The organism is Ruegeria sp. A3M17 (assembly GCF_003318255.1).
In the GTDB taxonomy this organism is placed as follows: domain Bacteria; phylum Pseudomonadota; class Alphaproteobacteria; order Rhodobacterales; family Rhodobacteraceae; genus Ruegeria.
The window spans coordinates 1-53,956 of sequence record NZ_QOCF01000029.1; the positions used below are offsets into that span (position 1 = coordinate 1).

Below are 53,956 nucleotides of genomic sequence, written 5' to 3' on the forward strand. Positions count from 1 at the left end.
AGCAGCGCCGGTGAAGGGGTATTTACGGATTAGGTCTGAGACCTGCAACCCCCATTTTGAAAAAACTTCACATTTCTCTGCAGAAACTCGCCCATGTTAATTAAAACAATAAGTTAGCTTAATAATTTGGACAAGAAACTCGGCTGGGCGCTGCGGGGTGCGAGGGTTAGTCAGAGCTTTGGACGGAATCGTACCCAATGCTGGGTATGCTTGCGGGACCCGACCCAATGAAAACGCCGCCCGAGTCCCCTCGGGCGGCGCTATCTCTGCGATGATTGCCTGTTTATTTCAGATCAAAACGATCAGCGTTCATCACCTTGTTCCAGGCCGAGACAAAGTCGCAAACAAATTTACCATCAGCACCCGTCTGGCCATAGACCTCAGCGAGCGCCCGCAGTTGCGAGTTGGAACCAAAGACCAAATCGACGCGTGTACCGGTCCATTTGACCTCACCGCTGGCGCGGTCACAACCTTCATAGAGGCCCTTCCCGGCAGGTTTCCATTCGGTGCCCATGTCCAGAATGTTGGTGAAGAAGTCATTGCTGAGTACACCAACATGATCCGTGAACACCCCATGCTTGGCGTCACCGAAGTTGGCGCCCAAAACACGCAGGCCACCGACAAGTGCCGTCATCTCTGGTGCGGACAAGGTCAACAATTGTGCGCGGTCGACCAGCAACTCCTCGGGCGAGACGGTGTAGTCGGTCTTTTGGTAGTTGCGGAAACCGTCTGCTACGGGTTCCAGCACTGCTACGCTGTCCACATCGGTCTGCTCTTGCGATGCATCGGTGCGGCCCGGGGTGAACGGAACCTCGACATCCTGACCGCCAGCTTTAGCAGCCTGCTCGATGCCGACGGCACCGGCCAGAACGATCAGGTCGGCCAGCGACACTTTCTTGTTGCCTGACTGCGCGCCGTTGAACGCGTCTTGAACGCCTGTCAGCGCATCCAGCGCCTTGGACAGTTTCATTGGCTCGTTGACGTCCCAATCTTTCTGAGGCGCAAGACGGATACGGGCGCCGTTGGCACCACCGCGCTTATCCGACCCGCGGAAGGTCGAGGCCGAGGCCCATGCGGTCGAGATCAGCTCGGACACCGACAGACCGGATGCAGCGATCTTGGATTTCAAATCCGCTACATCGGCAGCATCGACCAGATCGTGATCCACTGCAGGCACGTTGTCTTGCCAGATCAACTCCTCGGTCGGGGCTTCCGAACCGATATAGTTCGAACGCGGACCCATGTCGCGGTGGGTCAGCTTGAACCAGGCGCGTGCGAAGGCATCTGCAAACTCTTCCGGGTTCTCGTGGAAGCGTTTCGAGATCGGGCCATAGATCGGATCCATACGCATCGCCATGTCGGCGGTGGTCATCATGGTTTTGACTTTCTTGGTCGGATCACCGGCCGCTGGGGCCATGTCTTCTTCTTTGACGCCGATTGGTTCCCATATCCATGCGCCTGCGGGGCTTTTGGTCAGGTTCCACTCGTATCCGAACAGCAGGTCAAAGTATCCGTTGTCCCATTTGATCGGGTTTGCGGTCCATGCGCCCTCGATGCCCGAGGTCGTGGTATCGTCACCGACACCCGAACCGAACTTGTTGATCCAGCCAAGGCCCATCTCTTCGATCGGTGCCGCTTCGGGTTCGGGGCCGACCAGATCAGGATCACCCGCGCCGTGCGCCTTACCAAAGGTGTGGCCACCAGCAACCAACGCGACGGTTTCCTCGTCATTCATCGCCATCCGGCCAAAGGTGTCGCGGATATCCCGGCCCGAGGCCAGCACGTTTGGTTCACCGTCCGGACCTTCAGGGTTCACATAGATCAGACCCATCTGAACGGCGGCGAGTGGGTTTTCCATGTCGCGCTCACCAGTGTACCGGCTGTGCGGGTTGTCGGTGGGGGCAAGCCATTCAGTTTCGGAACCCCAATAGATGTCTTCTTCAGGCGCCCAGATATCCGCGCGACCACCAGCAAAGCCAAAAGTCTTGCCGCCCATGGATTCAATGGCGCAGTTCCCGGCCAGGATCATCAGGTCGGCCCAGGAAATCTGGTTGCCGTATTTCCGTTTGATCGGCCACAGCAGACGGCGCGCTTTGTCGAGGTTGCCATTGTCCGGCCAGCTGTTCAGTGGCGCAAAGCGCTGGTTCCCGGTCGAGGCTCCGCCACGGCCATCCGCCGTGCGATATGTACCGGCGCTGTGCCAGGCCATGCGGATGAACAGACCGCCATAGTGGCCATAGTCCGCAGGCCACCAGTCCTGAGAATCGGTCATCAGCGCGTACAGGTCTTCCTTCAGCGCTTTCAGGTCCAACTTCTTGAACTCTTCAGCGTAATCGAAATCAGGCCCCAGCGGGTTCGACGCAGGCGAATTCTGATGTAGGATCGACAGGTTCAGCTGGTTCGGCCACCAATCCCGGTTTGACCGGGTTCCTGCGCCGTGCATTACAGGGCATCCGCCCGTTTTAGGGTTATCACTTCCGTCCATGTCGATCTCCAATCCTGGCTAAAATCCGGCTCGTTCGCGCGGTGAGAAAACGCGGGCGATCAAGAACATATATAGATGACACTTTTACCGCTTTTAGATGCACGGCTTGGATTGCGCGCATTCTGTCAAAGGTATCGGCGACTCTTGTCTTGTCGCCGCCAGACCTAGCAAATTCGAACCATGCAAATAAGTTCTCTTTATGGATGGTTCTGATAACCAAAAGCTATCACTAAGCATCCGGGGCGCATCACTGCAAATCAAGGCGATAGCTCAGTCGTCAGTCATCAGCGACCGCAGCCCGACCCGATAGTTCGGATACATTAGCTTTGCACCCAGCTCATCCTTGATCCGATCGTTCCTGACCCGCTTGTTCTCATTGTAAAAGCTGCGCGCCATGGGGGTCATGTCGGCCTCGTCGAACGGTACTTCGGGCGGCAATGGCAATCCCTGCAATTCGGCCGCATAGGCGATGACATCCTGCGGTGGGACGGGTTCATCATCACATACGTTGTAAATCGCCCCCGGTTTGGGCGCGGACATGGACGCGGCAAGAACCTGGGCAATGTCGGCGACATGAATTCGGGAAAAGACCTGCCCCGGCTTGATGATACGTCGCATACCCACACGCTTGAGCTTGGAAAACGGCCCACGACCGGGACCGTAGATGCCCGCAAGGCGAAAGATGTGCGTTGGCAAGCCGGAGATGTTCTGCCACTGCTCTTCGGCCCGCACCCGCCATTTGCCGCGCTGCGCCGTTGGCGTCGCTGGAGTGGCCTCGTCGACCCAGTTGCCCTGATGATCGCCATACACGGCCGTGGTCGACAGGTAGCCAACCCATTTGAATTGCGCCGCCCGTTCGGCAATCTCATCAGCTAATGCAGCCAGAACCGGATCTCCGTTCGCGTTTGGCGCGGTCGAGATCAAAAGATGCGTCACCCCTTCCAGCTGTGGCACGTGCCCCGGCCAGATCACCGGCTCGGCGCCTGATGCCTTGACCACCGGCGATTGGGCCGGATCACGCGTCGTGCCGAAGATACGCCAGCCATGGGGTTGCAACTGACGGGACAAGGCCTGTGCCGAGTACCCGTGACCGAAGGAAAATAGTGTGCCTGTCATACGCTCTTAGATGATCCGCAATTTCGCCAGATGCAAGAACTCTGCCAAGGATACTTGATTCGAATCCCCCAATGCGCCTTTCTTTTGGGTATGAGTGACAAAACACCAGATCTGCACGCCGCCTACGCGCTGGATTCCCCTGAAGACCACAAACGCCTCTATGCTGAATGGGCCGGGGATTACGACGAAGGCTTTGCCACGCGCGAGGACTATCAGCTGCACATCCATACCGCCCGCGCATTTGTCGGCGCCGGCGGGCAAGGACCTGTTCTTGATGTAGGTGCAGGCACCGGCCTGTGCGGCGCGGTTCTGGCCCGGCTAGGTGTGGGACCGATAGATGCCACCGATATCAGCGCCGAGATGCTGGATCAGGCCATGCGCAAGGATATCTACCGCGACGCCATTGAGGCGGATCTGAACGAAGGCATCCCGGTGCCGCGCGAAAGCTACTCCGGGATCGTTTCATCCGGTTCGTTCACCCATGGCCACCTCGGGCCAGAAGCTTTGACTGCACTGCTGCGTGTGGCCCGCCCCGGTGCTCAATTCGCGTTGTCGATCAATGCCCAACATTATGAAAAGGTGGGATTTGCCGAAGCCCTGCACCGGTTGGCGCAAGGCCAGATTCGAAACCTGACCCTGCCCGAAGTTCGCATCTATGGTGATCTTGCATCTGGCCCCAACAAGGATGACACAGCGCTGATAGCCCTGTTTGAACGCGCTTAGGCCGACTATCGACCTTTCCACACGGGATCACGCTTTTCAGCAAAAGCGCGGGCGCCTTCCAGATTGTCTTCAGAGCCATAGAGGGTATCAACCGTCGGCAATTGCCGTCCGGTGATCCGATTCATGGCGTCCTGAAACTTCGAATCTTCGGCATCGCGCACGATTTCCTTGATCGCGGCATAAACCAAGGGCGGACCGCTGGCCAAAACACGCGCCAGCTCCCACGCCCGATCCATCAGTTGATCACCCGGAATGACCTCGTTCACCAACCCCCAGCTCTTTGCCTCATGCGGATCGAACCAGCGCCCGGTCAAAAGCAGTTCCATCGCCACATGATACGGAATGCGTTTTGGCAGTTTGACACTGGCGGCATCAGCAACGGTGCCGGACCGGATTTCCGGCAGCGCAAAACTGGCGTCTTCCGCGGCAAGGATCATGTCCGCGCTAAGGGCTAATTCTAACCCACCACCGCAGGCAATCCCGTTGACCGCGGCGATGACTGGCTTGTTCATATCCCGCAGTTCCTGCAATCCGCCAAATCCGCCGACGCCATAGTCTCCGTCCACGGCATCTCCGTCAGCGGCTGCTTTTAAATCCCAGCCGGGGCAAAAGAACTTCTCGCCGCCACCGGTCAGGATGGCGACGCGCAGATCGGGATCATCGCGAAAGTCACGAAACACTTCGCCCATGATACGGCTGGTCGCCAAATCAATCGCGTTCGCTTTGGGACGGTCTAAAGTGACTTCCAGAATTGCGCCATCGCGCTTGGTTTTGACCGGGTTCATTTACTTGCCTTTCGGATCAGAGCATCCACCGCTATGGCACGGTCCGGTGTGCAGATCAGTGGGTTTATTTCAACTTCGCTGACATGGGGTGCATTGGCAATGACGTAGGCCTGCACCGCATCGACAGCGTCCAGGATGGTCTCAACCTCTGCCGCTGGTTTGCCGCGATATCCCGCCAGCAAGGGGGCGCAGTTCAATTTGCCCAGCGCCTCTTTCACCGCGGTGCGAGAGGATGGGATCAAAAGTGAAACCGTGTCGCGCAGGATTTCGGTCAACACACCCCCTGCACCCAGCGTCAGAACAAATCCATGCGCCGGGTCTCGGGTCACGCCGACCAACAATTCTGCCACGCCGCCAACAGCCATTTCCTCAATCAGGACGTCATCGGTTCCGATATCCGCTGCGACTTCGCCCACAGCGTCGGCGAGAACCTCAAGGCGCACGGCCGCATGTTCCGACTTATGGGCCAGCCCAACGCCCTTGATCGCAAATGGACCAGTCAGCGCGGCAGAGGCTTGTTTCGCCAGATCCGCCGACACCACAACGTTGTGCGGAACACACACACCGAAATCCGCCAGCGCCTTTTTGGCTTCTGCTTCGGTCAGAACGTGATCTGCAACGGTATCCGAGGGCAGCAGGACCGGTTCGGCCTCCGTTGCTTGCGGTCGCGCGGCTGCCTCAATTGCCGCAAGCGCTTCGTGCAACCCGGCAAAGGGGACAACACCGCCATCGAGTAACCGCTGCGCAACGTTTTCGGGTAAGAGCTCCGGCAGGGTCGCCGTTACTGCAAAGGGACGCCCCGTCTGAGCAACGCAATTCAAGGCGGCCTGCGTGGCGCATTCCCAATCGGTCGCGTCCGTGTGCGGATAGTCAAGAATAGCCATAGTCAGGGCCTGTTCCGGGCCCATCATGGCAGTCCATGCGCAGGTCATGGCCGACGTGTCACGCCATATATAGGTGTGATAATCCAGCGGGTTCGCCAAGGCCACCATCGGCCCCAAGGCATCGCGCAAGTCAGCTTTTTGTGCTTGCGACAACGGCGGGAAGTGCAGGTCGCGCCCCTCGGCCATGTCGGCAGCCAGACTTGCCTCACCCCCCGAACAACTGATCGATCCCAAACCGTTCGTATCCAACCGCCCGGTCACGTGCAACAGCTTGAGGCATTCCAGGAAACTGGGAATGTCATCCAAACGCGCGATCCCAAGGCGATCCAGAAATGCCTGCCCGCCCGCGTCGCCTCCGGCCAATGATGCTGTGTGAGAAATCGTCGCCGCCTGTGCATGGGCGGACCGGCCCACCTTCAGCGCAATAATCGACACGTTACGAACCCGCGCCTTTTTGGCCAGCGCCTCCCATTTGCGCAGATCACCGAACCCCTCGATATGGACGCCAATCGCTGTGATCCGGTCATCATCCAACAGGGCTGAGGCGATGTCGGCCTGATGGGTCTGCGCTTGATTCCCACTGGTCAGCATGAAGGCCAACGGCAAGGCCCGGCGCTGCATCGTCATGTTGATCGCGATATTCGAACTTTGCGTCAGGATGGCCACGCCGCGATCTACCGGTCGCATGCCGTGCTGATCGGGCCAAACAGCGGCGCGGTCCAGCCCGTTGACGAAGCCATAGCAGTTTGGCCCCAGGATCGGCATCTCTCCGGCGGCAAGCACCAACCGGGCCTGCAAATTTGCACCCTGATCGTCCTCGGCATGCGCTTCGGTAAATCCCGAGGCAAAACACACAGCGCCCCCGGCCCCTATGGCCGAAAGGATCGCGATCGTCTCAATCGTTGCATGACGGTTGATGCCAACAAAGGCGACGTCAGGGGCCGCAGGCAAATCCTCAAGGCGTGCAAAGGCAGTCACACCCGCGATTTGACCGGCTTTTGGGTGGACCGGCCAAATGTCGCCCTGAAATCCGAATTTCCGGGCCTGCTCGATCACTGAGATGCACCAGGCACCGCCACCAATCACAGCAATGGATGTAGGATGTAAAACACGCGCCAGAGAAGACATCAGTAGCCCCCCACCGTTACGCACCCAGTGCCCTCAGAAGATCGCGGCTGATGATGTGCCGCTGAATTTCGCTGGTTCCGTCCCAGATTCGTTCGACCCGCGCGTCGCGCCAGAACCGCTCCAACGGGTAGTCGTCCATCAGACCCATGCCGCCGTGGATCTGGATGGCGGCATCGGTGACTCGCGCCAACATTTCCGAGGCATAGAGCTTGGCCGATGCGATTTCGCGATTTGCGGGCAGGCCTTTGTCCAGCCGATCCGCAGCGGCCAATGTTAACAGATCTGCGGCATCGATTTCGGTTATCATGTCTGCGATTTGGAATGACACGCCCTGAAACTTGCCGATCTTCTGGCCAAACTGTTCACGCGTTGCGGAATAGTCCAGCGCATAGTCGAAAGCCCGGCGCGCACGACCTACGGACATGGCGGCAACCGTGATCCGGGTCGCATAAAGCCAGGTGTTCATCACCTCGAACCCGCCATCGACCTCGCCCAGAACCTGAGCCTCCGGCAGACGGCAATCGTCGAAATCAAGAACCATGTTCTTGTAACCGCGATGGCTGACGGACTTGTACCCGTCCCGGATGGTGAAACCGGGAGTTCCGCGGTCCACCAGAAACGCCGTAATGCGTTTTTTGGGGCCTTTTGGCGTCTGGTCCTCTCCGGTCGCGATGAAAACGATGATGAAATCCGCGTGCTCCGCACCCGAGATGAAGTGCTTGGTGCCATTGACGACCCAGTCACCGCCATCCCGCACCGCGGCGCACTTCATTCCACGAACGTCTGACCCGGCACCGGGTTCGGTCATCGCCAGCGCGTCCATCCTTTCGCCTCGCACGGCGGGCATCAGATATCGTTCGACCTGCTCGCCCTCACACGCCATCAGGATGTTCTGAGGACGCCCGAAGAAGTGGTTCAGCGCCATAGATCCACGGCCCAGCTCACGTTCGACCAGCGCGAACTCCAGATGGTTCAACCCTGCACAACCAACGCTTTCGGGGAAGTTACAGGCATAAAAACCCAGCTCAATCGTCTTGCGCTTGATCTCATCCGCGATCTCCTGCGGAACTTCGCCGGTGCGCTCGACCAGCTCCTCATGTGGGTAGATTTCGTTTTCCACAAAGCTGCGAACGGTAGAGACGATCATCTCTTGTTCGTCGGACAATCCATATTGCATCGGGCGTCTCCACATCTGGCGTTGGGCATATCCTGACGCGGCTTGCCATTCGGAACGTGCAGAAATAGAAGTGTACCATGCAAGAATGGACTAAATCACCCTCTGCACCGCAGCAAATCGGAGTTCTTCTGTTCGAAGGATTCTCGAACCATTGCCTGGCCAACACGGTCGAGCCGCTGCGCGCTGCAAACACTCTGGCTGGTCGCAAATTGTACGATTGGCAGTTCCTTGCGTTAGAGGGTAGTCCGGTGACATCCTCATCCGGGCTGCAGGTCGCGCCGCATCGCCCTTTGCAGACCGCCAGCGGAGACATCCTCATGGTCATGCCATCTTATGGATTCCGCGCGCATGGCGGGTGGCGCACCCTTTCAGGCCTGCGTTCTGCGGATCAGCGGTTCAAAGTGCTGGCAGGCCTCGACACTGGCAGCTGGCTATTGGCGCAGGCAGGGCTGCTGGACGGCCATCGCGCCACGATACACTGGGAAGAGTTGACCGGATTTACTGAAAGGTTCCCCGATGTCGAAGCCCACCGCGAGCGCTATGTCATCGACCGCAATCGTATCACCTGTTCTGGGGCCATGGCGGCTTTTGACCTAGTGCTTCATCTGATTGCACGGGATCAGGGACAGGCCCTGGCGCTGGAAGTGTCGCAACTGTTCATGACCCGCGATTCAGCGCGCTCGCATGCGGGCGGTGCCGGCGCGACCAGCGGTTACGTGAACAAGGCGCTGGCCTTGATGCAGGAACACCTTGAGATCCCCTTGCCAGTGTCCGAAATCGCAAGCCGGGTTGGCCGATCGCAGAAAGCCTTGTCCGTCCGCATGCAGTCCGAGCTGGGCGCTGGCCCGGCGCAGGTCTATCGCCGCCTGCGCCTGAACCTTGCGCGCAAACTGGTGGCGGAAACCGACCTGAGCATTGGTGAGGTTGCCCTGCGCGCGGGCTATGACGACCCCAGCGCCCTGACCCGTGCCTTCAAAGCCGAATTCGGGGTCACGCCGCGCGCGCTTCGGGCCAGCTAGGTATACATCTGTTTCTTGTACGCTCTTGTCCGGGTCGTCGCCTCGGCCGATCCGTCATGATACGTGCCAAACCACTTGTCGAACGGGATTTCTGAGGTGCCGTAGTTGCACTCGAAATACCGGTGGTGAAGCTGGTGAAAGAAATCACCGGCACGAGCGGCATCCGTATCCCCGGCCTTTAGTTTTTCAAAACCGGAATGAGACAACACAGGGCTGATCTGCTGGAAGGAGGCATGGAACAGCACATGCAACGGGTGCGACGGAACGATCAGGTGGATGAAATAGGTCGTGAAGTACAACAGGTTCTCGTACCAATGGTTTGATATCCCCGACCAAGGCCCGGTGTTCACATTGCGATGATGCACAGCATGCACGTATTTGTAGAGTTTCGGGTGATGTTCCAGCCGGTGCACCCAGTAAAAGTGCAGACCAGACCACATTGGGATAAACACCATCCACACAACGAACCAGACAGGCGCGCCGGACCATGTGACGGTTGGCACATACCCATTGGCCATCGCCCAGTAGATGATCCACTGATAAACGGTCGCGACGGTCATCGCACTGCCCAGCGTCCACCAGATATTGTCCAGAACCTGATTGCGGAATGTGAACGTACCATTGTCGCGGGTCAGGTCGCGGCGGTCGAACTTTTTGTACATGCCCTGCCCTTTTCGCATGTACAGCCACCAGTGCAGCCCACCTGCGATCAGGATCTGTGGCACCATGTTCAGCAGCCAGATGCGAAACATCCAACCCGGTGCAAAGCTTTGCGTATTTTCCAAAGATGGGAAAAAGAGAGCATAGGCGGTCACCGCCAGCGCAAGGCACAAGGTTAATGCCGTGATCTGCAGCCACGCCCCGCTGTACCATTTCAGCACAGCTGACGGACGTGGTGGCCAATTGAACAAGGGGTTTAACCCCACCGGACCTTCAGGATGATAGTGCCAGCGGGCGGATTCGGGATTCTGTGGAGTGTCAGACATGGTCGTTACCCTGATGAGGTTGTCATGTGGCGTAGTCAGAGCCGCCATCGTCCAGTAAGGCCTTGATCTCTCGCAGATGAGCCTGGGCCTGATCGGGATAGTCTTCCAATTCTTGCGCAGTCTTTTCAGCAATCTCATCTGGCAGAACGCGCAATGGCTGTCCGGTCTGCAGCGCACGGATGTAGGTTTCCGCTGCGCGTTCAAAATAATAAAGCCTGTTAAAGGCATCCGCCGGGTCACTGCCGATCACAAGAACACCGTGATTGCCCATGATCATGACCTTCTTCTTTGGGTCCGACAGCATCGACGCGCAGCGCTCACCTTCGCTTTCAAAGGCCAGCCCCCCGAACTCTTCATCCACGACGTATCGGTCGTAGAACGTGGCCGTATTCTGATCGATCGGCGGCAAAGTGCTATCCGCCAACGATGCAAGGACCGTTGCAAAGATCGAATGCACGTGCATCACACAACGCGCATGCGGACAGTGACGATGAATTGATCCGTGCAGACCCCAAGCCGTCGGATCGGGGGCACCGGGCTGATTCATCACTTCGGCGTCATTGGCGTCCAACAGCAACAGATTTGACGCTTTGACCCGCGCAAAATGCATCTGGTTCGGGTTCATCAGGAATTGGGTGCCTTCCGGGTTCACCGCCAGACTAAAATGGTTGGCGACGCCTTCGTGCATGTTCAGCCGCTCGACCCAGCGAAAGGTTGCAGCCAGATCAACACGTTCGGCCCAGTGGTCGATATTGGCGCGCAGGTTGGTAACAGTCATTCCGGGCTCCTTTGCGGATAGCTGAGAACTTTCGGAAATCGTGCCTGTAGCGTCAAAATTTGACCAACGAAAAAAACGCAACTATTCCATTAGCTGAGCTAATGGCAAGGTTATACGCATGCAGAAACCACTTCCTCCGCTGGGTTGGCTCCGCACGTTTGAGGCGGCGGCGCGGCACTTGTCCTTTACCGGTGCAGCCCGAGATCTGAACATGACGCAAAGCGCGGTCAGTCAACAGATCAAGTCCTTGGAAGGATATCTTGGCCAGCCTTTATTTTTGCGTCGACCACGCGCGTTAGAACTGACCGAAGCGGGCATCACGTATCTTCCGGTGGTGCGCGAGGCATTTCGGACACTGGTTCGTGGAACTCAGGCAGTGACCGGCGCCCAGCAGAACGCGGTTCAGGTTCAAAGCAACATAACCTTCGCCGTGAATTGGCTGGCACCCAGACTGCCGAAATTCCGGGCGTTACACCCCGAGGTGCAGCTGAATATCTTTACTGAGCTTTGGGAGCCGCGCGAAATGGCCGAAGGGGCCGCAGTGGAAATCCGTTATTCACTACGGCCGTCAGATATCGTTCGGACCGAATTACTGAGAACCGATCATTATTATCCAGTCTGCGCGCCGGGCTACCAGGTGACGTTGGGCGACCTGCAACAACACCCGCTTTTTGACTGCTCAAACCTGCTGTCGAATTGGCTAGGTTGGGCCGAAGAACAGGGTCTAAATTGGGGAAATCCTGCAATCACATATTCGACGACCTACTTGGTCAGCTTGTCCGTAGCCATGGCTGGCGGAGGGCTGTGTCTGGCGCATGACACCATTGCCAGTGACCTGATTGCGCAAGATCGTTTAGTAGCCCCGTTCGCCCATCGCGCACCCATGCCCGAAGCCTATTATCTGCTTCTGTCACCGCGCGCCGAAGAAAGCCCCGGCGCCATTGCTTTTGCCAATTGGGTTCGCCGCGAGCTGGAGATTGATCCACAGAAATAACCGAGGGCTGCTCCCGCCCATCATCGATGCCCTGCCGTGCGTCTCTTCTGGTTTGGCCAGGCAGCGCTGACGCGCTGCGTGACGGTTTGATGATACCTGTTCACAAGGGGTTGAACCTTCCTGCACATTCGGGAAAGTTGGGCCATGGAACACACACCCATCCCTAGTTGGCCCGATGTCGCCCCCCGTCTGATTGCCGTAGCCGCAGGTCGTGAAGCCGCGGATATGGTCATTCGCGGCGGAATCTGGGTGAATGTGCACAGCCGCGAAACCCTTCCGAACCATGACATTGCGATCGCTGATGGGCGCATCGCTTATGTCGGACCCGATGCATCACATTGCACCGGCCCAGAGACTCAGGTCATCGAGGCCGCCGGGCGCTATATGATCCCTGGCCTGTGTGATGCCCATATGCATATCGAATCGGGCATGCTGACACCGGCTGAATTTGCCGGCGCTGTCATTCCGCATGGAACCACCAGCATGTTCACCGACCCGCATGAGATCGCAAATGTCCTTGGCCTGGACGGCGTGCGCATGATGCATGACGAGGCGATGATGCAACCGGTGAACATCTTTACCCAGATGCCGTCCTGTGCCCCATCTGCACCGGGATTAGAGACGACGGGGTACGAAATCACCGCCGAAGACGTTGCCGAGGCGATGAACTGGCCGGGCATCGTCGGTTTGGGCGAGATGATGAACTTTCCGGGTGTCATCAACGGCGACCCAAAGATGCTGGCGGAAATCGTCGCCACGCAACGCGCCGGGAAAACCGTAGGCGGGCACTACGCTTCGCCTGATTTAGGGCCTAATTTTGCGGCTTATGTGGCCGGGGGACCGGCGGATGATCACGAAGGTACCTGCGAGGCGGACGCGATCGCGCGTGTTCGGCAGGGAATGCGGTCGATGATGCGGCTGGGCTCAGCCTGGTATGACGTCGAAAGCCAAATCACGGCTGTCACGGAAAAAGGTCTGGACCCGCGCAACTTTATTTTGTGCACCGACGACTGCCACTCAGGGACGCTGGTCAATGACGGCCATATGAATCGCGTGGTTCGGCACGCCATCGCTTGCGGATGTGATCCGCTGATTGCCTTGCAAATGGCAACGATCAACACGGCGACCCATTTCGGGCTGGAACGCGAGATCGGCTCGATCACGCCAGGGCGGCGCGCGGATGTCATACTTAGCTCGGACCTGAAAGAACTGCCCATCGAGACCGTGATAGCGCGCGGTCAGATCGTGGCCGAGAACGGTAAAATCACCGTTGATTGCCCGCACCTCAACTGGCCTGATACCGCCCGGAACACCGTGCATCTGGGGCATACCCTGACCACTGCCGATTTCGAAATCCAAGCACCTGCAGGGGCAAACCGTGTGCAGGCCAACGTGATCGGCGTGGTGGAAAACCAGGCTCCGACCAAAGCTCTGAAGGCTGAACTGCCGATCATCGAAGGATTGGTCGAGGGCGACGACAATGTCTGCCAGATCGCGCTGGTTGAACGGCACCAGGCGACGGGCGGCGTGACGAACGCTTTCGTTTCCGGATTCGGATATCAGGGCAAAATGGCCATGGCCTCGACCGTGGCACATGACAGTCACCACATGATCGTAGTCGGCACGGACCGCGAACAGATGGCACTGGCCGCAAACAGGCTGGCCGAGGTGGGTGGTGGTATCACCATCTTCCGCGATGGGGAAGAACTTGCGCTGGTCGAATTGCCCATTGCGGGCCTGATGTCTGACAGCCCTGCATCACAGGTTGCTGCCAAGGCCGACGACATGGTTGCGGCGATGGAGGCCTGCGGGTGCACCCTCAACAACGCATATATGCAGCACTCACTTTTGGCACTGGTCGTGATTCCGGAATTGCGGATATCGGATCTGGGTCTGGTGGATGTGCGCACCTTTGAAAAAATCGATCTTCTGGAACCACTTGCATGACAATAATAAAAACACCCGACGCACCTAAACCGGAACAATTCACCGACCCCAAAGCAGCGGTCGCTCGGTTGGAAGCGCTGTATGAACAAGCAACCCGCTTTCTGTGCGACAGTTTCTCGGCAGCCATTGAACACGGCGCACCAACTGCGCGGTTCAGAGCCTACTACCCGGAAATCCGTATCAGAACGTCGTCCTATGCGCATGTCGACAGCCGCCTGAGTTTTGGCCACGTCTCGGAACCGGGTATTCATGCCACGACCGTTACGCGACCGGATTTGTTTCGGTCTTATTTGACCCAGCAGATCGCGTTGCTGATCAAGAATCACGACCAGCCCGTTACGGTTGGGCCGTCCGAAACGCCGATCCCGGTGCATTTCGCGGTTGCCAACAATCCCGATCTGCACGTTCCGCAACAGGGCGCGGCCGGGTTCACGTTGCGCGATGTCTTTGACGTTCCCGACCTGACCACGACCAACGATGATATCGTCAACGGGGTGTACGACCACGAGGATGAAGCCGGCCCGCTGGCCTTGTTTACTGCCCAACGCGTCGACTATTCGCTGGCCCGGCTTGCGCATTATACCGCGACGGATCCCAGCCATTTCCAGAACCATGTCCTGTTCACGAACTACCAGTTCTACGTCTCAGAATTCGAGAATTACGCGCGCGCGCAATTGGCCGATCCGGACAGCGGTTACACCAGCTTCGTCTCGACCGGGAATGTCGAGATCACGGACTCCAAGGAAGAGTTGGTCCAACCACTGAAGCTGCCGCAAATGCCAACCTATCACCTGAAGCGCGAGGACGGGTCCGGGATAACTCTGGTCAATATCGGAGTTGGGCCGTCGAACGCTAAAACGGCCACCGATCATATCGCCGTTCTGCGGCCCCACGCCTGGCTGATGGTCGGCCACTGTGCCGGGTTGCGCAACACGCAGGCGCTTGGGGATTTCGTTCTGGCCCACGCCTATCTGCGCGAAGACAAGGTGCTGGACGATGACCTGCCAGTCTGGGTTCCGATCCCGCCACTGGCCGAGGTTCAGGTCGCGCTGGAAAGCGCCGTGGCCGAGGTCACCGAGTTGGAAGGGTACGAGCTTAAGCGGATCATGCGCACAGGCACCGTCGCCTCGGTCGACAACCGCAACTGGGAACTGCGCGATCAGTCCGGCCCGGTGCAGCGGCTCAGTCAATCCCGCGCCATTGCACTGGATATGGAAAGCGCAACCATCGCCGCAAATGGCTATCGGTTCCGGGTTCCCTACGGCACGTTGTTGTGTGTTTCTGACAAACCGCTGCACGGCGAATTAAAGCTTCCGGGCATGGCATCTGCCTTTTACACCACCCAGGTCAGTCGCCATCTTGCAATCGGAATTCGGGCGATGGAACATCTGCGCGGCATGCCGTTAGAGCGTCTGCACAGCCGGAAATTGCGTTCATTCGACGAAACAGCCTTTCTCTGAAGCAAAAAAGCAACGATTTCCCCATATTTTTAGGGTTTTCGGCGCTACTATTCGTTGTGTTCGACCACAATATCCCGTTACAGTTACGCGGTGAGGCCCTATGTATCGGGCACGTTAAGGAGACCAAGAAATGGCAAAGCCTATGACAAAGACTCAGCTGGTGGCTGCTCTCGCTGAGGAAATGGGAACCGACAAGAAAGCTGCGAACGCAGCGTTGGAGGCCATGACCGGCCTAATCACCCGCGAAGTTTCCGCCGGCGGCGCAGTGACCCTGCCTGGCGTTGGCAAAATCTACTGCCGCGAGCGCCCCGAGCGCATGGTGCGCAACCCCGCCACCGGCGAACAGTTCAAGAAAGAAGCGGACAAAGTGGTCAAAATGACCATCGCGAAAGCTCTGAAGGACAGCGTGAACGGCTGATCTCAGTCTTCACTGCAAACGATTGAGGGCCGCCGTTTGGGGGCCCTTTTTCTTTGTTCGCCTGTTGGAACGAATTTTGGCACAGCCGATGGATTTCGATGTACTTTGCGGGTTACCCGTCTAGTTGTTGAATAACAACATCTGAATTCATCGATCGGTTTGCAAAACGTGGCGCACTTCTTCCCCAAAATCTCGCCTCTGGCGATTGCCTTTTTTCTAACCTGGACAACTCAGTTGGCTGCGCAACCCGTTGGTTTGGGCTTTCAGGTTGATGGGCTTGCGGCGTATCAAGGCAGCGCATCCCTAAGCGGAGGTGGCAATTTCTCTGCAAGTCGTGCCTTTATTCGTGGCGGTTCGCTGTATAATACCGGCGATGGTACGTCATTTGGCCTGTCCATAAGCCTTGGGCAATTTGACTACGACTTCAGTCAGACTGACAATCAACCATGGACCGACATACGCGATATCCGGATCTCGTTTCCGGTACGCGCGCGCGTCAGTGAATCGGCACAACTGTTTATATCCCCACAAATCAGATGGGATTATCAAAGTGGCATAGACGCGTCTGATGGGCGGACTTACGGGGTTTTTGCCGGTCTGGCTTGGGAAGTCAGTAGTCGCTTAACGATTGGACCTGCATTCGGCGTTTTTTCCCAACTCGAGGAAGAAGGCGTGGACTTTTTTCCGGCTCTTCTGGTGGATTGGGACATCAATGACCGTTGGAATCTGAATACGGGATCAGGGATTGGCGCAACCAGAGGGCCGGGGCTGACACTGAGTTATGCCATGACTGACACAATAAACCTGTCTTTGGCTGCGCGCTCTGAACGCATCCGCTTTCGCCTGGATGACCAAGATCTTGCGCCAGATGGCGTTGGGGAAGACAAGAGCATCCCGGTTGTATTGGCCTTGGACTACAGCCCCAATCCAGGAGTTTCTCTAAACGTTTTTGCCGGAGCTGAATTCGATGGCCGGCTTACTCTGGATGACGAAAATGGAAATGAGATTAGCCGACAATCTTACGACACTGCACCGCTTGTCGGTTTTGCGTTCCGTTTTCGATTCTGACTTTTTCCAAGAAAGAGATTCAAGACCATGGAAAACGGGCGCCGGTTTAAGCGCCCGTCTGTTCTTTTTTTCCGTTCAGCAATTAGTGAACCGTCTCAACCTTGTGGAAGTCCAGATCACGACCTTCTGGCATTGAATCGATGCTCATCACCTCCTTGCGCTTGGTGATCAGGATGTAGACCACGCAAGCCAAATAGAGGCCAACGACTACAGCTCCGATCCACTGGATCTGCAGCCACTGGCTCTGGAACAACAGGGTCAGGACGAACAACAGCACAACGTTGCCTGCAACGTAGATCGCCTTACCAAACCGCTCGACTGTCAGGTTCAAGTTGTCAGTGTACAGACGGATCAGCGAGTCCAGCGAGTTGATCACAAAGGTCACGCCCACAATCACCATCGCGATGTTGGTGATGCCCGCAGTGCTGATGCCGTTCAGGTGATAGTAGTAGAGAACGGTGAACCAGATCGCCAACGGGATCGACGGGAAGATCAGCAGCGCGGCCAGCAATTGCCAGGTTTTCAGCCCGCCGACAAAGCGCGAGGTGAACTGGCCAATCATGATCGACCACGCAAACCACCAGAACAGGTAAAAGGCGTGATAATCAGTCAGCGGCAACACGAACTTGTGCAGATTGGCGAAATAGGCACCGATATTGCTGCCGGTTTCAACAATTCCGGTCATGCCCATGACCGCGGCAATCCACATTCCAAGGATCAGCGTCAGGAACAGGATAGTCGAACCTACAGACAGGATACGGACGTATTTCAGGTCGGTTGACGAATATGCCGCCGCCAGAATGACCACAAATACGATGACATAGAAAGTGGTGACAACGGATTCGCCGTCTCCAACCTCGGGCAGATAGCCGGGCAGGTAGATCAGGAACAGGCTGGCGGTGAAGGCGCAGGTGCCGATGATGACCACGTTGTTGATCAGCTTGACCAGCGGGATCTCAAAAAACTTCACGCGGGGTTCGATGACGCAGAAATAGAACGCTGTCAGGAAGTAGAAGGCCCAGATCAGAAAGCCCCAGAAGCCGAACTCGATGGCCAGCGGGTTCGCAAAGGCATAGGCCGGTTCCTCGGCATAGCCGCCAAACTCGGTCAGCGGGAACATGATCAGGCCAACATCCAGACCGGACGTGAAAAGGATCGCGATGAATGTGAACAGATGCACCGGCGTGACGCCCACACAGCGCAGGTTCCACCATTTCACGACGAAGAAAGCGACCAGGCCCAATGCCAGCAGGACGCCGAAAGACAGAATATACTCCAAAAGCACCAACATTCCTCCCTTGGTTAGTCAGAGTGCGGATCGTATAACTTTAATTGACTGATCAATCAACAAAACTGCCAAAGCTGAATGCAACAGGCGAAACCTGTGTTTATTTTGACGCGCGGTGCTTGCGCGTTTCAGGAATTTCGGAAACAGTCGCGGCGTTTGGGAAAGGGTCACCATGGATTTGCGCGCCATAGCCATGGGGCTGGCATTTGCCTTCATCTGGTCGTCAGCCTTTACCTCGGCGCGGATCATCGTCGCCGATGCCTCGCCCCTGTTCTCACTGGCGCTGCGATTTCTGATTTCGGGGTTGCTGGGGGTCGCAATTGCGCGGGCCATGGGCCAAAGCTGGCGTCTGACTCGCGCGCAGTGGTACGCAACCATCCTGTTCGGAATATGCCAAAATGCCCTGTATTTGGGTCTGAATTTCTACGCAATGCAAACCGTACAGGCATCTGTTGCGGCGATTATTGCATCAACAATGCCCCTGATCGTCGCGCTGGCCAGCTGGACCCTTTTCCACGAAAAACTTCGACCGCTGGGCGTGTTCGGGTTGCTGGCCGGTTTCGCGGGCGTCGCGTTGATCATGAGCAGCCGGATAAGCGCGGGCGCAGACCTGTTTGGCGTCATGTTGTGCGGGCTTGGGGCACTGGCGCTCAGCTTTGCGACCTTGGCTGTGCGCGGGGCAACCTCCGGCGGCAATTTCATGATGGTGGTCGGACTTCAGATGCTTGTGGGCGCGGCAATTCTGTTCCTCGCAGCCCCTATATTCGAGACAATTTACATCCATCCCAACGGTCCCTGGTTGCTCGCGTTTGCCTACACAACGCTGTTCCCCGGCCTGCTGGCGACGCTAATTTGGTTCATGCTGTTGAACCGTATCGGCGCGATCCGGGCCGCGACTTTTCACTTTCTGAACCCGGTGTTTGGTGTGGCCGTCGCCGCAGTTTTCCTGGGCGAAAAACTTGGGCCCATGGATGCAGTAGGTGTCGGTATCACAACGCTGGGTATTCTGGCGGTGCAGTTGTCCCGGCAAACCGATCAGCGGAGCAAGGCCTCAACCTGACGCAACAGTTTCGGTGAATCCGGTTTGACGTTCGACCCATAGGTCGCAATCACTTCACCCGCTGGATCAATCAGGATCTTGTTGAAATTCCACTTGGGTACGAATCCCGTCTGCTGAGCAACCGCACGGTAGAACGGATGGGCCGCAACGCCCTTTAGTGACGTGATGTCGGTCATGGGCAAGGTCAAGCCATAGTTCATCTCGCAGAACTGCTTGATCTCTGCCGCCGTGCCTAATTCCTGATTGAACGAATCCGAAGGGACGGCCAAAACCACGAGACCTCGATCAGCATAGGTGTCATGAATCTTTTGCAAGCCAGCATATTGCCCTGTGAATCCGCAATGGGATGCCGTGTTCACAACCAGTACCGGCTTGCCTCGCCAATCCTCAAGGGACAAATTGCCACCGTCGATCGAGACAAATTCACCGGTCAAAGGTGCTGCTTGAACCACGCGGGCAACCAGCAATAGGGCGAATAACAGAAGCAGTCTGAACATGGCGTCACCTCCTTTATTGTGAATTACGTACGCGTCTGGCATTCGGATCACCTGCACGAGAACGAGAGCCGGCTGAAATATGATTTTGATTTCCGCGCCACTGTGCCCAAATAGAAATCCAGATCGCATCAACACCGGAGAAGCCATGACCCGCTACACCAAAGACCCCGAGGCCATTGCCGCTCTCTCACCCGAAGAATACCACGTCACCCAACGCAGCGGTACAGAACGCCCCGGCACCGGAAAACTACTGAATAACATCGAACCGGGTATCTACGTCGATATCGTCTCGGGCGAACCGTTGTTTGCCTCGGCCCACAAATACGAATCCGGGTGCGGTTGGCCCAGCTTTACCAAACCCATCGTGCACGAGCATGTTGAAGAAATCGAAGATCGCACGCTTGGGATGATCCGGACCGAGGTGCGCTCGAAACATGGGGACAGTCATCTGGGGCATGTGTTCCCTGACGGTCCGCGCGAACACGGCGGGCTGCGCTACTGCATCAACTCTGCCTCATTGCGGTTCATTCATCGCGATGAGATGGAGGCCGAAGGGTATGGCGAATACCTGATCCATGTGGAGGACATCCAATGACCACTGAACGCGCTGTTCTTGCCGGAGGTTGCTTTTGGGGCATGCAGGACCTGATCCGCAAGCTACCCGGTGTGTCTGGCACCCGCGTCGGCTATACCGGCGGCGACGTGCCCAACGCCACCTACCGCAACCACGGCACCCATGCCGAAGGGATCGAGATCATTTTCGACCCCGCGCAGACCACCTTTCGCGACCTGCTCGAGTTCTTCTTTCAGATCCACGACCCGACAACAGTGAATCGTCAGGGCAATGACCGCGGGATGAGCTATCGCTCGGCCATTTACTATGTGAATGCCACCCAAAAACAGATGGCGGAAGACACGATTGCCGATGTGAATGCCAGCGGCATTTGGCCGGGCAAAGTCGTCACCGAGGTCGAACCCGTAGGCGATTTCTGGGAAGCCGAGCCGGAGCACCAAGATTATCTTGAGCGTATCCCCAACGGCTATACCTGCCACTTCCCGCGCCCCGATTGGGTTCTGCCCAAACGCAGCGCGGCTGAGTAACCGGTTTGCCCCCCTTTGTTAGTGGGGGGGCTAACCAGACGCCATCCTTGGGCGCCCGCTGGCTTCGACCGTGATCATCGCTTCGACAAACACGTCCTGCGCTTCGATGCGCGCGGTGCGGATGTCGCGATCGACAACCACCCGGATATCTGTCGCTCCGGCCTGTCGCACTGCACCCTCGGCCTGATCCCTCAGAACCGTTTCCAGCAACGCCAGCGCCTTGTCGGATTCTGTGAAGTCCTGCGGCCCTTCTTCCAGATGAACCCGGTAGCGCCCTTCGGACGGGGACGTCACCGTTCCCGATCTGCGCAATGTAAGCCGGCCAACAACTGCCCCGATCGCGTTGGCCACGCCTGCGTGTTCCGGCAGGATCATAGTGCAATGCAAACGATCCCCGACAGCCGGATAATAGCTGGGAGCCGAAGCGCCAAGACCTACCACATCCACGTTCAGCGATGCGTCCAGCGCCAGCAAACCGCGATGCCGCGCCAGCCCTTTCTGCATCAGGACATGCCGAGCCAGTTCGGCGGGCGGAAGACCAAATCCTTCGGCTTCTTCCGCAAAAGCGGTCTCTAACAAGGTCAAAGATGTCTGTTCGGTCAGTTGATCCACGATCATCTGCGCCAACTGTTCCGGGGTGGCGGCCAACCTGTCGCCAGTCCCCACCCGCTTGCGCGCAACCAGCTCCAACGCCTTGTGGGCTGCGTCCGCATCCCAGGCATGCAATCGGCCCAAAACATGGCTGGCATCCGATGGCGTCACACCCGAAACCTGAACGACACCGCGATCCACCAGACGCGACAAAGCTCCGTTCTCCATGCGGGTGCGCAGCAGGTCACTTAGGGGCATGACGTTCTCGCCCAGCCTCTCCAACAGCGACTCTTCGCGCGCACCCAACCCGTCGGCGTTGATACCGGGAACACGGCGGGCGAACCGCGTGTCATGCTCACCCACAGTTGTTGCGCGCAGTTGAGTATCCAGAACGGCGTGAACGACCTCAGGTGCCTCGGCAGCAATCAGGGAAACCGGCAGCACCCGTCGCGGCCCCAAAAACACGCCGCCACCCAGCCCTTCGGTGACCACATGCACCTGACTGTCTCCACCCAGACCATGGGTCCGCATCGCCACGGCCTCAACCATGGTACGGAATCCGCCGACCTGCGCCCCTGCCGGATCAATCGCTGGTTTGCCGTCCCGGATCAGCGCGACATCCGTTGTTGTACCGCCAATATCTGACACCAGCGCGTTTTGAACCCCTGTCAGCCAGCTTGCACCGACGATCGAGGCTGCAGGACCACTAAGGATGGTTTCAATCGGCCGCTCTCGCGCCTGTTCTGCGCTCATCAGCGCGCCGTCACCACGCACAACCATCATCGGCGCTGTAATACCCAGATCAACCAACTGATCCTGCGCCCGCCCGATCAGACGGTCGATCATGCCGATCAAACGCGCGTTCAAAACCGCCGTGACCGCGCGCTTCGGACCGTTTAGCTTGGCCGAGAGTTGATGAGAGCACGTCACCGGAGCGCCGGTCTTTTCAGAAATGATACGCGCGGCCTGCAACTCGTGCGCCGGGTTCCGCGTGGCGAATTGCGCCGCAACCGCAAAACCGGAGACGTCCTGATGCGAGGCTAAAAAGGCCTTTAAAGCATCTACATCCAACGGCGCTGCTTCACCGCCGGCATGTGTATGCCCACCGCCGATCCCAAGCGCCGGATCGCCTTTCAGCGCATCCCTCAGCCCGTGTTTCTCAAGGTCCGTATCCTTGAAACCAATGTAAATCAGCGCGACACGACCACCCTGCCCTTCGACCAAAGCATTGGTTGCCAACGTGGTCGACAAGGACGCCATCGACACCTGGTCCGGCGATACTTGTGCCTGATCCAACACCGCCGAAATCGCTTGGCCCACGCCAATCGCCAAATCGGACCGTGTGGTCAGGGATTTGGCCGAGGCGATCACCTCTTTCTCATCCCGGATCAGCACTGCGTCCGTATAGGTTCCACCCGTATCCACCCCCAAAGCCAACGCCATCGGGATCTCCTTCCTGTTCGCTGCCGATGGGTGTAGCGGTTTGGACCGACACGTCCAGCCTGTTTGCGTCACTTACGATAATCGTTTCACCGCCCAGCGCGCGGCGTCCGCCACCGTTGGGTCAGGATCATCGGCAAGCGACTGCGCGACGGGCATCAAATCCGACCGTTTCGAGTTGCCAATCGCGTACAGAACGTTGCGCACAAACCGATCCCGCCCAATCCGCTTGATCGGGGAACCCGAGAACTTTGCCCGAAACGCCGCGTCATCCAACACAGCCAATTCCGCCAATGCGGGTGCCTTCAAATCGTCACGCGCTGCATACCGCACATCGCTCGCGGCAACGGCGAATTTGTTCCACGGACACGCAGCCAGGCAATCGTCGCACCCATATATCCGGTTGCCCAGTTTGTCGCGTAATTCTTCGTCGACCGGCCCCTTGTGCTCGATCGTCAAATAGGAAATGCAGCGCCGCGCATCCAACTGGTAGGGCGCAGGAAACGCGTCCGTCGGGCAGGAATCCAGACAGGCCCGGCACTTCCCGCAATGATCCGTTTCAGCCATGTCTGCGGGCAGGTCCAAAGTCGTAAAAACAGACCCAATGAAAGCCCAGCTCCCCCAATCGCGACTTACAAGATTGGTGTGCTTCCCCTGCCAACCTAAGCCAGCCGCGTGCCCCAATGCCTTTTCCGGCACAGGCGCGGTATCGACAAAGACCTTTACCTCTCCACCCGCTTCCGCAATCAGCCAGCGCGCCAGCCGTTTCAGCCGCTTTTTGACCAGATCGTGGTAATCCTTATTCTGCGCATAAACAGAAATCGCTGCCCTGTCCGGGTGGTTCAATACATCTGTCGGATCATGCTCAGGCGTATAGCTCTCGGCCAACATGATCACCGACCGCGCCTCGGGCCACAATGCGGCCGGATCGCCACGCCAATGGGTCCGTTCGGCCATCCACGCCATCTGCCCGTGATACCCAGCATCCAAAAACGCCTGCAGACGCGACGGCACCTCCGGCACGTCCCAAGGCCGGCAAATGCGACAGGATACAAACCCCTCGCTCAGCGCCTGTGCCACAAGCTTTTCTTTTAAACCTGATCCGCTCTTCATCTGGCTGCAAATATCCTCGGGGGTGAATTGGCCCACCGGGCCAAGAGGGGGCAAACAGCCCCCTGAACCCTGACACTATCAGAAATCCAGATCGGCGTAATGCGGCGGTGGCCGGAACCCAGGGACTTGATCCGCCAAAATCGAACGGAAAGCAGGCCGCGACTTGATCTTGGCGTACCAATCCTTGACCGCCTGAGAACGGTTCCAATCCACATCCGAAATATAATCCAGTGATGACAGATGCGCAGCAGCGGCAAAATCGGCCAATGTCATCTGATCCCCCGCCAGCCAGCGCCGATGGTCCAGCAGCCACGCCATGTAATCCAGATGATACTTGATCGCCTTCGCGCCCGCCTTGACGTTTTTGCTGTCGGGATAACCCTCGCCCGTCACCTTCTTGTTCACCCGTTCATACAGCAGTCTCGATGTGACCTCGTGATGGAACTTGTCATCAAACCAGCCCACCAGACGCCGCACTTCGTACCGCGCTTCGGGTTTTTTAGGCATCAGCGGAGGTTCAGGGCGGGTTTCTTCGATATACTCGCAAATGGCGGCGCTTTCCGCCAGGACTTGCCCATCCAGACGCAAAACCGGTACTTTTCCCGCAGGGTTGCGGCGCAGGAAATCCGGGTCTTGTTCCCAGTATCGTTCCTCGACCAGCTCAACTTCGATCTTCTTTTCCGCAAGCGACAGGCGCACCTTGCGGCAATACGGGGACAGGGGAACATGAAACAGACGCGCCATAATCTTCCAATCGAACCAGTGAATACCCCCCAGCTTTAGCCTTGAGGGGCATAGGGTTTCAATCCTCGAAACAATCCGCGCGACCATCTGCGCGGATGGTGGCCGCCCCATCCAGTATGGATGCCGCCCGTCTGCGGGTCCGAACCGACGGATCTGTGACGGATCTGTTGCGAGGGGACGGCAGGATCGCAGCAAGCCGTGCGGCCTGTACTGGGGACATCCTGGCCGCACTTGTTCCGTAATATTGCTGTGCCGCAGCTTCGACGCCGAAAACCCCCTGACCGGTCTCGGCAACGTTCAGATAGACCTCCAGAATGCGCTGTTTGCTCCAGAAGATTTCGACGACGGGCGTAATCGACGTTTCAAACGCTTTGCGCACCCAACTGCGCCCCTGCCACAGGAACACGTTCTTCACGACCTGCTGGGTAATGGTCGAGGCCCCCCGGCTGCCGCCATCTTCCAGCGCATCGCGGATTGCTTCAACGTCAAAGCCCCAATGCAGGCAGAAATTCGCGTCTTCGGCAGCGACAGCAGATCTGCCCATAACCGGGGCAATTTCCTCGATCGGCACCCACTCGCGCTCGACCTTTCCCAATCTTCGCCATTCCGACCAGATCGTATGCGTTACCGGCGGATTGACCACCGAGTACAGCAGAACTAGCCCCACGACAAAGGCCACGACGCCCAAAGCGGCGCGTATGACCCAACGACGAATCCGCGGGGTCAGTGGCTTTTTTGTTTTTGACGCCTTGCTTTTCTTTTTGCTCGACTTGCGCGCTGCTTTTCTTGCCATTGTGTTGCTATACGACGCTGTGGACGGGTTTGGAACGGTTTATGTTACGTGGCCTGAGCGTTGCGCGGGTAAGTAATCCGAGGCAAGTCCGGGTCGCAATTTGAAAACCCCGCGTGTCATTGGTGACACGCGGGGTTTTGATTTGGTCTAACTATTTCCGCTTACTCGGCGGGAACAGCAGTTGCCTCAGTCGTCAGCGGATGGCTGAGCTTGTTCAGCATCTCTTTCGGACAAACCTGCAGGAAATTGGTCTTTTCGACCTCCCAATGCTGCAGAATGTCGGCGGCCTTGCGGCTGTTGGATTCTGCCTGATGTGTTTCGATCAGCGATTTCAACTGATCTTCCCAATGGTCGACGGTTACCGGACAGGTCACCAACGTTTCCATGTTCATCAGCTGCTGAGCCTTGCCTTCGGGGTCGTACAGATAAGCCATACCGCCCGTCATGCCTGCGCCAAAGTTGGCACCAATGCCACCCAGAATCACCGCGATACCACCGGTCATGTATTCACAGCCGTTCGAGCCACAGCCCTCGATCACCACAGTGGCGCCCGAGTTCCGCACCGCAAACCGCTCACCTGCGCGGCCAGCCGCAAACAGGTGACCATCAGTTGCGCCGTAAAGAACGGTGTTGCCGATAATGGTGTTCTCGTCCGCTTTCAGCGGGCTGACCTGCGGCGGGCGCACAACGATTGTGCCCCCGGACAGGCCCTTGCCGACATAGTCGTTGGCATCACCCGACACCTCAAGCTTCAGGCCCGGGGCCGCAAAAGCCCCAAGCGACTGACCGGCCGAGCCTTGCAGTTTCACGTGCAGATGGTCCGGCTGGAACGTGTTCCGCATCCCGAAATTCTGCACGATATGGCTGGACACTCGCGTGCCCACGGTCCGATGCGTGTTCTGAACCGCATAAGACAGCTGCATTTTCTCGCCGTCTTTCAGGAACCGGGCGGCATCGCGCACGATTTCCGCGTCCAGCGTATCGGGCACCGCGTTCCGGTCTCTGTCGCGATTATAGACGATGTTATGGGCACCATCGACGGTGATCAGCAGCGGGTTGAGGTCCAGATCATCCAGATGCGCCGAACCGCGGCTGACCTGCGCCAGCAGATCTGCCCGTCCAATGATGTCGTCAATCGACCGCGCGCCGAGGCTGGCCAGCAGCTCGCGCACTTCCTGTGCGTAGAAGGTGATCAAGTTGACTACCTTGTCGGCATTGCCAGTGAACTTGGCGCGCAGGGCGTCGTCCTGCGTACATACACCTACCGGACAGGTGTTCGACTGACACTGACGCACCATGATACAGCCCATCGCGATCAGTGCTGCGGTGCCGATACCGTATTCCTCGGCCCCCATCATCGCAGCCATGACGATGTCACGACCGGTGCGCAAGCCACCATCGGTGCGCAGGGTCACGCGATCCCGCAGGTTGTTCATCGCCAGAACCTGATGCGCCTCGGTCAGACCCATCTCCCACGGCAGACCGGCGTATTTGATGCTGGTCGCGGGCGAAGCGCCTGTACCGCCATTGTGGCCCGAGATCAGGATCACGTCCGCTTTGGCCTTGGCCACACCGGCGGCAATCGTGCCAACACCCGAAGACGCCACCAGCTTCACCGTCACCTTGCAGCGCGGGTTGATCTGTTTCAGGTCATAGATCAGCTGCGCCAGATCCTCGATCGAGTAGATGTCGTGATGCGGAGGTGGCGAGATCAGGGTCACGCCTTTGGTCGAATGGCGCAGGCGCGCAATCAGGTCGGTGACCTTCATGCCCGGCAACTGGCCGCCCTCTCCGGGTTTTGCACCCTGAGCGACCTTGATCTCCAGCTCTTCACACTGGTTCAGGTATTCGGCTGTCACACCAAACCGGCCGGAAGCCACCTGTTTGATCTTGGCAGATGGGTTATCACCATTGGGTTCCGGCACGAAATGCGCCGGGTCTTCACCCCCTTCGCCGGAGTCGGATTTCGCACCGATCCGGTTCATCGCCACGTTCAGCGTCTTATGCGCCTCGGGCGAAAGTGCGCCCAGCGACATACCTGGCGTGACAAAGCGCTTGCGGATCGAGGTGATCGACTCGACCTCTTCAATCGGGATCGGCTTGCCCAATGGTTTGAAGTCCATCAGGTCACGCAGGTGGATCGGCGGGTTCGATTGCATCTTGGCCGAATACTGCTTCCACAGCTCATAAGAAGCCCGGTTGCAGGCCATCTGCATCATATGCATCGAGGTCGCTTCCCACGCGTGGGTCTCACCGGATTTCCGTGCCTTGTAGAACCCACCGATGGGCAGCACGTCCAGACCATTGACCCATGCCTTGGCGTGGATTTCCTCGGCCTTGGTCTGAATACCGGTAACGCCGATGCCGGAAATCCGGCTGGTCATTCCGGGGAAATACTCTGCGACCATCGCACGGCTGAGGCCGACAGCCTCAAAATTCAGTCCGCCGCGATAGGACGAGATCACCGAAATTCCCATCTTGGCCATGATCTTCAACAGGCCCTGATCAATCGCTTCGCGGAATCGGGCGACGTTTTCGGTCAGAGTCCCGTCCAGAAGGCCGCGATCAATACGGTCGGCCAGCGAATCCTCGGCCAGATAGGCGTTTACGACGGTTGCACCGCAACCGATCAGAACGGCAAAGTAATGCGGGTCGACACATTCCGCTGAGCGTACGTTCAACGAGCAGAATGTCCGCAGGCCCTGACGGGTCAGGTGCGAGTGCACCGCGCTTGTGGCAAGGATCATGGGCATCGCCACACGACCTTCGCCCGAGTTCATGTCAGACAGCACCAGATGCCCGGCGCCAGACCGAACGGCCTCTTCTGCTTCGGCTCTAACACGGGCCAATGCGTCGCTTAGTGCGCTTTGGCCGGGCTCAAAGCTACAGTCGATCTCGGCCAGCGGAGCATCAAAGCTTTCAACCAGCTTGTCCCACTGTGCGTTGCCGACAAAGGGGCTTTCCAGAACCACAATCTCAGTCTGGCTGCTGTCTTCATCCAGCACGTTCTTGAGGTTCGCAAACCGCGTCTTCAAAGACATCACGCGGTATTCGCGCAAAGAATCGATTGGCGGGTTGGTCACCTGACTGAAATTCTGCCTGAAGAAATGGCTGAGCGGGCGGTATTGCTTGGACAGAACCGCCGAGGGCGTATCGTCACCCATCGAGGCCAGCGCCTCTTTGCCATCTTCCGCCATCGGGGCGAGGATCTGTTCCAGCTCCTCAACCGAATAACCAGCCGCGATCTGACGCTTGCGCAGTTCTTCACCTGAAAAGATCGGGGTTTCGGTCACGCCTGCCAGCGTGGCATCCAGATCGTGAATCTTGCCGACCCATTCGCCAAATGGCAGCGCACGGGCCAGTTTGTTCTTGATCTGCGTGTCGCGGAACAATTTGCCCTTCTTCATATCGACGGCCAGCATCTGACCCGGGCCAAGGGCGCCTTTTTCGGTCACGGTGGCCTCATCAATCGGCACCATCCCGGCCTCGGACCCTGCGATGACAAGACCATCGCCAGTCACCACATACCGCATCGGACGCAGACCGTTCCGGTCCAGACCCGCACAGACCCAACGACCATCCGTCATCGCCAGTGCGGCGGGGCCGTCCCACGGCTCCATCACCGAGTTGCAGTAGGAATACATGTCGCGCCACGCCTGCGGCAGTTCGACCGCCTGTTTGGACCAGCTTTCCGGCACCAACATGGTTTTCGCCATCGGGGCAGACCGGCCTGCGCGGACAAGAACTTCAAAAACAGAGTCCAGAGCCGCCGAATCCGACGAACCACCTGCGATGATCGGCTTGATGTCCTCGGCATAGTCACCAAACGTGCCGCTCGCCATGCGGATCTCATGGCTTTTCATCCAATTGATGTTGCCCTTCAGCGTGTTGATCTCGCCGTTATGGGCCAGCATGCGGAAAGGCTGTGCCAGCCACCACTGCGGGAACGTATTGGTCGAATACCGCTGGTGGTAGATGGCAAAGGCACTTTCAAAGCGCTCGTCCATCAAATCGGGGTAGAACACCGCGACCTGCTCGGCCAACATCATGCCCTTATAGATGATCGACCGGCAGCTGAGCGAGGCCAGATACAGATCAGAAATCCCGGCAGCCAGTGCCGCCTTTTCGATGCGGCGACGGATCACATAAAGCTCACGCTCAAACGTGTCTTCATCCACACCTTTTGAGTTCGAGATCAGGATCTGCTCGATCTCAGGGCGGGTGGCGTTGGCTTTTTCACCCAAGCAGGTCACATCGACCGGCACATGACGCCAACCATAAATGTAATAGCCCATGCGAAGGACTTCGGTTTCCACTATGGTCCGGCACTGTTCCTGTGCACCGAAATCGGTGCGTGGCAAAAAGACCTGACCAACTGCAATCAGTTGATCCAGTCGTGGCTCATGCCCGGTGCGGCGGATCTGGTCATAGAAGAACGGAACTGGAATTTGCACGTGGATACCTGCGCCGTCACCCGTCTTGCCGTCTGCGTCCACCGCGCCCCGGTGCCAGATTGCCTTGAGCGCGTCGATCCCGGCATCCACGACCTTACGCGACGCTTTGCCGTCAATTGAAACCACAAGACCTACACCGCATGAAGAATGCTCATCATCCTCGGAATAGAGACCATTTTCGGCCATCCATTTGCGCTTGGCTTCTTCGGCCCGCACCCAATCGGCATCATATTTGGTCATTGGCTGTCTCCTTCTTCCGGCAGGGCATACATGGCTTCGACCTCGGCTTTGGTCATCTGCCGGCGTTCTCCTGCGAACGCGTAGCCCCCGGGCTTTTTATCTATGTAAAGTTCAAGTTTCAGCGGGTTGCCGGTGTCGTCGAAAAGACCGGCAGCCATTTGGGTTTGTCCGTGCATCTCGCCCGGCAAAGTGATCCGGTACCACAGCGCCGAACCACAGTCCGAGCAAAATGCCCGTTCGGCCCAATCCGACGAGGTGTAGGTCTTGACCGGTCCCAAAGCAGCATAACCGGGCTCGGCCGCGAAGGTTACCAGCATCGAACTGGTCCAGCGACGGCATTGATCACAATGGCAGGCACCCAGCGAATCCCGCGCCGGGGTTGCGGTCACCGTTACCGCGCCGCACATGCATTGACCTTGCAATTCGGGCATCAGACCCTCCTGTCGCTGGGCTAGGGTTATTCGGCTGCGATGGCAGCCTTGGCGTTGAAGCGATCAATAATCGCATCGGCGCAGTCGCGACCGTCACGAATGGCCCATACTACCAGAGATGCACCGCGCACGATGTCACCAATGGCATAGACGCCGTCCATCTCGGTCGCGCCGGTCTCGAACGCTGCCTTGACGGTGCCCCAACGGGTGACAGGCAGGTCGGGCTGGCCGAACAGGGTGGGCAGGTCTTCAGGCTCAAAGCCCAGCGCCTTAATCACCAGATCGGCATCTTCGACATAATCCGCGCCTTCGATCACCTCCGGCGCCTGACGGCCGGTCGCATCGGGTTGGCCCAGACGCATCTTTTGCACCATCACGCCCGCGACGGTGTCGTCGCCGGTAAAGCCTTTGGGCGCGCTCAGCCATTCGAACACCACGCCTTCTTCCTCGGCGTTTTGGGTTTCGCGCTGCGAACCCGGCATGTTCGCCCGATCACGACGATAGAGACATTTGACCGACGTGGCACCTTGCCGGATCGAGGTCCGCACACAATCCATCGCGGTATCACCGCCACCAATCACGACGACCTTCTTGCCTTCGGCATTCAAGCGGCCATTGTCAAAGTCCTCGACGTCATCACCAAAGCTTTTACGGTTCGAGGCGGTCAGGAAATCGATGGCTTTTTCGATTCCAGCCAGACCGCTGCCGGGCATGGACAGATCACGCGATTTGTACACACCTGTCGCAATGATCACCGCATCATGCTTGGTGCGGATTTCTTCGAACTTGGCGGCGTCCACATCGCAGTTCAGCACAAACTCGACTCCGCCATCGGCCAGCAGGTCATTGCGGCGCTGCACGATGTCTTTTTCCAGCTTGAACCCTGGTATGCCGTACATCAGCAGACCACCTGCGCGATCATAACGATCATAGACGGTGACCTGAATGCCCGCCTGGCGCAGCATGTCAGCCGCAGCCAGACCACCGGGGCCGCCACCGATGATGCCAACGCTTTCGCTGCGCTCGGCACCCGGAGCGGTGGGTTTCACCCAGCCTTTGTCCCAGGCGGTGTCGGTGATGTATTTCTCAATCGTGCCAATGGTGACCGTGCCGTGGCCCGATTGCTCGATCACGCAGTTGCCCTCGCACAGGCGGTCCTGCGGGCAGATACGGCCACATATCTCGGGGAACGTGTTGGTGGCCTGGCTGGTTTGATAAGCCTCTTCCAGACGACCTGTCGCGGTCAGGTGCAGCCAGTCAGGGATATTGTTGTGCAGCGGGCAATGAGACTGGCAGTATGGAACACCACACTGACTGCATCGGCTGGCTTGTTCCTTGGCTTTTTCTGCTGCGAATTCGGCGTAGATTTCATCAAAATCTTCTCTGCGGTCATCGGCGGCACGCTTTTCGGGCATGACGCGGTCGATCTGCACAAATTTCAGCATCGGTTGCTTGGCCACGGGTCAAACTCCATGAATTGGCTTGGTCACGTCTTTTTAAGAGATGCGAGATCGGATGAAAAGTCAACTGTACTGACCTAATTTGGGATTTTGGTTGGGATTTTGGTGGTGATTTGAAATTTAACACGATTTTTAGTTCCGTTTCGGACCTATATGCATGCTTTCCTTTTCCACAGCGCACTTATACCCATTGAGCAAACAAGGACGTGACCACAACACGGCGGGGCAGATGGGTCTTTTTCAATTGATTCTCGCGGCGATTATTCAGGGTATCACTGAGTTTTTGCCGATCTCTTCATCTGGTCATTTGATACTGCTACCCAGCTTGACCGGGCTGGACGATCAAGGTCTGGCCATCGACGTGGCCGTGCATGTGGGCACTTTGGGCGCTGTGATTCTGTATTTCTGGTCCGATGTGAAACAGGCGATTGCCGGTCTTCCCCGGGCGTTGACTGGACGGGTCGACACACCACAGGCGCAGCTGGCCATGGGTCTGATCATCGCCACGATTCCCACCGTGATTGTCGGGGCTATCCTGTTCAATACCGGCCTGATCGAGGCGTTTCGGTCAATGGCGGTCATCGGCTGGACAATGCTGGTATTTGGCCTCGTTCTGTATTGGGCCGATCAAAAAGGACCGCAAACCAAACAAGCAAGCGAATGGGGCCTGCGTGATGCGCTGATCATGGGGCTGTGGCAGGTTCTCGCCCTGATACCTGGAACTTCCCGATCAGGCATCACCATCACCGGAGCGCGCCAACTGGGCTATACGCGCGAGGATGGTGCGCGGATCGCGATGTTGATGTCGATCCCGACCATTCTTGCCTCAGGCGTTTTGTTGTCTGTAGACGTGATCCGCGAAGCAGACGCCCAATTGGCCCGAGACGGGGCAATCGCGGCATTCTTTGCGTTTATTTCAGCTCTGCTGGCTCTGACCCTGATGATGCGCCTGCTGCGCAGCGTCAGCTTTACACCTTATGTCATCTACCGCGTGATCCTGGGCGCAATCCTGCTTGTGATCGCCTATAGCTGATCAGGTCCGCAGATTGTTGGCCGAGTTCTGGATGTCGTCATACTGACCCGATGGGCGGAACTTCCAAAGGTAATCCGGCAGCACCGATTCCAACGTCGCTGGCTCGATCCCAAGATCCGCGAACCCTTTGGCGCCGTCGGACACAACATTGTCGCGACGCAGGTTTTTCAGTTGATCGCGTGTCAGGATGTGGTTCGGGAAAAGCTGAAAGCTGACGAACTTCAAGATGTCCAACACGCCCGCCATAATCCGGGCCACAAAGAAGGGCATTCCGATGATCACTCGGCGTCGGTAGATCACATCAAGCATCTGCTGCATCAACGCGCGGAAGGTTTTCACCTCGGGCCCGCCCAGCTCATACACACCGGCTTCAGCTTGGCCCAGGACGCCCTGAACAGCGGCCTTGGCCACATCATCCACATAGACCGGCTGGAACTTGGTTTCAGCGCCGACCAGCGGCAGGAAAGGTCCCATCCGGGTCATCCCGGCAAACCGGTTAAAGAACTGATCTTCGGTCCCGAAAATTACAGACGGCCGCAGAATAATTGCATCTGGCATATGGGTCAGCACACCGGCCTCACCATGGGCCTTGGTTCGCGAATAATGACTGTCGGACTCGGCGTCCGCGCCGATGGCTGAGATATGAACCATCCGAGAAATACCCTGTTCGGCCGCCAATCGCGCGATCCGCTCGGCCCCATCGGCCTGCACTGTGTCAAAGGCGTTCTTGCCCAGCTCGTTCAGCACGCCGACGCAATTCACCACCGCGTCTGCCCCGTGCATTGCAGCAGCGGCCGAAGCATCATCACGGATGTTGCACAAAATGGGTTCGACCTGACCAACGACACCGTAGGGTCTGACGAACATCGCCTCATTCGGACGCCGAACCGCCACACGGACACGCCACCCTTCATTCGCCATGCGCCGCGTAATATACCGGCCGACAAATCCCGATCCGCCATAAATCGTGACCATTTTAGACATGAGAGGGCTCCTGCTTGTGGGTCCTTTATCGATCTAGCGCTCTGAGCCTTGTCAAACAAGGCGCAATAACGCCGCGCATCAGGGAAAAGACCAACCGATTCAGGTAGAATTTGGACGCGCCGAAAAAACTTTCAAAATTCTATCCGAATCTGGTTGACCCTTCCTGCCAGTGGGCTTAAACGCCCCTCCACGACACCTGCCCAGGTGGCGGAATGGTAGACGCGCTAGCTTCAGGTGCTAGTGTCCGTATGGACGTGGAGGTTCGAGTCCTCTCCTGGGCACCAAATCTCCTTAAAATCAAGTCACTGATATTCTCTCACCGGAATTGAGTTTCCCTGTGATGTGATCTGACGCGGGCCGGTCCATTCACCGGCCCTGTCACGAGTTTCAAGTAACGGATTGCTCAGAAACAACCTCTCCAAACCGAGTAAAGAACTTGCCCGACAGCTTTTTTGCCGTTCCAGCGATCAGGCGGCTGCCCAGTTGCGCGATTTTTCCACCGACCTCGACCTTGGCTGTATAAGCCAGAACGGTTTCGTCCCCATCTTCGGTCAGCGTTACATCTGCACCGCCCTTGGCGAATCCGGCGGCGCCGCCTTTGCCTTCACCTGTCAGTGAAAACCCGTCCGGTGCATTGGTGGTGTCCAGCGTCACAGCGCCCGCAAACCGTGCTTTGACCGGGCCGATCTTCAAGACCACCTTGGCTTCCAGATCTTCGGGTGAATTCTGGATCAGCTCTTCACACCCTGGGATGCACTCCTGCAGGATTTCGGGATTATTCAGAGCCTTGTATACCACATCCCGCGGCGCAGAGATGCGGACTTCGTCACTCAGTTCCATTCAACTTTCCTTTGTTCAACAGCATCTTGGATAAACCAGAAGCGCGGTCTCTGTCGCCTCTTCCGGAGTTTGTTCGGGGCGCGCGGGCCACAGGGACCTCAGGCGTTTAAGCACGTTTCTCATCATGGGACTCCGTTTTGGATTTGTCACTGTTTCGCCAAAGCACAATTTCGGCCAGGATCGACACGGCGATCTCATGTGGGTCGATCGCGTGGATGTTCAGACCCGCTGGCGACTTCATCCGTGCGGCCCGTATCGGATCCAAACCTTGCGCTATCAGTTTGGCCACTAGCGTTTCGGCTTTGCGATGGCTGGCCACCATCGACACACGCTTGGCATCTGTTTGCAGAGCGGCGGCCAGGGCCGCGGCATCCCCCTGTCCTTGCGAGGCCACGACAACGAAATCCCGCGGCTCGACCCCTAGGTCCTGGACGGAATCCAGAGTGAACCGTTGAAAGTCACCTTCTGTCTCTGGCGCGTCGCTGAGACACACGCGAAACCCAGCTAGTGCCCCATGGGCTGCTAGTGCCACTGCAATCAGCGACTCGCCAAAAATCACCAATCGCGGTGCGTGCTGATACGGTTCGACAAGCAGATCGACCGTGCCACCGGACGGACAACCGCTTTTGAACGTCTGAATGCCATCAGGATCGGCCATGTTCACCACCTTTTCCGAAGGTTTGACCCGAATCATTTGCGGCGAACCACTGGCCAACGCCTGCTGGGCCGAGGATCGAACCGCACGTTGAACGCAGCCCCCGCCCAAATGGCCAAGGATCCGTCCATCTTTTGTAATCGCAGCCTTGCCCCCGGCTTTCGCCGAAGTTGCATCCGCAGTCCGCAACACCGTGGCCACGCAAAAGGCTTCATCAGTTTTGCGCAGCTGCTCAATCGTGTCGAATATGTCCAAGCTTGCCATGTGGGCTCCTTTCACAGCTTACGGAATTGCGGCTCCAGCGCCACCAGCGCCTCAAGCGTGTTTGCGGGCAGGTGCGCGTCCAGATACGGCTCAGCGACCTGCATTGCGGCGGCAATGGGCTGATAGTCGCGCCAGCCCTTCAGCGGATTTAGCCAGACGATCCGCCGGGCCTTGCGTCGAATCCGAGCCAATACATCGCCCAGCGCTTGCGGGTCCGAGCTGCAGTACCCGTCGGACAGGATCAGTACGATGGTCCGACCGTTCAGTGCGCGCGCGCCATATCCATTTAGAAAATGCTCAAGACTGCCTGAGATATCCGTGCCTCCGCCAAACCCTTCGGCCATCAGTGACAACCGTCCTGCTGCGCGCAGCGAATCGTGGTCGCGCAACGCACCCGTGACGCGCATCAAGCGCGTGTGGAACAGATATGCGTCCGCCTCAGTTCCAGTGCCTATCAAGCCTTTCAGGAAGGCCAGAAAGACGCGCGAGTATACAGTCATTGACCCGCTTACATCGCATAATGCAACGATCCGCATCGGGCGCGGTGAGCGGGCGCGGCGATACAGGTCCATCGGCTCGCCGCCTCGTGCAAGGCTGGCGCGCTGTATCCGACGCATGTCCAGAGCAGGCCCCCTTAGCGCTTTTTTCCGCCTGCGCGAGCGGCGGTCGCGGATGGCGCGCGCCAGCGCAGTTGCGGCCTGTTCGGCCTGCTTCAGCGCGTCTTCATCCATCAGCTCACGCAAATCCCGACGCGACAGGTTGGCCGTACGGGTCGCAATCAGCTTCCCGTCTCTCCCCACTGCCTCCCCGTCGCCCGGATCAGGGGTTGCGTCCTGATCCGAACCGGAACTGGTTTCCTGAATGTCATGGCTTTCTTGCTGCCAGATCATCGGCTTGGCGGACTGCACCCGAACATGCGCGGTTTGCGCCCCTCCAGTGCGCTGCTTTCCGGCATTGAGCCAATACGCATCGAAAAGATCGTCAAACCGTCGCCAGTCTTCCGCGTCACCAGCCAGCAATACACACAGCGCCTGTCTGGCCTGCTGCAAATCCGTCGCCTCTACTTCCGCCAGCACCGCCAATGCATCCCCGGTCTCAGCCGGTCCGACGCGCATCCCGTTCATACGCAAATGTGCAATGAAACCAGACATGCGATCCGCCAGCCCAGAGGCGCGAGAAGGGAACCGGGTGACCTGCATCACGCCACCTTTCCGATCAGGCGATCCATCACTTCAGGCGGGGCCGCGTCATAATCGGCTGCGGTTTTCAGAAGACAGACAAGAGTCGCCTGAACCTCTTCGCGGGACTGCGCCATGTCGTTGACACCCAATCCTGAAAGGGCTGCCGCCCAGTCCAGCATCTCGGCGATGCCGGGAGTCTTCTCCAAGTCTTCTTTGCGCAAAGCCTGCACGACGCCAACAATCTGGCGCGCCAGCTGCCCTTCAACTTGGGGCATGCGGGCTTTCAGGATCGCCAATTCGGTTTCACGCGACGGGTAGTCGAGGAAACTGTACAGACACCGGCGACGCAATGCATCGGACAAGTCCCGCGTGCCATTCGCCGTCAGAATAACGGTCGGCTTCGTACGCGCCGGGATCGTACCCAGTTCGGGAATTGTGATTTGAAAGTCCGAGAGGATCTCCAACAGATACGCCTCGAACTCTTCGTCGGCCCGGTCAATTTCATCAATTAGCAGAACCGGAGGGGCATCTTGTGAAATTGCCTCTAACAAGGGACGTTTCAGCAGATATTCATCTGAGAAAAGCTGTGCTTCGCTCGTTCCGCCCTGCGCCTCGCTCGCTCGGATCGCCAGAAGCTGACGCTGATAGTTCCATTCATAAATGGCATGACTGGCGTCCAGCCCTTCATAACATTGCAGCCGGATCAGCCGGGCGTCCTGCCACGCGGCCAGGGCCTTGGCCACTTCGGTCTTTCCAACGCCAGCAGGACCTTCCAGCAACAATGGCCGCCCAAGGTGCTGTGCCAAATGCAGCGCCATCGACAACCGGTCATCGGAAACATAACCCTGCGCAGCCAATCCGTTCTGAACATCACTCAAAGTCAAAACCAGGATCCAATCTTCATCTGGCTACAAATATCCCGGGGGAGGTTCGGAGGGGGTAGAACCCCCTCCGTTCGGTCGGACCGGCAATAGCCGGTTCGAAACCGTTTACCCGTGCATCCCCAACCCGTTGGCGATCTTCCAGATCCGCCAATGGTCATGTGGCATATGGCTTTGCACCAACCCAAAGGGCCGGAACGCATCATGCACCGCGTTCGAGAACGCAGGTACACCGCCAACATTCGGGCTTTCACCAACACCTTTTGCACCGATCGGGTGGTGCGGAGATGGCGTGACCGTGTGGTCGGTGGTGTAGTTCGGAGTCTCCCAAGCCGTTGGCAGGAAGAAATCCATCAGTGTAGCGGTCTTCATATTGCCCATTTCATCATAGGCAATCTCCTGACCCATCGCGATGGCCAGCGCTTCGGTCACCCCACCATGGACCTGCCCTTCGATGATCATCGGGTTGATCCGCGTGCCGCAATCGTCCAGCGCATAGAACTGCCGGACATCCCATTCACCGGTATCCACATCGATCTCCATGACACAGATATAGGCCCCGAACGGGTAAGTCATATTCGGCGGGTCATAGTAGCTGACGGCCTCCAGACCGGGCTCCAGCCCCGGAATAGCCTGGTTGTAGGCGGCAAAAGCGATCTCTTTCATGGTTTTGAACCGCTCAGGCGCACCTTTGACCGAAAAGCGATCGACATCCCATTCGACATCGTTGTCATGGACCTCGAGCAGATAGGCCGCGATCATTTGCGCCTTGGCGCGGATTTTTCGCGCGGCCATTGCTGTCGCAGCCCCGGCAACCGGCGTCGAACGAGACCCATAGGTGCCAAGCCCATAGGGCGCGGTATCAGTGTCTCCCTCCTCCAACGTGATATCATCGGCGGGCAGGCCAATTTCACTGGCGATGATTTGGGCAAAGGTCGTTGCGTGGCCCTGACCCTGACTGATCGTCCCCAGCCGCGCGATGGCAGAGCCAGTCGGGTGGATGCGAATCTCGCACGAGTCGAACATACCAAGCCCAAGGATATCGCAGTTCTTGACCGGTCCGGCGCCGACGATTTCGGTGAAATGCGTCAGACCTATCCCCAACAATTTGCGGGTCTTACCAGCCTTGAAATCCTCGATCCGTTGCGCCTGTTCGGCCCGCAGGCCTTCATAGTCGACGGCCTTCAGCGCCTTGTCCCACGCGGTGTGATAATCGCCCGAGTCATATTCCCAGCCCAGCGCGGACTGATACGGGAACTGATCTTTGCGGATAAAGTTGATCCGGCGCAGCTCGGCCGCGTCCATGTTCAGCTTGATGGCCAGAACCTCGATCATCCGTTCGATGAAATAGGCAGCCTCGGTCACCCGGAAAGAACACCGATAGGCCACGCCACCCGGTGCCTTGTTGGTATAGACCCCGTCCACAGCCAGATAAGCAGTGGGGATGTCATAAGACCCGGTGCAGATGTTCATGAACCCTGCCGGGAACTTGGTCGGATCGGCACAGGCATCAAAGCCACCATGATCCGCTGTCGTATGGCACCACAGACCAGTGATCTTGCCATCTTTGGTGGCCGCGATCTTTCCTTGCATCCAGTAGTCCCGTGCAAAGGCGGTGGACATCAGGTTTTCCATCCGGTTTTCTACCCATTTCACAGGCTGGCCGGTGACGATCGAGGCCACAACCGAGCAGACATAGCCCGCATAGGCGCCGACTTTATTGCCAAAGCCACCGCCGATATCGGGGCTGATCACCCGGATATTGTGCTCGGCCAAACCCGAGATCAGCGATACAACTGTCCTGATCGCGTGCGGGGCCTGAAACGTGCCATAGAGCGTCAGCTTACCGGTCACCTTATCCATTGACGCGACACAGCCGCAGGTCTCCAACGGGCAAGGATGCGTGCGGTGGTAATAAACCATCTCTTCGGCCACGACATCAGCCTCGCCCAGAACCGCTTCGGTCGCGTCCTTGTCGCCCTGTTCCCAGGTGAAGATGTGGTTGTGATGCTTTCGCGGCCCATGTGCGCCTTCGGTCTGACCTGCGAGGTCTTCGCGCAGGACGACATCCGATTTCAGCGCCTCGAACGGGTCGGTCAGAACGGGCAGCTCTTCATAGTCAACTTCGACCAGCTCGGCTGCATCCGCCGCGACGTAACGGTTTTCGGCGACGACATAGGCAACTTCCTGGCCCTGGAACAGAACCTTGCCATCGGCCAGCACCATTTGCTTGTCGCCCGCCAGCGTCGGCATCCAATGCAATCCCAATGGCGCAAGGTCTTCGGCGGTCAGAACAGCAACAACGCCAGGTATCGCCATCGCAGCCTCTTTGTTCACGCTGACGACGCGGGCATGGGCATAGGGAGAGCGGACAAAGGCGCCAAACAGCATCCCGTCCATCTTGATGTCATCGACATAATTGCCCTTGCCCTGGGTAAAGCGCACATCCTCGACGCGTTTGCGCGAACTGCCCATCCCTTTAAGATTGGCGACGCGTTCTTCGGGGGTCAGAGTCTGGTCGTTCATTCCGCAGCCTCCTTCTGAGCGTTCAGCATGTCGGCAGATGCCGCGATCGCCTTGACGATGTTCTGATACCCGGTGCAGCGGCACAGGTTGCCGGACATGCCAAAGCGGATGTCTTCCTCGGTCGGGTTTGGATTTTCCTGCAGCAGACGATGCGCGCGGGTGATCATGCCCGGCGTGCAAAAGCCGCATTGCAGCCCGTGATGTTCGCGGAACATCTCTTGCAGAACCCCAAGGCTGCCATCGTCATTGGTCAGCCCTTCGACAGTAGTGATATCGGCCCCATTCACCTGCGCCACAAAAGTCGTGCAGGATTTCACGGACTTGCCGTCGATATCCACGGTGCAGGCGCCGCAATGGCTGGTCTCGCATCCGATATGAGGACCGGTGATTTTCAAATCTTCCCGCAGGAAATGGATCAGCAACGTGCGCGGCTCGGCCAGGCCTTCGACCTGCTTGCCGTTCACGGTGAGTTTTACGTGCATTTTTGACATCGTTGTTCCTCCCCTCAACCCGCGCGGCTTTGCGCGCGTTCGATGGCGCGGCGCAGCATCACAGCGGCCACGTGTTTCTTGAATTCGACGGGGCCGCGATTGTCGGCCACCGGGTCGATGGCTTCGAGCATCGCGGCGACACAACCGCTGACATCCCCATCCGCCAGCGCATTGCTTGCGCTATCAGACCAAACTGGTGTGTCCGCCAGATTGGTCATCGCGACCGAGGCATGACCATTGCCCACCATCACCGCGGCTGCCGCTGTCGCATAATCGCCGATCTTGCGTTTCTGCTTTTCATAGGCTTGACCCACACCCGCGCCCGGCACCGGGATCGAAATACGGGTCAGGATTTCCTCATCGTCCCGCGCAGTGAAGTAAGCGGCCTCATAAAACTCCCGCGCGGCGACACTGCGGCGACCATCGGGGCCAGACAGTTCGAACGTAGCGTTCAGGCATTGCATCAACCCCGGCATGTCATTGCCCGGATCGCCATTGGCGACGTTTCCACCGACGGTTCCCACATATCGCACTTGAGGATCCGCAATCTGCAGCGCGGCCTCGCGGATCAACGGTATCGCGGAAGCCAAACCGTCATGGGTGATCAGCTCCTGCTGGGTCACCATCGCACCCAGTGTCACGGTGTCTGACCCGACCTCGATGCCCTTGAGCTCTTCGATCGCTTGCAGATCAACCAGATGGCCCATTTCGGCCATGCGCAGCTTCATCATCGGGATCAGGCTGTGCCCGCCCGCGATTACGCGTGCCTCATCTCCGTGTTCCTGCAAAATGCCAATGGCCGAGGCGATATCGCCTGGCCGGTGATACTCAAATCCGGCTGGTATCATGTTTTTCCTCCCTGGGTCCAAGCGGTATGCCTTGGGGGACCTGCGGTAAGGAAAGAACGCTGAAGCCATCCGTTCCAGCCGGTGGAAACGGAGAGCGCGGCTTATTTCACGAAATGCGAATGCGCTGCACGAGCTGCGATCAAAGGCCCAGCGCCTCGCGAATGTCCGTCAGGCGGGATCGGCTGACCGGCACCTTGGCTAGCGCATCGACACCATCGAAATAGCAGGTGCCGTTGTCCTTGTGCCTCTCGAACTGCGAGACCTGTTTGGGGTTCACCAGATAACTGCGATGAGCTCGCAAAAACCCGTCAGGCGCCAAGCGCGTTTCAGCTTCGGTAATGGACCACGGGCAAAACAGTTTCTCGGCGTTCATATAGAGAACGGTGTAGTGCCCTTCGGCCCGGATGGCTGCGATATTGGAAGGCTGGGCGAAAAAGGTTTGTCCCTCCCGCTCAAATGGAACCCCGGCCCGCAATGGGGGCTCTGGCTCCCGGGCAGGTTCCGGCGCGCTGGGCGATACGTCTGCTGCCGTGGGTTCGATGAAGGTGATGCCCGTTAGCAGGAATGCACCACAGATCAGGAACACGGAAACCGTGACCCCCATCGCCAGCACCTGATTGTTTAGCGCAGGTCCGGCGCGACCGGCGGTATCGCTTGCGACAAATTCAGTCAGGCCGGTGGCAACGAAATGCATGGTGAAGACCGCCAACCCGAAACACACCGTTCCCAGCAAAATATTGCGTTGCGTTCGGTTATCATAGGCAACCCAGATTGCCAGCACCGACAAAACGACCGAAGCCAGGGTCGAAGTCACCACGTCCCATAGATTGTAAACTGGGCGGCACAGTTCCATCCCGGCCATGCCGACGTAGTGCATAACAACAATCCCCAGACCCACGATCACGCCCGCAACAACAATTGTGCCCATTGTGCGGGGACGGAAATGCAGGATCAGCAGCGCCAGACCAACCATCAGGATCGCGACCAGGGCTGAGATCAGGGTGATCAAAGCATCATAGTAAAACAGGATCGGCAATTGCAGGCCCAGCATGGCCACGAAATGCATCGACCAGATGCCACCGCCCAGAATGATCGCAGCCAACGCCACGACCAGTTTGCGCTTCTGATCGTCCAGTTTTGAGGCCCCATGCGTCAGATAAAGCCCGGTGAATCCGGCCATCATCGCAACAGCGAGAGACGCCGCCACAAGCCAAGCGTTATGAGAATAGTCCAACATTTGGATTTACACGCCCTCCCCGACGCGTGGGTGACGTTACCAAACGGAATTGATTGCGACAATTGATGTTGAAAAGGAATTCCAACAGCATCGTTGCCGGTTTCAGTTTTTACCGACCCACCGGGCTTAGGTGGCGATCCTATTACTGAATAACGGCATCTTCCCATGCGGAAAGGAACTTTGTTCGTTTCAACCCGTCAAGAAAGGTCAGTAACGCAGGATCAAGGCCGATTGTCTCGCGCCCGTCTGAACCATCACTCGGCTGCAAAAGAGGAAGCGGGCTGGCCTCTTCGGCCACTGCTGGCCGCTCAGTTACGAGGTAACGCAGCAGCAACTCGGCTGCTTTGGGTTCTGGCGTGGCTTTCGAAACCATCGCTGTACGCATCATAATTGTTTGAAAATCAGACGGTAACACGACCTCAAGGGCGTCTTTGCCCTCGGCTCGGACAGCGGCGTAACTGCCCAGAACATTGTAAGCAACCAGGATCGAGCCATCCGCTAGGTCATTGATCATTTCGCCCGAGCAGCAATAGAGCCGCACATCCAAGCCGCCCATAACCTCCATCAAGCGCCAATAGGTCTCAGACGCGCGCGCATCCTGGGTTGCAAACAGATATCCCAGACCAGATTGGCGCACGTCATAGGTGCCAACTTTGCCCCGAAACTCCTCGGGTCGTTTGCGCAATGCCTCGATCAGGCTTTGCCGGGTCTGGGGGATGGGCTGCCCTTCAAACGCGGTTCGGTTGATCACGATTGTCGCGGGTTCCGAGGTGAATGCAAAAAGGCTGTGGTGCCATTGCGCCCAGTCCGGGACGGGGACATCGTCGATAGACAGGGCAAAGCCGTCATTTGCCAGTTTCAACTGCAGGTCCATCGCACTGGAGATGATCACGTCGAAGGCCTCGGGCGTTGCGCGGACACGACGGTTGATGTCAGCGGTTCCGGAAACGAGGTATTCGACACTAATCCGGGGGTTCTCCGCCACAAACCCCTCGATCACCGGGGCGAATAAGACAGTATCGGTACTGGAAATCACACGAAGGCGCGGACCTTCGGCGCTTTCATTAAAGATCAGGCGGTCTTCCCAGTCGTCAGCCCACCCAAGGCAGGGAACAACCAACAAAACTAGAGCGATAAGATAACGCATGCACCCCCCTTTGATCGGTTCTTTAGGATCAACGCGCCCCCATGCGCCGTTGCCACATCCTGTGCGATCGTCAATCCCAGACCGGACCCGATGGTCCCAACCGCGTTCTGTCCGCGTTCGAACCGGCGTGTCAGTGTGTCGATTTCATCAGGCGGAAAGCCGGGGCCCGAGTCGCGCACCTGAATCTGGGGTTCGGGATGTGCAATGATCGTGATCTCAACAGCGCTTTCAGATGGTGCATATTTCATCGCGTTATCGACCATATTTCGCACAGCATTCTGGATCAGGATCGAGTCGCCCGAGTAAGGAACCGACGGCTCACCCGACAATGAAAGCGTCAGCTCTTTCATTTCGGCAATCGGGATCAGGCGCTGCACCAGATCGCGGATCAGGACGACCAGATCAATTTCCTCGCGCTCCAGATGATCCGCTCGGAAGGTGATCATCGCGTGATCCAGCAACTGCCCTGCCGCGCGTGAGCTTTCGTCGATGGCCCGCACCATGGCCTTCAAGGCCTCGCGATTGTCTTCGCGTTCCACGCGGTGAAGGGTTGCCTCGGCATAAGACCTGACGGTGGCAAGCGGTGTTCGCACCCGGTGCGCGGCTTCGGCGATAAAGTCCTCGGATTGGCTAAGCGATTGGTCTAGACGGCCCATGAGCGAGTTCAGCGACGTCACCAGCGGCGCCATCTCTTTTGGTACGGGTTTCTTGAACGGGCTTAGATCCTGCGGACCTCTGCGTGTGACCGAGGTCGTCAGTTTGTTCAACTGGCCGATCGTTGATGATGTCACCCAGAACGATAGCGCGGCGGTCAGCAAAAAGAACCCGATCCCCAAATACGCCGCGTTGCGTGAAATCTGATCCAGCGTATCCGACAACGCGTCCTGCGTTTGCCCCAACGCAACCTCAATCTCGGTCTGGCGGCCCAAACCAACCAGCGTTCGGCTGGCGCTGACCTGACGGACACGCTCGCCGCGCACCTGACCGGTTTGAAAAGCCCATCTGCCTTCAATCGGGCCATCTGCGAGGCTCAGATCATCGTAGCCGGACAGGAATTCTCCATCCTGATAAATGGCATAGAACACCCGGTCATCCGACGGCGTGCTGAGCATGGAAAACGCGGCATAGGGGATGTCCACCTCAAGCTGGCCGTGCCTGAGCGCAGCGGCATCAAGGATCGACGAGACCGAAGCCCCTAAAATATCGTCCTGTCCCTGTTGGGCAACCTTTGCGGCATAGCTGCGCACTGTCAGGAACAATAGGATCGCCAAAACTGCCGCTCCGCCGATCAGCGTCAACACCAGCCGATTTCTTAGTGATCCCGAGACGGTTGCGCTAGTCGTCATGATCCAGCCTATACCCCAGTCCGCGCAAAGTAGTGATTTTCATGCGGGACTTTTCAAGATGCTTGCGCAAGCGCCCGACATATACCTCAATCGCGTTGTCCGACACGTTGTCATCATAAGAAAACAACCTGTCCGCCAGCTTCTGCTTGGAAAATACCTGTCCAGGCGCGTTTATGAACAGCTCGATCATTCTCAGCTCGCGATTGCGGAGGGAGAGCGTGACGCCATCGACGGTCAAATGACCAGCAACCGGATCAAAGATAATTCCGCCAACTTCAATCGTCGATTTCGCGCTTCCGGACTTCCGACGCAAAACGGCGCGGCAGCGGGCTTCTAGCTCGGCATGATCGAAGGGTTTGGTCACATAGTCATCCGCTCCCAGATCAAGCGAGCCGATTCGATCCGAAACCTGACTGCGCGCGGTCAGGACGATCACCGGCGTGTCCAAACGGCTGGCGCGATGCTGCCTTAGGAACTCGCGGCCATCCCCATCAGGCAACATGATATCCAGCAGGATAAGGTCGTATTCTTCGGTCGCAACAAAGGCGCGCGCATCCTCTAAATTCGCTGCATGATCAACAACATGACCATCCAGCTGCATGCGGGAACTGATCGCATTCGCGAGGTCGAGATTGTCTTCGACAAGCAGAAATTTCATGGGCGGGAATCAGTTTCTTTTTGCATGACAGGTTGATGTCAGGTTGGCGTGTTTAGGTGCAGGATAATCTGTGCCGCTGAGCGGCCAGTTGTCAAATGGGAGGACATAATGACAACATTTAACCTGGGCCGCCGGGCCCTGATCGCAGCTGTTGCGGCAATTGGTCTGGTTGGACCCGCAGCATCCGAAGAAGTCGTCGACAGCATTCACTTTCTGATCCCCGGCGGCGCCGGCGGTGGTTGGGACGGAACCGCCCGCGGAACCGGCGAGGCCCTGACAAATGCAGGTCTGGTAGGCACGGCATCTTATGAAAACATGTCAGGCGGCGGCGGCGGTAAAGCTATCGGCTTCCTGATCGAGAACGCCGACAGCAACCACGGCACGCTGATGGTCAACTCGACCCCCATCGTGATCCGCTCGCTGACCGGTGTATTCCCGCATAACTTCCGTGACCTGACACTGGTCTCGGGCACGATCGGTGATTACGCGGCGATTGTTGTGGGCAAAGACAGCCCGATCAACTCGATGGCGGACCTGCTGGCCGCCTATGACGCTGATCCGGGCGCAACCGCGATCGGTGGCGGCTCAGTTCCGGGCGGCATGGACCATCTAGTCGCCGCAATGGTCATGGAAGCTGCAGGCAAGGACGCGCTGGGCGTTAAATACATCCCTTATGATGCGGGCGGTAAAGCTATGGCTGCCTTGCTGTCGGGTGAGATCGCCGCACTGTCGACCGGTTTCTCCGAAGCCGTCGATCTGGCGAACGCGGGTGAGGTTAAAATCATCGGTGTGACCGCAGAGGAACGCGTTGATGCCGCACCTGATGCACAGACAATGAAAGAACAGGGCATCGACACCACTTTCGTGAACTGGCGTGGATTCTTTGCTGCCCCCGGCCTGCCCGAGGACAAGCTGGCTGCCTATCAGCAAGCCATCGCCAAGATGTACGACACGCCCGAATGGGAAGAGGTTCGTGCCCGTAACGGTTGGGTCAACATCCACAACTCAGGCACCGATTTCGAGGTGTTTCTGGAAGGCCAGGAGCAGCAGATCAGCGACCTGATGAAGAAGCTGGGCTTTCTCTAAAGCAATCTACGGCAGAGCGTTTGATCGCTCTGCCGTCCCTAAAGAATAAGATACACGGGAGGGGACGTTATGGCGCTGGATCGCTGGATCGCGCTTATTTTACTGGGTGTTTGCCTGACATATGGGTACGCCGCCTGGTTCACGATGGACGGAAGTCTTCCTCCTTTCATGCAGAGAAATCCGATCTGGCCCAGCACGTTTCCAAAGGTGCTGTCTATTCTGGGTGTGGTCGCGTGTTCGATCATCCTGCTTGGCTTTGAAAAGAACGAAGTTAAAGAGGCCGATATCGATTACCGCAGACTTGGGGAATATCACCTGGGTCAGGCAATTTCTCTTCTGGTGCTCATGGTTGTCTATGCCCTGTGCCTGCGCCCGGTCGGTTTTCTGATTGCGACATCCAGTTTCCTGATCCTCGGGTCTTTCATTCTGGGTGAACGCAAGTGGCACATCATGCTGCCTGTCGCGTTCGTTGCAACCGGATCCGTCTGGTATCTGGTTCAGGAAGTTCTTGGAATTTATATGCGCCCCCTGCCGGGCGTGTTCGGAGGCTGACATGCTTGAAGGACTTCTGATCGGCCTGCAAACGGCATTCTCAATTCAAAACCTGCTGATGGTCGTAGCCGGATGCCTGATCGGCACGTTTATCGGCATGCTTCCGGGTCTAGGTCCGATGTCGATCATCGCGATCATGATCCCGGTTGCGATCTCGATGGGCGATCCATCCGCCGCACTGATCCTTTTGGCAGGGGTTTACTATGGTGCGATTTTCGGCGGCTCGACCTCGTCCATTCTGCTGAATGCGCCGGGGGTCGCGGGGACCGTGGCCTCAAGCTTCGACGGTTATCCAATGGCCCGGCAGGGCAAGGCGGGCAAGGCCCTGACCATCGCGGCAATCGCCAGTTTCGCAGGCGGCACGATAGGGGCCATTTTGCTGATGGTCTTTGCACCGGCACTGTCTTCAGTCGCTCTGCTGTTCCATTCAGCCGAATATTTCGCATTGATGGTGGTGGGTCTTTCAGCCATCGCGGCCTTTGCCGGTTCGGGGCAAGTGGCAAAGGCCATCATCATGACGACCATGGGATTGATCATGGCCACCGTCGGAGAGGGGGCGCTGTTCAATCTTCCGCGTTTCACAATGGGTATCATGGATCTGCAATCCGGATTTGGCTTCATCACTCTGGCCATGGCGATGTTTGCCTTGCCCGAGGCGTTGTTCCTGGTGCTTAAACCCAAGGACCTGAAAGGGGATGACGGCAAGATCAAGGATCTGCGCATTACCAAGGCCGAGGCAAAGGCCATCACCCCGGTCATCGGCCGTCAATCGGTGCAGGGCTTCTTTATCGGCGTCCTGCCCGGCGCAGGCGCGACAATTGCAAGTTTCCTCGGCTATGCGGTGGAACGGAACATTGCCCCCAAGGATGAGCAGGAGGAATTCGGCAAAGGCTCGATCAAAGGTCTGGCCGCGCCTGAATCGGCGAATAATGCGGCTTGCACCGGATCTTTCGTGCCGCTGCTGACACTGGGCATTCCAGGTTCCGGAACGACCGCGATCCTGCTGGGTGCCTTGATTGCCCTGAACGTCACCCCGGGCCCGCGTCTTATGCTGGATGAGCCTCAGATCTTTTGGGCGGTGATCATGTCGATGTTCATCGGTAACCTCGTCCTGCTGATCCTGAACCTGCCACTGATCCCCTACATTGCCAAAGTGCTGGCCGTTCCGCGCAACTATCTGATCCCGTTCATTTTGTTCTTCACACTAATGGGTGCCTATATCGGGCAGAACAATGCCACCGAATTGCTGATCCTGGTGGGTTTCGGCGTATGCGCAACGGCCTTGAAGTTCGCAGACTATCCGCTGGCCCCCTTGCTTATCGGATTCATCCTGGGCGGCATGATGGAGGATAACTTTTCGCGTTCGATGCAGCTGTATGACGGCATCGCGTTTATCTGGGAACGTCCGATGACCCTGGGCCTGCTTGCCATTGCCGCCCTGCTGGTTCTGCTGCCCAGCTACCGCGCGCGTCGTGCACGGGCACGGGCCGCTGGTGTGGCTGATGGCGACTGAACCGCTTGGGGGTGTTCGGGTCCTTGATCTGACAAACGTGCTGGCTGGCCCGTATTGTTGTTACCAACTGGCCCTGATTGGAGCCGAGGTGATCAAGGTCGAACGCCCCTTCAGCGGTGATCTGGCCCGTGTGTTGGGGGCCGATCCCGACCGGAACAAGGCCGGTATGGGGGTCAGCTTTCTGGCGCAGAACGCGCAGAAGAAATCAGTCACGCTGGATATGAAATCCAGTCGGGGCAAATCTCTGCTAAAGCAGCTTGTGAAAACGACTGATGTTCTGGTTGAAAACTTCCGGCCCGGCGTGATGGATCGATTGGGTCTGGGGTATGACGTTCTACGTACCGAAAACCCCGCCTTGATCTATTGCGCAATAAGCGGGTTCGGGCAGGACGGTCCGCGCCGCGACGACCCCGCCTATGACCAGATCGTTCAGGGCATCTGCGGGGTCATGTCGATCACCGGCGCGGCGGACACAGCACCCTACCGCGTCGGCTATCCGCTGGCTGATACGGTCGGGGGGCTGACAGCTGCCTTTGCAATCAGTGCTGCGTTGAACGCGAAGCCGCGCGGTGCGTTTCTGGATATTGCCATGTCCGAGGCCGTGATCTCGACCATGGGATGGGTTGTGTCCAACTTCCTTGTCGGCGGTGTGATGCCCGGCGCGCATGGCAACGAAAACACAACCTCGGCTCCGTCCGGTACCTTCGCCACATCCGACAGCCCGATCAATATCGCCGCCAATCGCGATGAACAATGGCAGGTGCTTGCCCGACACCTTGGCCGAGAGGACCTGTTGGATGACCCCGATTACGCAACGCGCGAAGATCGCAAACGAAACCGCCACGCTTTGCGGGGTGAACTGGAGAAATCCCTGAAATCGCGCCCTGCCGGCGATTGGGTCAGCGAATTGAATGGCTTGGGCGTACCCACGGGGCAGGTTCTGACGGTGCCTGAGGCTTTGGCCGATGAGCAGTTGGCCAGCCGAGGGTTGATCGGCACACTACCGGTGCACGGTGAGGACATGCAACTGGCCGGCAGCCCCGTGGTGATGGACGGGCAGCGAAACATGCCGAGAGTCTCACCGCCGGAATTGGGTGTGGATAACGATACAATCTGGTCCGAACTTGGCTTGTCACCGGATGAGATCAAGGAACTGGCCAAGGATGGAGTGATATGAGCGATGTTTCCGACTGGTGGAGCACATCCATCATTGACATGGAACCCGGACGCATCGCCCTGCGCGGTGAACCCATCGAGGACCTGATCGGCAACCTCAGTTTCGTTGAAATGATCTGGTTTCTGGTGCGCGGCAACCGCCCGTTACCCGCGCAGGCCGATCTGTTCGAAGCGGCCCTGGTCGCCGCCGTGGATCACGGACCACAGGCACCTTCTATTGCGACGGCCCGGATGGCTGTGACCTGTGGTTTGCCTTTGAACAACGCAATGGCCAGTGCGGTGAACATGCTGGGCGACATCCACGGCGGCGCCGGTGAGCAGGCGGTTGAGCTGTATAACTTTGTCGGGTCGCACTCGGGCGGGATCGGTGCAGCGATTGACGACTGGATCGACGACCACGGAAAGATACTGCCGGGTTTTGGCCACCGGTTTCACACACCGACTGATCCGCGCGCACTGCGGTTGATGGCTCTGGTCTCTGAGGCAGTAGAACGTGGCGCATGTGACGGACGTTTCCGGAAGATCGCGTTGGATATCAAGGCAGAGCTCGCACGTCGCAAAGGCAAACCCGTCCCGATGAACATCGACGGGGCCACAGCTGTCATCTACGCAGAGCTCGGGTTCGAACCACCGCTTGCGCGTGGTTTGTTTTGCCTGTCCCGGTCAGTCGGCATACTGGCACATGCGTGGGAGCAGATGCAGCAAGGTGGCCGCAACAAAGGCCCCACACCACCGAAGTACCGTTGGACCTATGTCAGGAACTCGCCTGAGGAATAGCGCGTCAGGCCTGTTTCTCGACCACGGATTCGACGTCGGGGCGTACTGGTTCCACATCCAATTCGATGATCTCGGGATCAACCGGTTCCTCGACGTCTTCTACTTCAACCTCGACCTCAGCTTCCGGCTCGCTGCTGTCTTCCAACGCACCAACGATCAGAGGCAGCATATGAACACCCGTCGCGCTTGCAATTTCCGGCGTTTGCGGTGTTTGCCAACTTAGCGTGTCAAAGCTGCTGCAGTTCTGACAGACTGGAGCCCACTCCGGCTGGATGTCATGACAATTGTCGCAGACCCATTGTGGCCCGCGCGGTGCAGTCAGCGCCTTGGCTAACCAACCCTGCACCACTGCGTCCGAGGACCCCTCGCCCCGTTCAATGGCGGCCATCAACGTGTAACCGCGCGCATCCGCCTGCTTTTCGGCCACATCGCCCAGCGCGCGACGCGCCTCGGGGAAGTCTTCGGCCACGATGTTCAGTTCCGCCAAAATCAGACGGGTTTCCATATTTTCGGGGTGAATGCGGGTCAGCGCGGTAAAGCGCTTGATCCGCTGCTCTGGCGTTTCACCTGGCGCAATCTCGGCAAAGACATGGGCCAGGTCGGGGTGCGGCTGAACCTCCCATGCTTTTTTTAGAATCTTGGTCGCATTGCGCGGTTTGCCCTTTTCGATGTAAGCGCGCGCTGCCATTGCAGCCGCCGGCACTAGATCAGGAGACAAGCGGTTCGCCTCAATCGCGCGCTCTTGCTGTTCGACTGTGGCGTTCTCGTCCAGAATCCCCTTGGCCTCGGACAGGGCCAACACAGCGTCGCGACGTTTGAACACGTCGCGCGGCAGGTGACCGGATTTCAGCTTGGCAGTCAATGTCGACCGCGCGCCCGCCCAATCATGCGCTTTGGTCTGCAGGCCCAGCAGAATGTCCTGTGTTTCCAGATGGCGCGGCTTCATGGCCAACGCTTTTTCAGCCAGTTTGCGGGCGGTTTCGTCATCCCCTTCAGCCAGTTTCTGTTTCATGATACCGCGCACACCGACAAAGCGGGTTGCATTGTCCGTCACCAGCTTTTTGTAGGTGTCAGCCGCCTTTTGGGTGTCACCGTTCATCTCGGCAGCCTGGGCCACCAGCAGGTTGGTCAGCTCGGGTTTGTTCAAAAGCCGCTCTGCCTTGGTGGCTTTGTTCAAAGCCACGCGCCCTTCGCCCGAGGCCAGCGCCATCAGACCATCGGACAACGCTTGATACCCGCGCTGCTCGCGACTGCGATCGAAATAGCGCGACAGGGCGGTTTCGTCTCCGTTGAGGAACTTCAGCGTGGCAATCAACAGGGTCAGCAGCTTGAACAAAAGCCAAACTGCAAAAACCAGAACGCCCAGCGCAATGACCGATTGCAACGGCCCCAGAGTGTATTCCGTCCCACCGACCGTGATCTGTACACCGCCGCTGGTTTCCATGAGGGAACCCGCACCCACGGCCAGAAGACCGATAATCGCAACAAAAACTAGAATCTTAAACAGTGACCACAGCATGGCAGGTCCTTCAGTTCGAGTTCACGCTAGGCTGAAGCGCATTGGCGGCATCCACCGCGGAAACCCGCGCCTGTGCTGCCTGCTCCCAATTAGCCATAGCTGCCTGCGCCGCTTCGGGCAGGGATTTAAGTTCGGTCAGCGCCGTTGCGACATCGCCGCCGGACAGAGCCGACTCGGCACGAGACAGGATCGCATCCGGACCATCGCCATCTTGTGGGGTGACCGAACGCGCCCCGGTCTGTCGTTGCAGGAACGCCACCAGACCGGTGGCTTTGTCCGCATCCCGTGCTTCGGCCAACGCGGCGCGCGCACCGGTTGAGAACGATGCCCGCAAGGTCGATACGCTTGCAACACCCTTATCGGCGGGGCTTGACAGCGCCTCAGGCACATCAACGCCGCCTGCCTTCAGTTCGGCGACAAGGTCTGCGTAAGGCTGACCAGCATCCAGTTGACCGTGTAGGCGTGAAAGGATCGCCGCGTTTGTCGCCGCTAGAGCCTCGGCCGAGGCTTTCGCCTCTAGCGCTTGTGCGTCCGACACCATCTTTTCCACTTCGGCCCGCTGCGCCGCCAATGAGTCCTGCAATTTTTTCAGTTCGGCCTCAAAGGCTGCCGAAGCCTCGGGGGACGCGCCTTGGGTCAGCGCGTCGCTTTCAATTTTATTTAGACGGTTGGCCAGCGGGTCGATCTTGTTCGCCAGTTCATCGACACTGGATTTGAGCGTATCCAAATCGGAGGTGATCGGTGTCACCTGATCGGTCAGCGCCTCAATCTTGCTGTCGACGCCAGAAGTGTCTGACAGGGACTTGGTCAGTGCCTCAATCTGTGTGCTCTGATCGTTGAGCTTCGCCTCAAGCGTCGTAAGCGCATCTGTATCGCCAGATCCGAACAAGCCCGCGCTGCCGGCTGCAAATCCGATTCCCGCCGCGATCACACCGCCGAGCAAAGCGGGGACGAATCCACTGCGTTTTTCTTCCTGCTGCGGCTCTTCTCGATGCGCTTCTTCCGGCGGAGCGGAGTTCTCTTCCTGGGTCAGTTCCACAGCCGCTTCGGCTTCGGCTTCGG

At 58.0% G+C, this 53,956-nt stretch carries 46 protein-coding genes and 1 tRNA gene; 17 read left to right on the plus strand and 30 right to left on the minus strand.

From position 1 onward, the window contains the following. Positions 1-283 precede the first annotated feature (283 nt). Together katG and DS906_RS16625 are read right to left on the minus strand one after the other, a co-directional pair. Positions 284-2,485 (minus strand): catalase/peroxidase HPI, encoded by a 2,202-nt coding sequence (katG, locus tag DS906_RS16620; RefSeq protein ID WP_113791249.1) that lies wholly within the window; start codon positions 2,483-2,485, stop codon positions 284-286. A 270-nt stretch (positions 2,486-2,755) separates the two neighbouring features. Continuing rightward, on the minus strand, positions 2,756-3,601 hold the full coding sequence (locus DS906_RS16625) for an SDR family oxidoreductase (RefSeq protein ID WP_113791250.1): 846 nt from the start codon (positions 3,599-3,601) through the stop codon (positions 2,756-2,758). A 90-nt stretch (positions 3,602-3,691) separates the two neighbouring features. On the opposite strand from DS906_RS16625, the gene DS906_RS16630 reads away from it, so the two are divergent. Then, positions 3,692-4,324, plus strand: a complete 633-nt coding sequence (locus DS906_RS16630; RefSeq protein WP_113791251.1) for a class I SAM-dependent methyltransferase — start codon at positions 3,692-3,694, stop codon at positions 4,322-4,324. A 5-nt stretch (positions 4,325-4,329) separates the two neighbouring features. Here the strand turns inward: DS906_RS16630 and DS906_RS16635 are convergent, their stop codons facing one another. The 3 genes from DS906_RS16635 to DS906_RS16645 are packed head-to-tail and all read right to left on the minus strand — an operon-like array spanning position 4,330 to position 8,298. Next, positions 4,330-5,109, minus strand: a complete 780-nt coding sequence (locus DS906_RS16635; RefSeq protein WP_113791252.1) for a carnitinyl-CoA dehydratase — start codon at positions 5,107-5,109, stop codon at positions 4,330-4,332. Beyond that, positions 5,106-7,121, minus strand: coding sequence for an acetate--CoA ligase family protein (locus DS906_RS16640; protein ID WP_113791253.1), 2,016 nt, complete (start codon positions 7,119-7,121; stop codon positions 5,106-5,108). The genes DS906_RS16635 and DS906_RS16640 overlap by 4 nt, the downstream gene beginning before the upstream one ends. Before the next feature lie 16 nt (positions 7,122-7,137). Next, a complete protein-coding gene (locus DS906_RS16645) occupies positions 7,138-8,298 on the minus strand; it encodes an acyl-CoA dehydrogenase family protein (RefSeq protein WP_113791254.1) in 1,161 nt (386 codons plus the stop codon). A 77-nt stretch (positions 8,299-8,375) separates the two neighbouring features. Here DS906_RS16645 and DS906_RS16650 point away from each other — a divergent pair, with 77 nt between their 5' ends. Then, positions 8,376-9,317: a GlxA family transcriptional regulator gene (locus DS906_RS16650; protein ID WP_113791255.1), complete on the plus strand. Its 942-nt coding sequence runs from the start codon at positions 8,376-8,378 to the stop codon at positions 9,315-9,317. On the opposite strand, the gene DS906_RS16655 is transcribed toward DS906_RS16650, so the two are convergent. Together DS906_RS16655 and DS906_RS16660 are read right to left on the minus strand one after the other, a co-directional pair. Then, positions 9,314-10,303 (minus strand): sterol desaturase family protein, encoded by a 990-nt coding sequence (locus DS906_RS16655; protein ID WP_113791256.1) that lies wholly within the window; start codon positions 10,301-10,303, stop codon positions 9,314-9,316. The two genes, DS906_RS16650 and DS906_RS16655, sit on opposite strands and share 4 nt — an antisense overlap. 22 nt (positions 10,304-10,325) lie before the next feature. Continuing rightward, positions 10,326-11,081 (minus strand): class II aldolase and adducin N-terminal domain-containing protein, encoded by a 756-nt coding sequence (locus DS906_RS16660; protein WP_113791257.1) that lies wholly within the window; start codon positions 11,079-11,081, stop codon positions 10,326-10,328. A 118-nt stretch (positions 11,082-11,199) separates the two neighbouring features. Here DS906_RS16660 and DS906_RS16665 point away from each other — a divergent pair, with 118 nt between their 5' ends. From DS906_RS16665 to DS906_RS16685, 5 genes are all read left to right on the plus strand, one after another. After that, positions 11,200-12,075 (plus strand): LysR substrate-binding domain-containing protein, encoded by an 876-nt coding sequence (locus DS906_RS16665; protein WP_113791258.1) that lies wholly within the window; start codon positions 11,200-11,202, stop codon positions 12,073-12,075. 144 nt (positions 12,076-12,219) lie between these two features. Next, positions 12,220-14,022 carry an adenine deaminase gene (ade, locus tag DS906_RS16670; RefSeq protein ID WP_113791259.1) on the plus strand — a complete coding sequence of 601 codons (1,803 nt, stop codon included), beginning with the start codon at positions 12,220-12,222 and terminating at the stop codon, positions 14,020-14,022. Then, complete coding sequence (locus DS906_RS16675; protein ID WP_113791260.1) at positions 14,019-15,482, plus strand: AMP nucleosidase; 1,464 nt, start codon at positions 14,019-14,021, stop codon at positions 15,480-15,482. The genes ade and DS906_RS16675 overlap by 4 nt, the downstream gene beginning before the upstream one ends. Before the next feature lie 130 nt (positions 15,483-15,612). Next, positions 15,613-15,900: an HU family DNA-binding protein gene (locus tag DS906_RS16680; RefSeq protein ID WP_039533371.1), complete on the plus strand. Its 288-nt coding sequence runs from the start codon at positions 15,613-15,615 to the stop codon at positions 15,898-15,900. Positions 15,901-16,134: 234 nt separating this feature from the next. Beyond that, entirely contained in the window at positions 16,135-16,968 is an 834-nt protein-coding gene (locus tag DS906_RS16685) for a hypothetical protein (RefSeq protein WP_233494823.1), read from the plus strand. 82 nt (positions 16,969-17,050) lie between these two features. Here DS906_RS16685 and DS906_RS16690 read toward each other — a convergent pair whose 3' ends face one another. Then, the gene (locus tag DS906_RS16690; protein ID WP_113791290.1) at positions 17,051-18,247 is read right to left on the minus strand and encodes a BCCT family transporter; all 1,197 of its coding nucleotides are present in this window, start codon (positions 18,245-18,247) and stop codon (positions 17,051-17,053) included. A gap of 181 nt (positions 18,248-18,428) precedes the next feature. On the opposite strand from DS906_RS16690, the gene DS906_RS16695 reads away from it, so the two are divergent. Then, entirely contained in the window at positions 18,429-19,316 is an 888-nt protein-coding gene (locus DS906_RS16695; protein WP_113791261.1) for a DMT family transporter, read from the plus strand. On the opposite strand, the gene DS906_RS16700 is transcribed toward DS906_RS16695, so the two are convergent. Beyond that, positions 19,292-19,813: a glutathione peroxidase gene (locus tag DS906_RS16700; protein WP_113791291.1), complete on the minus strand. Its 522-nt coding sequence runs from the start codon at positions 19,811-19,813 to the stop codon at positions 19,292-19,294. The two genes, DS906_RS16695 and DS906_RS16700, sit on opposite strands and share 25 nt — an antisense overlap. Before the next feature lie 145 nt (positions 19,814-19,958). On the opposite strand from DS906_RS16700, the gene msrB reads away from it, so the two are divergent. Beyond that, complete coding sequence (gene msrB / locus DS906_RS16705) at positions 19,959-20,408, plus strand: peptide-methionine (R)-S-oxide reductase MsrB (RefSeq protein ID WP_113791262.1); 450 nt, start codon at positions 19,959-19,961, stop codon at positions 20,406-20,408. Further along, positions 20,405-20,914 (plus strand): peptide-methionine (S)-S-oxide reductase MsrA, encoded by a 510-nt coding sequence (gene msrA, locus DS906_RS16710; RefSeq protein WP_113791263.1) that lies wholly within the window; start codon positions 20,405-20,407, stop codon positions 20,912-20,914. Before msrB ends, msrA begins: the two co-directional genes overlap by 4 nt. A 30-nt stretch (positions 20,915-20,944) precedes the next feature. On the opposite strand, the gene DS906_RS16715 is transcribed toward msrA, so the two are convergent. From DS906_RS16715 to DS906_RS16745, 7 genes are all read right to left on the minus strand, one after another. After that, on the minus strand, positions 20,945-22,948 hold the full coding sequence (locus DS906_RS16715) for a hydantoinase/oxoprolinase N-terminal domain-containing protein (protein ID WP_113791264.1): 2,004 nt from the start codon (positions 22,946-22,948) through the stop codon (positions 20,945-20,947). A 72-nt stretch (positions 22,949-23,020) separates the two neighbouring features. Then, the gene (queG, locus tag DS906_RS16720; protein ID WP_113791265.1) at positions 23,021-24,058 is read right to left on the minus strand and encodes a tRNA epoxyqueuosine(34) reductase QueG; all 1,038 of its coding nucleotides are present in this window, start codon (positions 24,056-24,058) and stop codon (positions 23,021-23,023) included. A gap of 78 nt (positions 24,059-24,136) precedes the next feature. Continuing rightward, positions 24,137-24,802: a glutathione S-transferase family protein gene (locus DS906_RS16725; protein ID WP_113791266.1), complete on the minus strand. Its 666-nt coding sequence runs from the start codon at positions 24,800-24,802 to the stop codon at positions 24,137-24,139. 58 nt (positions 24,803-24,860) lie between these two features. Further along, complete coding sequence (gene mtgA / locus DS906_RS16730) at positions 24,861-25,595, minus strand: monofunctional biosynthetic peptidoglycan transglycosylase (protein ID WP_113791267.1); 735 nt, start codon at positions 25,593-25,595, stop codon at positions 24,861-24,863. Between the two features lie 161 nt (positions 25,596-25,756). After that, on the minus strand, positions 25,757-30,289 hold the full coding sequence (gene gltB, locus DS906_RS16735; protein WP_113791268.1) for a glutamate synthase large subunit: 4,533 nt from the start codon (positions 30,287-30,289) through the stop codon (positions 25,757-25,759). Further along, entirely contained in the window at positions 30,286-30,720 is a 435-nt protein-coding gene (locus DS906_RS16740; protein WP_113791269.1) for a GFA family protein, read from the minus strand. Before DS906_RS16740 ends, gltB begins: the two co-directional genes overlap by 4 nt. A 26-nt stretch (positions 30,721-30,746) precedes the next feature. Beyond that, positions 30,747-32,180, minus strand: a complete 1,434-nt coding sequence (locus DS906_RS16745; RefSeq protein ID WP_113791270.1) for an NAD(P)-dependent oxidoreductase — start codon at positions 32,178-32,180, stop codon at positions 30,747-30,749. Between the two features lie 229 nt (positions 32,181-32,409). On the opposite strand from DS906_RS16745, the gene DS906_RS16750 reads away from it, so the two are divergent. After that, entirely contained in the window at positions 32,410-33,213 is an 804-nt protein-coding gene (locus DS906_RS16750; protein WP_113791271.1) for an undecaprenyl-diphosphate phosphatase, read from the plus strand. Here the strand turns inward: DS906_RS16750 and DS906_RS16755 are convergent, their stop codons facing one another. Then, positions 33,214-34,197: a complex I NDUFA9 subunit family protein gene (locus DS906_RS16755; protein ID WP_113791272.1), complete on the minus strand. Its 984-nt coding sequence runs from the start codon at positions 34,195-34,197 to the stop codon at positions 33,214-33,216. Positions 34,198-34,395: 198 nt separating this feature from the next. Between DS906_RS16755 and DS906_RS16760 the strand changes: the two genes are divergently transcribed. Beyond that, positions 34,396-34,481 (plus strand) — tRNA-Leu (locus tag DS906_RS16760). A 103-nt stretch (positions 34,482-34,584) separates the two neighbouring features. On the opposite strand, the gene DS906_RS16765 is transcribed toward DS906_RS16760, so the two are convergent. The 11 genes from DS906_RS16765 to DS906_RS16815 all read right to left on the minus strand — a co-directional run bounded on the left by DS906_RS16765 (position 34,585) and on the right by DS906_RS16815 (position 46,271). Beyond that, positions 34,585-35,037 (minus strand): CoxG family protein, encoded by a 453-nt coding sequence (locus DS906_RS16765; protein ID WP_113791273.1) that lies wholly within the window; start codon positions 35,035-35,037, stop codon positions 34,585-34,587. 106 nt (positions 35,038-35,143) lie between these two features. Next, positions 35,144-35,956 carry an XdhC family protein gene (locus DS906_RS16770; protein WP_113791274.1) on the minus strand — a complete coding sequence of 271 codons (813 nt, stop codon included), beginning with the start codon at positions 35,954-35,956 and terminating at the stop codon, positions 35,144-35,146. Positions 35,957-35,967: 11 nt separating this feature from the next. After that, positions 35,968-37,107, minus strand: coding sequence for a VWA domain-containing protein (locus DS906_RS16775; protein WP_233494824.1), 1,140 nt, complete (start codon positions 37,105-37,107; stop codon positions 35,968-35,970). 47 nt (positions 37,108-37,154) lie between these two features. Beyond that, positions 37,155-38,021 carry a MoxR family ATPase gene (locus DS906_RS16780; protein WP_113791276.1) on the minus strand — a complete coding sequence of 289 codons (867 nt, stop codon included), beginning with the start codon at positions 38,019-38,021 and terminating at the stop codon, positions 37,155-37,157. A gap of 105 nt (positions 38,022-38,126) precedes the next feature. Next, positions 38,127-40,544, minus strand: coding sequence for an aerobic carbon-monoxide dehydrogenase large subunit (locus DS906_RS16785; protein ID WP_113791277.1), 2,418 nt, complete (start codon positions 40,542-40,544; stop codon positions 38,127-38,129). Continuing rightward, positions 40,541-41,035 (minus strand): (2Fe-2S)-binding protein, encoded by a 495-nt coding sequence (locus DS906_RS16790; protein ID WP_109313028.1) that lies wholly within the window; start codon positions 41,033-41,035, stop codon positions 40,541-40,543. Before DS906_RS16790 ends, DS906_RS16785 begins: the two co-directional genes overlap by 4 nt. Positions 41,036-41,049: 14 nt before the next feature. Continuing rightward, positions 41,050-41,883 carry a xanthine dehydrogenase family protein subunit M gene (locus DS906_RS16795; protein WP_113791278.1) on the minus strand — a complete coding sequence of 278 codons (834 nt, stop codon included), beginning with the start codon at positions 41,881-41,883 and terminating at the stop codon, positions 41,050-41,052. 139 nt (positions 41,884-42,022) lie between these two features. Continuing rightward, positions 42,023-43,120, minus strand: coding sequence for an MHYT domain-containing protein (locus tag DS906_RS16800; protein WP_113791279.1), 1,098 nt, complete (start codon positions 43,118-43,120; stop codon positions 42,023-42,025). Between the two features lie 142 nt (positions 43,121-43,262). Further along, on the minus strand, positions 43,263-44,267 hold the full coding sequence (locus DS906_RS16805; RefSeq protein ID WP_113791280.1) for an ABC transporter substrate-binding protein: 1,005 nt from the start codon (positions 44,265-44,267) through the stop codon (positions 43,263-43,265). After that, positions 44,246-45,613, minus strand: coding sequence for a sensor histidine kinase (locus DS906_RS16810; RefSeq protein WP_113791281.1), 1,368 nt, complete (start codon positions 45,611-45,613; stop codon positions 44,246-44,248). Before DS906_RS16810 ends, DS906_RS16805 begins: the two co-directional genes overlap by 22 nt. Beyond that, the gene (locus tag DS906_RS16815; protein ID WP_113791282.1) at positions 45,603-46,271 is read right to left on the minus strand and encodes a response regulator transcription factor; all 669 of its coding nucleotides are present in this window, start codon (positions 46,269-46,271) and stop codon (positions 45,603-45,605) included. The genes DS906_RS16810 and DS906_RS16815 overlap by 11 nt, the downstream gene beginning before the upstream one ends. Positions 46,272-46,379: 108 nt before the next feature. Between DS906_RS16815 and DS906_RS16820 the strand changes: the two genes are divergently transcribed. From DS906_RS16820 to DS906_RS16840, 5 genes are all read left to right on the plus strand, one after another. Next, positions 46,380-47,357, plus strand: a complete 978-nt coding sequence (locus DS906_RS16820) for a tripartite tricarboxylate transporter substrate binding protein (protein ID WP_113791283.1) — start codon at positions 46,380-46,382, stop codon at positions 47,355-47,357. 69 nt (positions 47,358-47,426) lie between these two features. Then, positions 47,427-47,909, plus strand: coding sequence for a tripartite tricarboxylate transporter TctB family protein (locus tag DS906_RS16825; RefSeq protein WP_113791284.1), 483 nt, complete (start codon positions 47,427-47,429; stop codon positions 47,907-47,909). A gap of 1 nt (position 47,910) precedes the next feature. Further along, on the plus strand, positions 47,911-49,422 hold the full coding sequence (locus DS906_RS16830; RefSeq protein ID WP_113791285.1) for a tripartite tricarboxylate transporter permease: 1,512 nt from the start codon (positions 47,911-47,913) through the stop codon (positions 49,420-49,422). Next, positions 49,412-50,599: a CaiB/BaiF CoA-transferase family protein gene (locus tag DS906_RS16835; protein ID WP_113791286.1), complete on the plus strand. Its 1,188-nt coding sequence runs from the start codon at positions 49,412-49,414 to the stop codon at positions 50,597-50,599. The genes DS906_RS16830 and DS906_RS16835 overlap by 11 nt, the downstream gene beginning before the upstream one ends. Beyond that, complete coding sequence (locus DS906_RS16840) at positions 50,596-51,375, plus strand: citryl-CoA lyase (protein WP_113791287.1); 780 nt, start codon at positions 50,596-50,598, stop codon at positions 51,373-51,375. Before DS906_RS16835 ends, DS906_RS16840 begins: the two co-directional genes overlap by 4 nt. Before the next feature lie 4 nt (positions 51,376-51,379). Here the strand turns inward: DS906_RS16840 and DS906_RS16845 are convergent, their stop codons facing one another. After that, a complete protein-coding gene (locus DS906_RS16845; RefSeq protein ID WP_113791288.1) occupies positions 51,380-52,894 on the minus strand; it encodes a heme biosynthesis protein HemY in 1,515 nt (504 codons plus the stop codon). A gap of 10 nt (positions 52,895-52,904) precedes the next feature. Further along, the coding region (locus tag DS906_RS16850) for a hypothetical protein (protein ID WP_199528590.1) at positions 52,905-53,956 on the minus strand (1,052 nt) is incomplete at its 5' end.

Bases quoted from the DNA above. Each gene is read 5' to 3' on its own strand.
- DS906_RS16675 (WP_113791260.1), top strand. From the start codon at position 14,019: ATGACAATAATAAAAACACCCGACGCACCTAAACCGGAACAATTCACC.
- DS906_RS16715 (WP_113791264.1), bottom strand. From the start codon at position 22,948: ATGGCGTTGGCTTTGGGGGTGGATACGGGTGGAACCTATACGGACGCA.
- katG (WP_113791249.1), bottom strand. From the start codon at position 2,485: ATGGACGGAAGTGATAACCCTAAAACGGGCGGATGCCCTGTAATGCAC.
- mtgA (WP_113791267.1), bottom strand. From the start codon at position 25,595: ATGGCAAGAAAAGCAGCGCGCAAGTCGAGCAAAAAGAAAAGCAAGGCG.
- DS906_RS16645 (WP_113791254.1), bottom strand. From the start codon at position 8,298: ATGCAATATGGATTGTCCGACGAACAAGAGATGATCGTCTCTACCGTT.
- DS906_RS16700 (WP_113791291.1), bottom strand. From the start codon at position 19,813: ATGTTCAGACTGCTTCTGTTATTCGCCCTATTGCTGGTTGCCCGCGTG.
- DS906_RS16820 (WP_113791283.1), top strand. From the start codon at position 46,380: ATGACAACATTTAACCTGGGCCGCCGGGCCCTGATCGCAGCTGTTGCG.
- msrB (WP_113791262.1), top strand. From the start codon at position 19,959: ATGACCCGCTACACCAAAGACCCCGAGGCCATTGCCGCTCTCTCACCC.
- DS906_RS16750 (WP_113791271.1), top strand. From the start codon at position 32,410: ATGGGTCTTTTTCAATTGATTCTCGCGGCGATTATTCAGGGTATCACT.
- DS906_RS16845 (WP_113791288.1), bottom strand. From the start codon at position 52,894: ATGCTGTGGTCACTGTTTAAGATTCTAGTTTTTGTTGCGATTATCGGT.
- DS906_RS16815 (WP_113791282.1), bottom strand. From the start codon at position 46,271: ATGAAATTTCTGCTTGTCGAAGACAATCTCGACCTCGCGAATGCGATC.
- DS906_RS16810 (WP_113791281.1), bottom strand. From the start codon at position 45,613: ATGACGACTAGCGCAACCGTCTCGGGATCACTAAGAAATCGGCTGGTG.
- DS906_RS16740 (WP_113791269.1), bottom strand. From the start codon at position 30,720: ATGCCCGAATTGCAAGGTCAATGCATGTGCGGCGCGGTAACGGTGACC.
- DS906_RS16625 (WP_113791250.1), bottom strand. From the start codon at position 3,601: ATGACAGGCACACTATTTTCCTTCGGTCACGGGTACTCGGCACAGGCC.
- queG (WP_113791265.1), bottom strand. From the start codon at position 24,058: ATGAAGAGCGGATCAGGTTTAAAAGAAAAGCTTGTGGCACAGGCGCTG.
- DS906_RS16770 (WP_113791274.1), bottom strand. From the start codon at position 35,956: ATGGCAAGCTTGGACATATTCGACACGATTGAGCAGCTGCGCAAAACT.
- DS906_RS16630 (WP_113791251.1), top strand. From the start codon at position 3,692: ATGAGTGACAAAACACCAGATCTGCACGCCGCCTACGCGCTGGATTCC.
- DS906_RS16840 (WP_113791287.1), top strand. From the start codon at position 50,596: ATGAGCGATGTTTCCGACTGGTGGAGCACATCCATCATTGACATGGAA.
- DS906_RS16805 (WP_113791280.1), bottom strand. From the start codon at position 44,267: ATGCGTTATCTTATCGCTCTAGTTTTGTTGGTTGTTCCCTGCCTTGGG.
- DS906_RS16790 (WP_109313028.1), bottom strand. From the start codon at position 41,035: ATGTCAAAAATGCACGTAAAACTCACCGTGAACGGCAAGCAGGTCGAA.
- DS906_RS16695 (WP_113791261.1), top strand. From the start codon at position 18,429: ATGGATTTGCGCGCCATAGCCATGGGGCTGGCATTTGCCTTCATCTGG.
- DS906_RS16650 (WP_113791255.1), top strand. From the start codon at position 8,376: ATGCAAGAATGGACTAAATCACCCTCTGCACCGCAGCAAATCGGAGTT.
- DS906_RS16660 (WP_113791257.1), bottom strand. From the start codon at position 11,081: ATGACTGTTACCAACCTGCGCGCCAATATCGACCACTGGGCCGAACGT.
- DS906_RS16755 (WP_113791272.1), bottom strand. From the start codon at position 34,197: ATGTCTAAAATGGTCACGATTTATGGCGGATCGGGATTTGTCGGCCGG.
- DS906_RS16785 (WP_113791277.1), bottom strand. From the start codon at position 40,544: ATGAACGACCAGACTCTGACCCCCGAAGAACGCGTCGCCAATCTTAAA.
- DS906_RS16725 (WP_113791266.1), bottom strand. From the start codon at position 24,802: ATGGCGCGTCTGTTTCATGTTCCCCTGTCCCCGTATTGCCGCAAGGTG.
- DS906_RS16825 (WP_113791284.1), top strand. From the start codon at position 47,427: ATGGCGCTGGATCGCTGGATCGCGCTTATTTTACTGGGTGTTTGCCTG.
- DS906_RS16800 (WP_113791279.1), bottom strand. From the start codon at position 43,120: ATGTTGGACTATTCTCATAACGCTTGGCTTGTGGCGGCGTCTCTCGCT.
- DS906_RS16795 (WP_113791278.1), bottom strand. From the start codon at position 41,883: ATGATACCAGCCGGATTTGAGTATCACCGGCCAGGCGATATCGCCTCG.
- DS906_RS16775 (WP_233494824.1), bottom strand. From the start codon at position 37,107: ATGTCTGGTTTCATTGCACATTTGCGTATGAACGGGATGCGCGTCGGA.
- DS906_RS16830 (WP_113791285.1), top strand. From the start codon at position 47,911: ATGCTTGAAGGACTTCTGATCGGCCTGCAAACGGCATTCTCAATTCAA.
- DS906_RS16655 (WP_113791256.1), bottom strand. From the start codon at position 10,303: ATGTCTGACACTCCACAGAATCCCGAATCCGCCCGCTGGCACTATCAT.
- DS906_RS16835 (WP_113791286.1), top strand. From the start codon at position 49,412: ATGGCGACTGAACCGCTTGGGGGTGTTCGGGTCCTTGATCTGACAAAC.
- DS906_RS16665 (WP_113791258.1), top strand. From the start codon at position 11,200: ATGCAGAAACCACTTCCTCCGCTGGGTTGGCTCCGCACGTTTGAGGCG.
- DS906_RS16635 (WP_113791252.1), bottom strand. From the start codon at position 5,109: ATGAACCCGGTCAAAACCAAGCGCGATGGCGCAATTCTGGAAGTCACT.
- DS906_RS16765 (WP_113791273.1), bottom strand. From the start codon at position 35,037: ATGGAACTGAGTGACGAAGTCCGCATCTCTGCGCCGCGGGATGTGGTA.
- DS906_RS16640 (WP_113791253.1), bottom strand. From the start codon at position 7,121: ATGTCTTCTCTGGCGCGTGTTTTACATCCTACATCCATTGCTGTGATT.
- DS906_RS16680 (WP_039533371.1), top strand. From the start codon at position 15,613: ATGGCAAAGCCTATGACAAAGACTCAGCTGGTGGCTGCTCTCGCTGAG.
- msrA (WP_113791263.1), top strand. From the start codon at position 20,405: ATGACCACTGAACGCGCTGTTCTTGCCGGAGGTTGCTTTTGGGGCATG.
- ade (WP_113791259.1), top strand. From the start codon at position 12,220: ATGGAACACACACCCATCCCTAGTTGGCCCGATGTCGCCCCCCGTCTG.
- gltB (WP_113791268.1), bottom strand. From the start codon at position 30,289: ATGACCAAATATGATGCCGATTGGGTGCGGGCCGAAGAAGCCAAGCGC.